This window comes from Sagittula sp. SSi028, assembly GCF_048553715.1.
Taxonomy (GTDB): domain Bacteria; phylum Pseudomonadota; class Alphaproteobacteria; order Rhodobacterales; family Rhodobacteraceae; genus Sagittula.
The window spans coordinates 1-45,218 of sequence record NZ_JBLZNC010000013.1 but is presented as its reverse complement, the minus strand read 5'-3'; the positions used below and the strand labels follow the sequence as shown (position 1 = coordinate 45,218).

Sequence of the window (45,218 nt, the reverse complement as noted above, 5' to 3'; positions counted from 1 at the left end):
GCAACATGCACCGTATAACGGCCGTTGAAAACCTCCTAGATGGCACGCGCGGAAGCAGAAAGTGTTATAATATAACACAAATACATAATACCAATTATCAGGCGCAGCGCTGCCGCCAACGCCACCCAACACATCCGGCACCCGCCTCGCGCGAGCGCTCGACACCCCCTTCGACCACCCGCAGGCCCGTGACATCCCCCGCATCTCGCGCCGTCGCACTGGACACCACACTGACCGCACTTGGCGGCCGCAGCCGCTCTTCGCCACCCCTCGATGCGCAGCACCGGCCTTCACGACCCTGTCAGGCCCACAGGGCTCAGACCCTTGCGGTCATTGACAGTGCGGCCACCCTCGGATCACGCGGCGTGTGTCCAGCGGCACACAATCCCCGTCACATGCCTGACAGGATGACAGCGCGTCATGGCAAGGGTCAACGCCCCCCAAAGGCCCCGCCGTAACGCATGACACCCCTTCACTCCCCGAAACGCACCCCCGCGAGGTCGAAAACTCCGGCCCGAGACCCGCCGATCTGCCCAAATCCTGCGTTGCGCGCCCCCAAATCCGACCTCGAAAGTCCGATAAACAGCGCTGCGCTGTTACAGCCATAAAAACAAAGGGTTACGCTGCCCTTCCGGGGACGGATCTGGCCAAAATTGCGCAAAATGTCGAAAAGCGCGCCAAAATTACAAAATCCACCGGACATAAAAATCCAGCAAAAACAAGGTTGTAACAGGCGTAACGGCCTGTAACACCGACTTGTTACACCCTAAGTCTCTGAAAAGTCTACTATAATTGTATTTATCTATATTTGTAACAGATATATAGATAGATATATACATATACATACACACATACGCACACACACAAACACAGTTTCCGCCGCCGAGGCGTTACGGCTGTTACGGATCGCCAATTAATTGATTTAAAACAAGAAAAGCGTAACACCGGGCGCGCCGAAAAGTGTTACGCCTCTTGGGAGCTAGCATCAAGTCGTTGAAATAATGGGCAAAAAGTGTAACGCCGGCCTCTGGCGGGGGTCGCCTCCGTGAAGTGCCCGAAGCCGCAAAGTGCAAACGCCCCGACGAGCCACCCTCAGAATGCGCGCCAGAGCGCCATACAGGGCCGCCAGATAGGCGGAGGTGAATTTTCCTGCCAGAGGGTGCCAAAATCACAAAACGACGCCACAGACAGCCTCTCCGCGCCCGTGTGGCGATTTTCGCCTCAAGGCATCACGCGTCATCCCGCGAGGAGCCACCCTCCCTCCAGAGCTGCGCCGCGCGCCATCCCGACCGCGCATTCCCGCAAGACCCCGCAGCGAGGCGCGCCTGAGAGGGCCGCAGGGGCCGCTAGAGGCTCCGCGTCTCAGATTGAAGGGGTTGGGCCACGGGCTTTCGCAGCCCCCTTCCTGCGCCGCTACGAGAGGCCGAGGCTCGGTGCCACCACAGCATTGAGGTCAGTCACCCCACGATCGGCACGATGACGGGCTGCACCCTTGGCGCGAGCCCCACCCCGCGACAAAGCGGCACTCAAGCGATCGCCGCGCACAATCGGGGATTGTCAAATTCCCCAATCCTTTCTAACAACGCAGCACTCTCACGAACATTAACGAAGCACTGGCAAAGTGCCGACACCTCCCACCGTCATTCGAGGCACGCAAATGATCAAAACCATTAAAATCGGCCAGCACATCTCCGTCCAAGGCCTCTTCGAAAAACTTCTGCCCGACGGCCGCATGCAAGTCAGCGTAGGCTCCACAATCTACGCCGGCATGCCGGTTTCTGCGCCCGCTACTGCGGCGAGCTAACGCCCGAAAATCGGAGCCGGATCGCAATAAAGCGATCAGATTGATTGGCAAAAACTGTACGGCCGCGCCGATATGGTGCCCGGCCGCATAGCCCACCGCCTCCCAAAAAGACACTCAAGCTCGGCAAAGGCCTGCGCGCTTTGATGGATCGCCGATCGCCCCCTGCCCGCTCGAAAGCAAACATAAACTCAACTGAAAGTGCACAGATCAATCAATTAACACGCCATGATCACATTTATCCTACTTGGATAAATCGCACTTACCCTCCATATTGGCGAAACAATTCCACGGAGGAAAAAATGGCGGATCTCGAAAACATGTCCCTGGACGAGCTAAAGCAGCTCGAAAAGGATGTCTCCAAAGCCATCAAAAGTTTTGAAACACGACGCAAAGCTGAAGCCCGCGCAGCAGCTGAAGCCGTCGCCCGGGATATGGGCTTCTCTCTCGCAGAACTCACCGAAGGCGCAAAAACAAAAGGCGCACCCAAATACCAGCACCCCGAAAACCCAGAACTCACCTGGACCGGGCGTGGCCGCCAACCAAAATGGTTCATCGAAGCCATCGAAAATGGCAAAACCGCCGATGAACTCGCCGTCGGATAATCCGCAAGGAAATCGGAAAAATAGAGCACCCCGAAGATGGGGTGACTCTTATTCAAGTAAATGCCAGCCAGAAGGGGGCTATCCTCGCGAAGCCTTCAAATCTGAAGTGAGCACCAGTTAGGGAGCTCGGCATCTTTCAAAGCGAAACCAAGTAAGCGCATAGCAAATAATGTGTTTTCTAGTTCGATAATGCCTCATAGCCTAAGCACCTACAAGGGGAAGGGCTTCAAAAGGCTTGGGGAAGACAATTTCCCAACTCAAGGGAATTTGACGACATCCGGTAGGACTAAGAGCCCGAACCTCCCCAGCGCCTCGGAGCGCTCCCCAGCGCCTCGGAGCGAACGTTCAAGCCGCATGTCAAAAGCCTTCCGGCAGGTAGCGCACTATCGCATCCGCACCTCTGGGGTCAACGTCATATAACGTCGGCCGCGCACACAAATATCCCCGCCAACCCTCCGGATACGTGCTGATGCGCACCCCGTGACGCCGATGCATCTGTAACCCGAGATCGCAAAGGCGCCCCCCCCACCGTTCTTGCTATGCTCAGAAATCACGGCATGAATTCTTTTGTCCAACACAGATGCAAACGATGAGACCTCTGGCACCACCTGCCGCGTGCGCACACCAATTTCAACGAAATCGCTACAACACCCCCGAAACCCCATAGGCGCCTTCGCCTCACCGATGCCGATCACCTTGCCGCGCCGTTCTCGCAGACGAGTAGCCACATGTGAAAAATCCCCGTCAGACGTCGCGATCACGAAACATCCGATTCCATTGGCCAAGGAAAGCTCCATCGCATCCACAGCAAGCAAAAGATCTGCCGCGTTCTTGCCAATACCAGCATGCTGCATCCGGTACCCCATAGCATCATGCCACTCGCCATTTCGGCGGACGTCACAGTAAACTCGAACGACTTGCAGCACGCCATATTGCGCCGCAATCGACAGAATCTCTTCCGCATACTTCCCGCTGATGTTGTCCCCATCAACAAGAACCGCCACAAATGTGTTCATTCAAACCTCAAACTCTAAATCCACAAAGCTATGGCGAAATTTTGACTTAGTTGAGCGCCATCAGAAGCGAAACACGGTTGATGGAGACACCGCAGCATGTCAGTGCGCTTTCAACTGACAACAAAAGGCTGTAACCACTGCGCTGTGACATAGATGGGCGATGCGTATGATTTTGATCTTTGGCCGCAATGGACAGGTAGCGCAGGAGTTGGCGCGAAAGGCACCCGCGTTGCGCGGCTTGGGACGGGCACAAGTAAATCTTTTGCAGCCCGGCGCAGCCGCACAGGCAATCGCAGATCACAGCCCTAATGTGGTAATTAATGCGTCTGCATATACTGCGGTAGACCGCGCCGAGACGGAAACCGCCGAGGCGCAACAGTTGAATTCCGAGGCACCGGCCGAGATGGCGCGAACCTGTGCCGAGCGCGGCATTCCGTTTCTGCATGTCTCGACCGATTATATTTTTGACGGTAGCGGCAGCTTGGCCCGCAGCGAGACCGATCCTGTGGGACCGCTGAATGTTTACGGACACAGTAAACTGGCGGGCGAAGACGCCGTGCGGGCCAGCGGGGCCCAAGCGCTTATCCTGCGCACGTCCTGGGTGTTTTCCGCCCATGGTGGCAATTTCGTCAAAACGATGCTGCGCCTGTCCGAAAGCCGTGACGCGCTCAGCATTGTCAGCGACCAGATCGGCGGGCCGACGCCTGCAGCCGACATTGCCGCGACGCTATTGACATGCGCCCGCGCCATGCAGGCCGGACAGGCCGGCGGCACATATCATTACAGCGGCGGGCCTGCGGTCAGCTGGGCCGATTTCGCCCGCGAGATCTTTCGACAGGCCGGACGGCATGTGAGGGTCACGGACATTCCCACCGCGGACTATCCGACGCCGGCAGCACGACCGCTGAACTCACGCCTGAACTGCGCCAAACTGAAAGCAGATTTCGGCATCACACAACCCGACTGGCAAGCGGGTCTTGCCGCCACTTTGAAAGAGCTTGGACTATGACGCAACGCAAAGGGATCATTCTGGCTGGCGGATCCGGCACACGGCTTTATCCGATCACGATGGGCGTCTCGAAACAGCTTTTGCCCGTCTATGACAAGCCGATGATCTATTATCCGCTGTCGGTGCTGATGCTGACCGGCATCCGTGACATCGCCATCATCACCACGCCGCAGGATCAGGCGCAGTTCATCCGCACGCTTGGCGATGGCAGCCAGTGGGGCCTGTCCCTGACATATATCGAACAGCCCTCGCCGGACGGTCTGGCGCAGGCCTATCTTCTGGCAGAAAAGTTCCTGGATGGCGCACCGTCTGCCATGGTTCTGGGCGACAACATCTTTTTTGGCCACGGCCTGCCCGATGCGCTGCAGACTGCGGATCTACAGGAAGCTGGCGGCACGGTATTCGGCTATCGCGTGGCCGATCCCGAACGTTATGGCGTGGTGGATTTCGCCCCCGATGGCACGGTGAAACAGATCATCGAAAAGCCCGACACCCCACCGTCGAGCTATGCTGTGACGGGGCTGTATTTTCTCGACAGCAGCGCGCCCGAACGCGCCCGTCAGGTCACCCCCTCCCCACGCGGCGAGCTGGAAATTGTCACGCTGCTCGAAAGCTATCTGGCGGATGGCGCGCTGAACGTGGCGCAGATGGGCCGTGGTTATGCGTGGCTCGATACCGGCACACATGCGTCCCTGCTGGACGCCGGCAATTTCGTCAGAACCCTGTCCGAGCGTCAGGGCCAGCAGGTCGGCTGCCCCGAAGAAATCGCATTTGAAAACGGCTGGATCGACCGCGAACAGCTGTTGGCGAGGGCCGATCTGTTCCGCAAAACTGCCTATGGCGTCTATCTGAAACAGTTGGCGAACTAAGCAGGGCGAGGGCAGCGTCTAAGCGGCGCCGCTTTTGTAGATGGTGCTGCCTTGGCCTGGGCACTGGACCACGCCGTCATAATTGTCGAGATACCAGACTAAAGTGTATACCAACTCATCACCGACTGCGAGGGAAATGCGCAAAATGGCAGCGCTCTAAGCCGCTTCACGTTCGCCATAGAGGTCCCTTGTCTCTAACTACAATCACTTCATCGGTTTCCAACCACATAGAAACTTACCTTTGGAGGCTCGATATCTTCAATAATCGGGAGGGGCGGAAATTATAAATTCAACCCACCGCTTCCAGCGTTGCTATAGCTGTCACCAAAGTTGACAATTTCTCTATCCCCCGTTTTTCGGCCTAGTACGCTAATCATATTAACCAAGCCACCGATCTTGACGGCGATCAACATTGCCGCCTACCAAACAAGATCTTTGCGGAACCAAGTTATCTGGAGATTTCTATACGGCCGGCTCGCGCGATAAAGGTAGGTACATGTTCACTTCCTTATTCATCACGCTCCAATCACCTCAAGAGTTACAGCCTTCGAAAGATCTAAGCCGGTACAGTTGTGCTGAAAGAATGTGCTTGCTAAATAACCGAAAAGTTTCGCCGATCGGGGCTTAAAAACGAAATGCGATTTCAGTGAGGCGAGTTTTGCAAGATCACTAGAAAACTGAAACTTATAAGATTAAAATGATGAACCTAACTTGGTAGGTCTACTGTCCGCCATCTGTACGGAGTGAGTCATGAGCGTGGTGATGAGTCGAAGTCGCGCATTTCTATTACTTGCAATAATTCTAATGGTAAGTTTCCTCCCGCTGGCAGGGCAAGTTGGGTTTCGTTTGGAGATGGTACTAAAAGTCTTAATATTGGCGATGTCGTTTGTTATATTGACAGATATTCAGATGAAAGGACTTACGCCTGTCCTGCTTTGCATCTCAATGCTTGGCGTCCTGTTAACCACAGGCATAAGCCTCGAAGGCAAAGGAGTGGTCAGATCTTTTATCGTTGTAGCTTTACTACCTGCTATTTTGGGAGTTAGGAATGGGTTTTTTGTATACACTTTTATTTTCCTCGCCGGCTGGATGGTTCAAGACGCTTTAAATAGTCGGGCGCTCCAAGTCGCTTTAATAATTTTTGCACTTCAATATGCGCAGTTTAGAATATCCAAGCGACCATTTGTTTTCTTGATCTTCCCTCTAGCTTACATCGCAGGTATGTTTGGTATCGGATTTAGTTTTATTTTTGGCGATGGCTTAGTCGAGGCGACCGCCAGCAACCTCGCCAGAAGCTCGATGGTGTTTACAGTTGTATCCAATATACATAATTTCCCAATTGGTTACATCAGTTTGGAGCAATTCTACAACACTCTAAGTCCTTTGGCATTCGGGTTGTATTCCGAAGAATACAATGACCCACACAATGTATTTCTTACGACGCTGGTCTGGGGTGGGGTACCTCTTATGATGTTAATATCGTTCGTTTATGTGAAGGTCATAAATGAGATGATACGCAGCGGTGGTCGAAGTGCGGCAGCAACGCTATCAATATCGGCATTGGTGTCGTTTTTCTCCACATCAACGTTGTCATTGTCTAATGTAATATTCTTCATGTTCCTAGTGCTGTTCTCAGCTAGCATCAATAAATATAGGTTCAAGATAAAGCATGAATGACGATGCGTTTGGGGCGGCATGTTAAAGCCAGACGTTTGCGCCATTCTGTCATTGCGAACTGTTAGCTCGGCCTTGCCATATGGTAGAATTTAGCGGTTTCAAATCTGCCCTGAACATTTATTTCCAAGTGGGGCTCAGCGTATTGAAGGGGTGCCCGAATAAATTATATCAAATACGCGTTTACCCAACAGCGAAACCATATAAATACACACCAAGCTACTTAATCCGTTCAAGAAAATATAATTTTCACTGAGCGCCATTAGTTAAAATTCACCTTATAATTATTTATTTTTATAACAGCTTGCTTTCATCAAGCCGCAGAATGTAGTATCCCGCGAGCACAAGAAGCACTGTAAATGAAAGTCGTCTTCAACTAATGGATGATCACTTCAGATCATGTGGTGCTAGGTACACTAGCAACCTTGTATAAATGAGGTATCAGAGTAAGAACAGCATTGCATCAAAACTTTAAAGTCGTAGGCGCGCATGCAAAACTCAAAATGCGCCAAAAGCATTCACGGAAACTCATCCATATGATGCTTCGGAGGATCACGTTCGGCATGCTATATAAAGCGAGCGGCCTAAGTTGCAATATAGCGTCTAGAAGCGAAATCAAAATCTAATCCCGATATAGTCGTGAAATCCGAAGAGGTGCAATAAGCGTGAAGGTAGTTCTCACTGGAAATACAACATTTAAAATTGCAAACTTTAGGGAGGGTCTAATCAAAAGACTAATCCACGAAGGTTGTACTGTTTATGTTTTGTCCCCGCAAGATGAATATGTCAGCGACATAGAAAAACTTGGCTGTATACACGTACCAATAAAAATCAGCCGCAGCGGGACATCTCCCATTGCTGAACTTAAAGTGCTCATCAAAATATTCAGGGTGGTCAGATCCATCAAGCCGAATGTGGTATTGAGCTACACAATCAAAAACAATATATATATTGGCCTGGCATGCAGCGCCTATAATACGCCCTTTATACCGAATATAACTGGGCTAGGTCCCGCATTCAACGGAAAAGGCCCGTTCCAGATAATGATAAAATGTATATATCGCGCAGCGCTTTTAAGAGCAAAGACGGTATTCGTTCAAAACACAAGTGATCAATCCATCATAATAAAATCGAAAATTGCAACACGGGAACAAGTGAAGCTACTGCCCGGATCCGGCGTCGACTTGGATCGATATAAATACACGACTTTGCGAACGGGTAAAAGCGAAACAATATTTATTCTAATAGCTCGCCTTTTGTGGGATAAGGGAGTCAAAGAATACGTAAACGCCGCCAAGACACTCAAAAAGATGTATCCCACCTCTCAATTTCGAATACTAGGGCCACTGGACGAAGATAGCAAAGGTAGTGTGGGGCAAAGACAATTAGACCAATGGTTAGCTGATGGGGATATTGATTATTTAGGAGCGCAAAAAGAAGTCTACCCGTTCATACAAGAAGCAGATTGTGTGGTCTTGCCATCTTTTTACAACGAAGGCACGCCACGGGCTTTACTGGAAGCTGCGGCAACGGGGCGACCCGTTATCACTACCGACATGCCAGGCTGCCGTGATGTCGTGTTAAACCAGAAGAGCGGGTACCTGGTCGAGCCCAGAAGTGAAGCAAGCTTGGTAGCTGCCATGAAATCTTTTATGGAGTTAAGCAACTATGAACGCAAACTTATGTCCAGAGAAAGTCGAAAGCATGTTGAGGAAAAATATGACGAGAAGCACGTAATAAATTCGTACATGTTAGAAATTGGAACCCTGAAGTAAAAAAACCAGATGCACAGGGGCGGTGTATGTAAAGCTTGCACCCTTTAGAAGGCTATGTAACCTTTATAGAGAAATGTCGCCGATTTTATTGCGCATAAAATACACCTGCAAACGTAGAGCGTGTCACCAAAAGAGTAAGCAGAACATATCGTGCCCCAGATCAATGAAAAGCTAACCGGAATTTTAGCCCGACGGGGCATTAAATGGAATGCCGTCAATTTAATATGCTCAAAAGGGCTGGCAATTTCCTCTCGATTACTCCTAGCTCAAATCATTGCGCCAGATTACTTCGGCCTCATTTCTATGGTGCTTGTTTTCCAAGGATTGATCGGAATATTAATAGATTTCGGCTTGCAGGGTGCTCTTATACAGAGGCGTCGCGACTCCCACACCGCAATCAGGTATCACACTGCTTTTTGGGTATTATGTACAGGAGGAGTGGCTTGGTGGGCTCTCTATATATTTTTAGGTGTTCCCCTAATGTCGACGCTATTTCAAGATGATAGGGTTTTAGGGGTAGCTCTTTTAATTGCTCCGTGCATACTTTTCCAAAGCATTTCGCTTGTGCCAGAAATAATTCTGACAAGGCGGCTAAAGTTCGACGCGATTGCAAAGGCAGAAATAACGGCCAGCGTCGGGTCTTCTTTTATCGCGGTATCGTCTGCATTTCTAGGGGCTGGCATCTACGCTCTAATAATTCAACATATTATTTATCATGGGGTGCGAGCATTGGCTGTTTTTCGAGCCTCGAAATGGTCGCCTAGGATGAGATTCCACTTTCAGTCCATTCGGGAAGTGATGAGCTTTAGCTGTTTTATGCTTGGATCTAGGGTTTTGTATTTTATTCGAACCAATCAAGATACTATTTTAATTGGTGCGTTTTTGGGTGCGGCGCCGCTAGGGGTCTATTCCATGGCGTACACACTAACGGAGAACGTTAGAACACAAATAGCCAGAATAATTAGCAGGGTAATGTTACCGATATACGGCAGAATGCAAGATGAGCCATCACGAATTGGCGTGCATTACTTATCAATTACCCGAGCCATGACCCTAGCCTTCTTTCCAATATCTCTAACGTTGATTTTTTTTGGACGTGTTATAATTGAAGGATTGTTTCCGGATGAGTGGCTTGCTGCCATAGTTCCAACCAAGCTTCTTGCTCTTGGGGGCGTCGTTTATGCAGTTTCAGGCCCCGCTGCAGAAGTTTTTCAGGGCATAGGTCGAGTGAAAGAGCTTTTCAAGATATCTTTAATAAACGTGGTACTGATAGGGCTCCCCTTGATGTTAGCGCTCGTCTATTTGTTCGGAATAAATGGTGCGGCAGGAGCCATGTTTATATCCTTCGTATCTATGAGAATAATGAGCTATTATGCGATGCGACGCTATGTAGATGTGTCCGTGTCGCAAATTTTATTGGCGATATCCCCAAGTTTAACTGCAACTGCTATTGCGGTTTGTATCAACTACGTTCTTGGACTTAACTCCACTCCGTTTGGGATTATCACAATATGGGTTTCTTTTGCCACCGCCGCATTTCTTGTCTATCTTGACTTGGCGATCCGCTTGATATCTTCTATTCCTAATCGTGAAAGTCGAGGCAAACTAGATCGACGTGACTAATTCTAATAGGATAGACCATTGCCACTACTCTCGAAGCGAAACCGCCATTTTTTCTTCATCCACATTCCCAAAACAGGGGGGTCATTCATTGAATCTTCCGCGAAGAAAAATGGTTGGCGCCTTTCCCTAATTTTGAATGGGTACACAGTATCGGAGAGTGGGTTTTTGAAAATATCGCCACAACACCTCCATGCTGAATTATACGAGCAATTGATAGATGTAAGTTCTACAATTGAATTGTTTACTGTAGTTCGCCACCCGTTTGATCGCTTTAAGTCAGAGTATTATTGGCAGCGAAAGCAGAATAGAACTTTAAAAGATCCCGATGATTGGATTGGAAGCATGTTTGAGGCTTATAACCGGTCCAAATGTGCGTTTGATAACCACATTAGGCCTCAGTGCGACTTCTTGCCATCATCAGGAGAATGTCAAGTACATAAATTGGAAGAAAATGGTATTAATGAAGCACTGATAAAGCTAGATGTCCATCGGGCCCCAAGCTTTATGGAAGCGCTTAAACTACCCTTCATTCGCTCGAAGTCAAAGAAATCAGTGTATGAACCCGTGATAGAGGCAGCATTCAACAAAAGGCGAAAAGAAATCGAAGACTTCTACAGCGCGGACATGACTAGGTTCAAATATGACTCGGAAATCCAAACCTAAAATAGCTTTGTGTTTTTTTGGCATTACGAGGTCGCTTTCATATACGGTGTCATCCATCGAGAATAATATAGTCGACCCGGCGGCATCCAGTGGTGACATGAAAATTTTCGGCCACTTTTACTCACAGCACTATATTGAAAATAAGCGATCGAACGAAGCCGGTCCATTAGATCCTCTAGAGCATAAACTTTTGGACTTCGACAGCTTGCATTTAAGCAGCCCCGACACTCCATTCTTAATGGAGGAGTTGGAAAAATTTTCCAAATTTGGCGACACTTGGCGTGACGAATTTAAGTCTCTTCGAAATTTGATTCATCAGCTTTGGTCGCTTCATTGCGTAACAAAAGAGGCTCTAAAGTGGAGCCCGGATATCGTTGTATTTGCACGTCCCGATTTGACATATCACGACAATATAAAGCCGTATATTAGATTGGCAGCCAAAAATAGAGATATTGCTATGATACCTTGGTGGCAGCACTGGGGCCGCGGTTATAATGACCGTTTTGCAGTAGTGTCGGGTAGCCGAGCTATTAAAGCTTATGGCCTTAGGATCGACAATGCGGATAAATTTTGCAAGACTTTAGAGCGCTCTCTGCACGCCGAACTGTTACTTCGGTTCTCTTTGGAAAATAATGGAATCGCGCCTAGACTTATTCGAGCTAGAGCTTCACGTACTCGCTCTAATGGTATAGTGGTTTCTGAGAATTTTCGCCATGTAAAAATCGAAAGAGCCCTGAGACTTGTTGAGAAAATCCGCGTCACAAAGAAATAGAGCCACAATGACACAAGATGCCCCACCTGAGTATCTCGAAGACCTCGGTAATAAATCAGTTATATATATCCACCCGAGGTCCACTAGCAAGTCGCATGTCAATGCTATTTCACACCTCATTACGGATAGCGTTGCGATAACAAAACAGCCGTTTAAATTTTTGAGATTGGCATTAAGCGCGCGCTCTTCAAATAGATATATTGTAGCGGGAAATCTGGATTTTGTTGCGATAGCTTCACTATTAATTCTGGCTGCTGCGCCTGGAAGGTACATTCTACATTTAAGTTCTCACAAGACGAACATTTTTCATAAATCTATTATTGGATTCTATTTGAATTTCAAGGGTGCTAGCCTTGCTTTTGTGACGAATTTTGCAAAGAAGGTATTTGTGGAACAGATCGGTCACTCGGTAAGTAGATCTTCACATGTCGTGTACCACACGTCCGAAACATGTGAGTTTGCTAAATCGCAAAGCGTACTGCCTCCTTGGCACTCACGATACTATGATGTTATATTTTTTGGTAGGTTGAATGATGAGCGCGGGTTGCTGGAGTTTTTGGATATACCAAAAAAATTAACCGACCTCAAATTCGCGGTGGCGGGTTCAGGGCCATTAGTTCAAGATGTTCTTGAAGCAGAAACTGCTTTAAGCAATCTAGATTATCTAGGAAACCTCTCCGATACAGACGCTAAGTTCTCAGCGTTGGCTAATTCCAAAATCCTATTTTCTAATATGAAGGGCACTGAAAACTTCGGTATATCTATACTCGAGGCCTTGGCTTCGGGGACGGCTGTTTCCTGTCCAAGAGATTATGGCCCTGAAGAAATCCTGGGATTGACGTCCCCCTATTTAAGAGAACCGAGCGCCAACATAGTTGAAAAATGCTCTCATGTTAGAAGTTTGTTGGTTCATCCGCCGAAGCCCTCCAGCCTTAAAAAGTTTGATGCAAATACTATTCGGAAAACATGGGAGAGTTTTCTTCGGATAGATGCTTGATTCCATGAATAAACATGTCGTAGCGAATGTACATTACTACTAATTAAGGGGCGTCTCTATGAAAAGCGTTAGCTTCATATCGGTCAATTACAAGTCCAGCCATCTAATAAACCAGCTTGAAGATCTGCTCTCCGTTTTTGATGTCGAGTATATAGTTGCGGATAATAGTGGTGATTTTGAACCGGTTAGCTCCCGCACCGTGGTTGTTGATACTGGAGGTAACGTCGGCTTTGGGCGAGCATGTAATGCTGGTGCCCAAAAGAGTTCGTCCAATATTATTATATTTGTCAACCCTGACATTGAAATCAATAGGCGCTGCGTTGAGGGCTTGATAAGAAGAGCTGGAGATTTTAAGCCGTATTCCATATGGGGACCCTTTATTAGGGATGGCAAAAACGAAGTTCCTATTTTGGAGCAACCCGGCAACGCAAGTTTGCTTTATAAAAGAAGAACGCTGAGCTCAGAGGAAATGAAGCTTGAGAAGATTTATACAAGTTATGTATCGGGAGCTTGTATGGTCGTGGATAGAGAGTTTTTCTGGAAGGTCCAAGGCTTCAATAAGGATATTTTCCTATATGCGGAAGATCTTGATTTCTGCATCCGAGCAAAGGCAAAAGGAGCGGAGGTTTTTTTGCTTTCGGAGTTTGAGATCTCTCATTCAGGAGGTGGGTCTTCCACGAAAATGGATAAGTTTTTTAGAATGCAGCGTTCAACTGTTGGGCACTATAAGTTTCTGCGGGCACATGGATCGCCTGCTATCCAAGCCGGTCTGAACGCAATTCACCTGGCGTCAGGCCGCAGATTCTAATACATATATTCTACTTGCTCTCTAGCTAGGGAACACGGCAATATGAACACCTCAGGCGACACTATACCTAACCGTAAACCGTCGGTTTGTTTCTACAGCCCATATCGTGCTCAGTCCAATGTATCCGGAACATATGTTCGTCTGTCCATGGTTGCAAAAGCGCTTAATGATATGGGCGTAGATGTACACGTAGTTGGGCCATTTTCTGATATGCCTGGTGCGACTGTTCATTTTTTCAATTTGGACACGTCACTTCGAAAAAGATTCTTTCTTGGGTTTAAAGCCAGTAAAATCATTCGGAGTTTAAGTGTGTCTTCTGTTGTATTAGAAGGGCCCTTGCTTGGTTTCCGCTTTGGAAAGGCAAAGATATTTCAGTTTATTCATGATGCAAAATTCACTACTGAACATAGGCGACGCGGGGGAGGGCTTCTTTGGTTGTATTATTTTCTTGCCACACGATTTTGTGATTCAGTTATAACGGTATCTCAATCCGAAAAGGATAGATTGGTTGGCGGCTTGCGGCTGCCGTCGAAAGCGATACAAATTTCTCGGAATGGGCTTGCTCAAGCATGGCTTCAGCGGCAGCTAGAAGATAAAGAGAAGTCTTTTGATATTTTGTATGTATCCAACTTCGCCAAACATAAAGGGCATTTGCGCTTGCTTCAACACTTACGTAGCTGCAAAAAATCAGTTGCTTTTGTCGGAGGTGACTTAGGGACTTTAAGTCAGTGTAAAGAATTTGCTCGCGTAAATGGTATGAATGTTACGTTTTTTTCGGGATTGTCCACTTCGGAACTAATCGAAATATACGACCAAAGTAGAATATTCGTGTTTCCTTCCGAATTAGAGGGGTTTGGAATTCCATATATCGAGGCCCGCGCTAGAGGGCTGCCGGTAGTATCCTCAAATATACCGGTTTTCAGCGAGCTTTCACACGCCCTTGGAGGTAGCGTGGTGAATTTCGAAAGCTCGTCAGAAGTGCTGAACGCAATACAGACTGCTTTGGACGCTGAGCGAGACGTCCCCGATCTCAGTAGCTTTACTTGGGAATCGGTTTGCGAAGATTTTTATAATATACTTTTTAGTGCGAAATAGTAAAAATCGGCTTTTACTGGCCACTGCACTTCACGTGGTATCAACGTAGAGCATCTTTTGATTTTGTTATTAAGTTTAATCCCATGTCAGGCTAGGGTCAGTCTGCATTGATGGCGACCGAACTGCGTTATTCAACGCGTTGAAAAAGTTTGGCGACATCAGTGATCTTTTTCGGCTGACTAAAGATCAGATGGCCAATCTGGGACCTTCCCCCAAAAAAACCTTGAGTAAGCCAAGTGTCGATGACAGACTGGGTTTGAGTTGGCTCACCTCCTCCGATCGTAGTGGCTTGCGCCGGTGCGTTGGTATGAAAAGAGCATTTTCGTCAAGATGACGGCTAGTCTGCGGCTGAGCGCACCCACCTACAGTGGGCCTGCAGACCTTCCTGTATGCCTGCCAATTCGAGAAGATCTCTAACTCTATCGAGTACCTGAACCATCCCGTTGCCCTTACGAGGAAGAACGCACTGTTCACCTGACACGACAAGGGCGGCGGCACCTGAGCCTTCATCGCCTCTCAGATCGCCACCGCGAAGATCAAAGGCGTGGAACCCTTCGCCTACCTCAAGGCGACCCGCGAAGCGATCGCCGCCGGTCACCCGGCCAGCAGGATCGACGAGCTTCTGCCCTGGAGCTTCACCACGTCAAGCTGATCCCGCGTGGGGCGCAGACAGCGCTTACGTTGGAATGACCGCGAATAGCTTTTAGCGCAGGCCAAGTTGTTCCGGATAACCGTCTATGCCGCCTATCTCAAACGGCTGGCGAGCTCAGCGGAATGAGGGCGACGCCTGAACGGCGCCGCTTTTACAGGGGGTCAGCCCTGCCCCAGACGCTGGCCCACACCGTCGCGCTCCAACAGCGCCTGCCACCAGCCGCGGTTGTCGAGATACCAGCGCACGGTGCGCTCCAAGCCCTCTTCGACCGTGACCGAAGGCCGCCAGCCTAGCTCGTCACGGATGCGGGTGGGGTCAATGGCATAGCGGGCGTCATGGCCCGGGCGGTCGGTGACAAAGGTGATCAGATCCGCATAGGACCCGTCCTTGGGCGCGAGCCTGTCCAGAATGGAACAGATCGTCTGCACCAGTTCGAGGTTCGACCGCTCGTTCTCGCCACCGATGTTATAGCTACGATTGAGCGCACCTTTCTGCAGCACCAATAGCAGCGCATCGGCGTGATCCTCGACATACAGCCAGTCACGCACGTTGGACCCGTCGCCGTAAATCGGGATCGACCGTCCATGCAATGCGTTCAGGATCACCACGGGGATCAGCTTTTCAGGAAAATGGAACGGCCCGTAGTTGTTAGAGCAATTCGTCAGCACCACCGGCAGCCCGTAGGTCTCGGCCCAGGCGCGCACCAGATGGTCCGACGCGGCCTTTGACGCGGAATAAGGCGAGCGCGGGTCATAAGACGTGGTTTCCGTGAACTGCCCAGTGGCGCCGAGCGAGCCAAAGACCTCATCCGTCGAGATATGATGAAAGCGGAAAGCCTCGGGGCGGCCCGCCTCGGTCCAGTATTTGCGCGCGGCCTCCAGCAGGTTGAAGGTGCCCGTGATGTTGGTTTCGATGAAATCGCCCGGTCCGTCGATCGAGCGGTCCACATGGGACTCTGCGGCCAGATGCATCACCGCATCGGGGCGATGCGTGGCAAAGATCCGGTCCAGCGCGGCGCGGTCGCGGATGTCGGCCTGTTCAAACGCGTAGTCGGGATGATCGGCAACCGAGGCCACATTGTCGAGACAGGCGGCATAGGTCAGAGCATCGAGGTTCACCACCGCATGACCGTCGACAATCGCGCGACGGACCACGGCGGATCCGATAAAGCCGGCACCGCCGGTGATCAGGATCTTCATCATGCGTTCCATTCAAAAGGGGTGTCGATTTGGGCAAGGCGAGGTGCTGCGGTATCTTTATCCGACAGAACAGGCGTCCCCTGCAACGGCCAGTCAATGCCCAGATCCGGGTCATTCCAGGCCACGGCCCCGTCACAGTCGGGGGCGTAGTAGTCCGTACATTTATAGACGATCTCAGTCTCGGGCTCGAGCGTGACGAACCCGTGCAGGAACCCCGCAGGGATCATCAGCTGCTTGCCGTTCTCGAATGACAGCTCCGTGCCGAACCACTGGCCATAGGTGGGCGAGCCACGGCGGATGTCCACCGCCACGTCCCACAGACGTCCACGTCCGCAGCGCACCAGTTTGGCCTGCGCATGCGGCGGGCTCTGGTAGTGCAGCCCCCGCAGCGTGCCCACGGTCATGGACAGGGAGTGGTTGTCCTGCACAAAGTCATAATTCAGCCCTGCGGCGCCCATACGCTGTGCATTCCAGCTTTCGCAGAAAAAACCGCGCGCATCGCCGAACCGCTTGGGCGTCAGAACCACCACACCGTCCAGCGGCGTCCGTTCGATTTCCATGACCTATACCTCTTCAAAATTCTCAAGCCACGCCCTATCAGGCCACCCCGCTCCATCCAAGATCACAGCCCCTGCCCCGTGCAGAAAATCCCGAGCCTAGCGTGAGCCTGCAACTCTTTGTCCCGACTCAGGTTTTCGCCACGAGGCGTGTGTGATGTGTCGTTGCCGCGTGTGCGAAGTGTCGTTTCGGCCTTGGCGTGTGTGAAGTGTCGTTGTAAGGTGCTTTGTGTGTGAAGTGTCGCTCCCCCGACACCCCTGCTGACCACACGAACAGGAGACCGCAATGGCCGATCATTCCCCGCTGCTGCCTGACCGGCACCCGCAAGGCGATTTCTTCGTCTGCGACATTCTAGACGCGGCGCCCAAGGGCGATGTGGGGTCTATGGAGCACCCGATCTTCTCGCTGTCGACAAAGCCGGACACCCGGCCGCGCCGCTACGAGCACAACAACATCACCGTGGAAATCAAACCCTCCGTCGACGGGCTGGCCACGGTCCATGACAGAGACGTGCTCATCTACTGTATTTCGTCATTGATCAAGGGGATGAACGAAGGAAAAGAGCCGCAGCAGGTCATTCGCTTTCAGGCCGCCGATCTGCTGAAGGCCACCAACCGCATGACCACCGGCCGCGGCTACCAGTTGCTGAAGGCGGCGATGGAGCGGCTGGCCGGCACGCGGATCTCGACCAACATCACCACCGGCGGGCAAGAGGTCTTCGAGACCTTCGGCCTGATCGAGCGGGCCAAGATCGTGCGCGAAACCCGCGACGGCCGCATGCAGGAGGTCGAGGTCAAACTGTCGGACTGGGTGTTCAACGCGATCCGCGCCCAGGAGGTGCTGACCCTGTCGCGCGAGTATTTCCGCCTGCGCAAACCGCTGGAACGCCGCATCTACGAGCTGTCGCGCAAGCACTGTGGACGGCAAAAGGAATGGCGCGTCTCGATGGAAGTCCTGCAGAAGAAATGCGGATCGGGGTCCACGTTGCGTGAATTCCGGCGGCTGGTCATGGCCATCGCCAAGGAGGACGAGGCCTATAACCACATGCCCGACTACCAGATCCGCATCGATGACGAGCGCGACCACATGATCGCGCGGTCCCGTGGCACGGTGGGTCCGGGTGCCGAGGCCTCTGTCGATATCCCGCCGCTGGATCCGGAGGTCTACGACATGGCGCGGGCCGCCGCGCCGGGCTGGGACGTGCGTATGATCGAGGCCGAATGGCGCGACTGGGCCACCGAGGTCCCGCGCAACCCCGAGATGGCCTATCTCGGCTTTTGCCGCAAATGGATGGCGCGGCGCGGATCGGCGTAGAGCCTGCACAACAGAAAAGGCCGGGTCATAAAGCCCGGCCTTTTTGCTGTTTCAACACTTTTTTCAGGCACCGGCGCGTTTGAATACAACGGACAGGGTCCGCCAGAATACCCAAGTATCCAAGCGCAGACTTGCGTTTGAGATATAGTACAGATCCGCACGCACCTTGCGGCCAGTCGCTTCCACACCTTGGATATAACCAAGTTCAGTCTGGGCCAGTCCAGAGATACCCGGTCGAATTTGGTGGCGCGCCCGATAACCGGGGACACGCTCGAGAAACTCAAGCGCATGATCATAGTAATCGGGACGCGGGCCAATCAAGCTCATGTCACCTTTGAGAACATTGATAACCTGCGGCAGCTCATCAATCCGAGACTTACGCAAAAAGCCGCCCAATGGCGTGATGCGGTCAAGCTCAAGAGGTGCATCTGCACCACGTTTGACCTCCTTCGTATCGACCATCGAGCGGAATTTCCAAGCAACAAACGGCTTACACTCTCGCCCCATGCGACGCTGTGTATAGAACACCCCGCCTCGATTGTAGAAAGGGTTTAAGACTAAAAGGAAGGTTGCAATAACCGCCAGCACAGGCAGCAACAGCAGGCTAACACAAACATCAAAAAATCTCTTTGATATTAAGAAACTAGATGATGAAAATCCCCCGTTACCAACACTTCTCTCATCGCGGTCTAGCAACTCTGGCGCTTCGATCATTTGAATATCAAACATTCAACCCTCCCAGATATGGGGATTTGGAAATTGCCTTACTGAAGGGCAGCTTGTTTCACCTACGACATCTCTCTTTGATGAGTCAATTGAGGCAGGCCTGAAAGCATAGTATTCCGCCACTATAGATGAGTTTTTACACAATTTTTACATTGTTCATGGGGAAATACTTGTCCGTTTTGTCAGGTCGTCGATCGCCTTCAGCCCGGCGAGCACCCGGGGCAGGTCTTCGATGCGGAGCATGTTCGGCCCGTCGCTGGGGGCGGTGTCGGGGTCTTGGTGGACCTCCATGAACACTGCCGCACAGCCCACGGCCAGTGCGGCCCGCGCCAGCGGTTCGACATATTCGCGTTTGCCGCCGGTGGATTTGCCCATACCGCCGGGCATCTGCACCGAATGGGTCGCGTCCATCACCACGGGATAGCCGGTTTCGGCCATGATCGGCAGCGCGCGGAAGTCGCTTACCAGCATATTGTAGCCAAAGGAGGTGCCGCGCTCGCACAGCATGATGCGGCTGTTGCCGGTGGAGGCGATTTTCTCGGCCACGTTTCCCATGTCGTGGGGCGCAAGGAACTGACCCTTTTTCACATTGATCGCAGCGCCGGTTTCGCCTGCAGCCAGCAACAGGTCGGTCTGGCGGCACAGGAATGCGGGGATCTGCAGCACGTCGACGGCCTGCGCCACCGGCGCGCAGTGATCGGGCCCATGCACATCCGTCAGCACCGGCACGCCAAATTCCTGACCAATGGTCTGCAGGATCTTCAGCCCCTCATCCATGCCAAGCCCGCGCTTGCCCTCAAGGCTCGACCGGTTGGCCTTGTCATAGCTGCCCTTGAAGATCCATTTGATCCCCAAGGCGTCACAGGCGGCGGCGGTCTGTTCCGCCAGCATGCGCGCATGATCCATGCTTTCCAACTGGCACGGCCCTGCGATCAGGGCAAAGGGGCGGTTCTGCGCGATCTCGATGTCGCGGATGGTGACGGGGGTCATGCGATGCCTTCCTTTTTCAGCACGCCTTCGATGCGGGCGACGTCGACGGGGTTGTTGAGCTCCCAGAACACGCGGCCCCGGCCCTCGACCGGGACGCAAGTGATGGGGGTGGCGTTTTCAATAAACCGCAGCTGTTCCAGCCCCTCGGCCCGTTCCAGCGGCCCCTCGGGCCAGCTCATGTAAGCGGCCAGCGCGGCGGGGCGATAGGCGTAGACGCCCACATGGTGCCAGACCTCCGGCGGGGTGTCCAAGCTGCCGACATAAGGCAGCACTTCCTTGGAGAAATAGATCGCCGTGCCATCGCCGCGCATCACGGCAGTGGTGCCGCCGACGCGGCCCGCCTGACGGTCGGTGACAAAGTTCGCCAGGGTCTCGGGGTCACATTTCAGCACCGGCGTGGCCATCTGCACCGAGGGGGCGTCCATGGCGGCGATCAGCGCCTCGACGAACCATGTGGGGGTCAGGGGCGCGTCCCCTTGCAGGTTGACGACGACCTCTGGCGGCTGGGGCAATTGCGCGACCGCTTCGGCGCAACGCTCGGTGCCGTTGCGCGCCTTGTCCGAGGTCATGAGCACATCGGCGCCAAACGCCTGAGCGGCGTCGCGGACGCGCCCGTCATCGGTCAGCACATAGACCGCATCCACCCCACGCACCGATTTCGCCGCCTCCCACGCCCGCTGGATCAGCGATTTCTCGGTGCCGGTCGCGCCCTTGAGCATAACCAACGGTTTGCCCGGATACCGAGTCGAGGCATAGCGGGCGGGAATGAAGATGACGGTTTTCATGGGAGTGTCCTGCCCTTGGGGAATGGCATTTCAGGCGACGCCTGCGCGCAGCGCGTCGTGGATGTGGATCAGGCCGACCAGTTGGGGGCCGTCGGTGACCAGAAGCACGGTGCGTTTGTGGGTGTTCATCTGGCCCAAAGCTTCGAGCAGCAGGGTGTCGGGCGTGGTGGTCATGGGGTCGCGGGTGGCAACCTGACCGGCGCTGCGCGCCATCAGCCCGTCCATGTTGCGGCGCAAGTCGCCGTCGGTGATGATGCCCGCCAGACGACCGTCTTCGATCAGGGCGGCGACGCCGAACCCCTTTTGCGACATGGTCAGCAGAACCTCGGACATAGGCGTGTCGGGGCCGACCACGGGCAGCTCGTCCCCCTTGTGCATCACTGCCGCCACGCGCAAAAGCTGCGCGCCCAGCGTGCCGCCGGGGTGGAAGGCCGCAAAATTCGCGCGGTCAAAGCCGCGGTGTTTCATCATCGCCACGGCCAAGGCATCGCCCAAAGCCATCGCCATGGTGGTCGAGGTGGTGGGCGCCATGCCAATCGCGCAGGCCTCTGGCGCGTCGGGCATCAGCAGCACATGATCGGCCGCCTGTCCCAGCGTGCTGGCCGCCTTGCGCGTCATCGCCACCAAGGGCACGGAAAACCGCGCGCAATGGGCGATCATATCGGCCAGCTCTTTGGTCTCGCCCGAGTTGGAAATCAGGATCACCGCGTCATTCGGGGTGATCATGCCCAGATCGCCGTGGCTGGCTTCTCCGGGGTGGACGGTCTGCGCCGGTGATCCGGTGGAGGCAAAAGTCGCCGCCATCTTGGCCGCGACATGGCCCGATTTGCCCATGCCCGAGACGATGATGCGCCCTGAGATGGTCAGCAGCATCTCGACGACGCTGTCAAAGCAGGCGGGCAGCTCGTTGGCCAGCCGGGTCAGGGCCGCGGCCTCTATTTCAAGAACGCCGCGCGCTGTTTCAGTCGGGTGTCGGGACATGACGCGCCTCTTAATACCTGCCGCGCTGATAGCGGGAGTGGTCTTGTTTGTCCAATTGCGCAAAAAGTGACAGATCAACCGCTACCGGCAACATAGGCCCTCATAACGTAGACAGCATGCAAGCCGGCGGCTATGAAGCACCAGACTTGAAAGGATCAAACCCACCATGCTGGTTCTCGAACCTCGCCTCGCTATCATGCGCTTCCTGTCCAGCACAGCGTTGGTTCTAACATGTTCAGCAGCTCTTGCTGAGAATACGGCGCAAAATGCGAGGCCGAGTTTGAACCTATACGGCTCACCCGGCTTGATTGATCTTCCAACTGCAGAAATGTTACCAGATGCAACACTTGCCGCAACGATCTCTAGGTTCGGCCAGACGCAACGGTCATCCTTATACTTCCAGATCGCACCTCGTTTGTCGGGGAGCTTCCGATATGCTTCGCTGGAAGATTTCAATTTTGACGGCGGCACACGTTATGATCGCAGCTTTGATTTACGATATCAGCTTTTGTCGGAAGGCACATATCGCCCAAGTGTCGTTGTAGGCTTCAATGATATCTTGGGAAGCGGTGTGTATAGTGGCGAATACGTCGTCGCGACCAAAAACCTGTCCCCGGCGTTCAGTGTAAGCAGCGGCCTTGGGTGGGGGCGCCTAGGCAGCCGCGATCCGATTTTCGATATTGGTACGCGGACTTCGGATGATGTCGATAGAGGCGGAAAACTGACCTATCAGCGCTGGTTCAGAGGCTCTGTCGCAGCCTTCGGTGGAATTAAATACACTCCGAATGAGAACCTAGGAATTAAGCTGGAATACTCCTCTGACCTGTACGTAAGGGAAACCAAAACCGGCTCAGAAAGTGCTCCTAGCAGTCCGGTCAACGTCGGCCTCGACTATACCTTTAACAAGGGCAACACACAGCTGTCGCTGTACCATGTGCTGGGCGACGAGGTGGGGGCGCAGATCTCCTTTCTGACTAACCCGAAAACAAGTGGCGTTCCCGGCGGGCTGGAACCTGCAGGTCTGCCCGTGGCCCCACGCGCCGCAGGATCCGCCGCCGATCTGGGCTGGACGCAGGACAGCACCCGTCAGGCCGCAGCCCGCAGCACATTGGCCGGGCTGATCGCCAAAGAGGGCATGACCCTCGAAGGGATGACACTGGACAGCCGCCGCGCCACGGTGCGCGTGGTGAACCCCAAGTATCAGGCCGAGGCCCAGGCCATCGGCCGCGTGGCCCGCGCCATGACCCGCAGCTTGCCCGCCTCGGTCGAGGAGTTCGAGATCATCCCCGTGGTCGAAGGCATGCCGCTGGCCTCCGTGGTGGTAACCCGGACCGATCTGGAGCGTTACGAACACGAGGCTGCCGCAAGCCTGCAGCCAAGGGTGCGTTTTTCCGACGCCTACGGCCGCGCGCCGCAGGTCGACGCCGGGATCTATCCGCAACTCGACTGGTCTTTGGGACCGGCGCTGTCGTTCTCGTTCTTTGATCCGGACGAACCTGTCCGCGTGGATGTGGGCCTGCGTCTGGCGGCAACCTACCAGATCACCCCCGGGCTGGAGCTGTCGGGCTCTGTGGTGCAACGGCTGGAGGGCAACCGCGACGAGGTGGAAACCCTGCGGGAGTCCGCCCTGCCCCGTGTGCGCACCGATCAATACGCCTACTCCGCCGAAGGCGACCAGACCATCGAATACCTGCAACTGGCCCATTACGGGCGGCTGGGCCGCAACGTCTACAGCCGTGTCACCGCAGGCTACCTTGAGGACATGTATGGCGGCGTCTCGACCGAGGTGCTGTGGAAGCCGGTGGACAGCCGTCTCGCCCTCGGGGCCGAGCTGAACTACGTCCAGCGCCGTGACTTTGACCAGCTGTTCGGCTTCCAGGACATGACCACCACCGATCCGGTGACCGGCATCGAACGCGACATCCCCGAATTCAACGGTCACCTGTCGGCCTATTACGCCTTTGGCAACGGCTTTCACGGGCAGATCGATGCGGGCCGCTATCTGGCGGGTGATTACGGTGCCACGATCTCGTTGGACCGCGAATTTGCCAACGGCTGGAGCATCGGCGCCTATGCGACCTTCACCGATGTCTCCTACGAGGATTACGGCGAAGGCTCTTTTGACAAGGGCATCCGCTTTACCATCCCGATCGCCAGCCTGATCGGACAGCCCACACGGCAAGAAAACAACCTGACCATCCAGTCGCTGAAACGCGATGGCGGCGCGCGCCTGAATGTCCGCGGACGCCTGTACGATCAGGTCCGCGATTACCACGAACCAAATGTGGTCGACACATGGGGAAGCTTCTGGCGATGAACACTTTGACCCGCATTCTGCGCCCCGCACTGGCCGCGACACTGGCTCTGACCCTCGCCGCCTGTGGCAATAACACGGGTCCCCAGGCCCAAGCGGTCAAGTCCCTGACGCAAAAACTGACCGGCCAGACCCCGCCCCCGGCCAAGCTGACGGCCCCGCAAATCGCACAGGTGCTGCAATCCACCAAGGCCCCCGTGGCACTGTTCGTGTTCGAGAAACGCGACGGCGCGCAAGGCCTGCTGACAGAGATCGAAACCAACGGCGCCTACGCCACTTTCGGCAACCAGAACCGCAATGTGATTGTCCTGCGCGACGGTATGGTCACCGCAACACGCGGATTGGGCGGCGATCTGATGTCCGTCGAAGAAGACCAGCTGCTGTCGCTGATCACAGCCCGTGCAGCCGGTCAGGCGAACTACGCACAACGCTTCCTGACCCCTGAGGGCGTGACAGCCACGCTTGTTTACCTATGCACGACCCGTCTCGGCAACAGCCAGCACCTAGCGCACCTAGCCCTCGGGCCGGTTGACAGCGCAGAGACTGCAGTGACCGTGGATTGCGTCGCACGAGACGCAACCACCAAGCCCCAATCCTTCAGCAATGTACATGTATTTGATAGCGATGGTATAATCGTGCGTGGTCGGCAGTGGCTCGGAGAAATTATTGGTTTTGTAGAATTGGCCTACGTCCGCAATTAGAAAAATAAGAGCAAATTAAAAACACCCGCCACTAAAAAACATTACCTTTGCCAAAGGCCCGGCATTTTACTAGGCAGTATGGTTCACGCGGAAGCATATAGGAGAAATATATGAAAATTTCTGTCGCGGGTCTGGGCTATGTCGGGCTGTCGAACGCCGTGCTGCTTGCGCAGCATAATCAGGTCACCGCCGTCGATGTGACGCAATCACGGGTCGATATGGTGAACAACCGCCAGTGCCCCATCGTCGACGCCGAGCTGGAGGATTTTCTGGCCACCCGCGAGCTGTCCCTGCAGGCCACGACCAATGCCGACACCGCCTATGTGGACGCGGATTACGTCATCGTCGCCACGCCCACCAACTATGACCCCAAGAACAACTACTTCGACACCTCCAGCGTGGAGTCGGTGATCGCGCAGGTCATCGCGGTGAACCCGCGCGCCACCATCGTGATCAAATCGACCATCCCCGTGGGCTTTGTACGCGACGTGCGGCGCCGTCTGGAAACCGATCAGGTGATTTTCAGCCCGGAGTTCCTGCGCGAGGGCCGCGCGCTTTATGACAACCTGCACCCCTCGCGCATCATCGTGGGCGAACAGTCCGCGCGGGCCGAAACCTTCGCCAAGCTGCTGCTCGACGGGTCCGAGGAAACGGATGTGCCGACGCTGTTCACCGACCCCGACGAGGCCGAGGCCATCAAGCTCTTTGCCAACACCTACCTTGCGATGCGTGTGGCGTTTTTCAACGAGCTCGACAGCTACTCGCTGGCCGGCGGCATGGACAGCCGCCAGATCATCGAAGGGGTCAGCCTCGATCCGCGCATAGGTAGCCATTACAACAACCCGTCGTTCGGCTATGGCGGCTACTGCCTGCCCAAGGACACCAAACAGCTGCTGGCCAACTACTCTCACGTGCCGCAGAACCTGATCCGCGCCATCGTTGACGCCAACCGCACGCGCAAGGATTTCCTGTCGGATCAGATCCTGATGCGCGGCGTGAAAAAGGTCGGCATCTACCGTCTGGTGATGAAGGCGGGCTCCGACAACTTCCGCCAGTCGTCGATCCAGGGGATCATGAAGCGGCTCAAGGCCAAGGGCATCGAGGTCATCGTCTACGAGCCGGTGCTGGAAGACGATCACTTCTTCCACTCCCGCGTGATCCGCGATCTCGACGCCTTCAAGGCCGAGGCCGAGCTGATCATCGCCAACCGTCTGACCGACGACATCCGCGATGTGGCAGACAAGGTGTTCACCCGCGACCTCTTTGGCGCTGACTAAACACGCACAGCAGGGGGCCAGCCCCTGCCCCACCCTTAAATCTGCGGTTTTACTTGCCTGCAATCTTCGGCTGCGAAACACTCCAAGTATTGATATAATACGATAAATAGCACCTAAGTTCGGCACAAGCGGCCCGCATGGCTTAGGCTCACGACCGGCTTTGTTGCATAAATTGGTTGTAGTCCGAACTTCCCCTACCCCCGGACGGATTCAGTCTATGGGCTCAGTAGCAGGTATGCCCAGAGCGGTGTACTTGTTGAGGACGGCAACACGGATTTGGATTTCTGCGACCTGGCGGTCGAAGCCCCAAGCCATGAGGCTCTGCCCCATCAACTTTACACAATGCATCTTGGTTTCGACACGGCTTCGTCGGTGATACCCGCTCCACCGTCGCCAGATGGCGCGACCAAGGTATCGCGATGCATTGACCGCTTCGTTCCGGGCAACGGCTCCGGCGGATGTTGGTTTCCACGGCTTTGCGTTCTTGCGTGGCGGTATGACGGCGTAGGCATTCCGGGCAGCAATCACGTCATGGCATCTGCGTGTATCATAAGCCCCGTCGGCCGTCACTGACCCGATGACCTGATCGGCTGGGATCTGGTTGAACAACTCTGGCAGCATTGGCGCGTCACCGACATTGCTGGTGGTTACTTCGACAGCGCGAACTTCCAACGTTTCTTCATCGATACCAATGTGTATCTTGCGCCATATCCGGCGTTTCTGGCCGCCATGCTTACGGGCGTTCTATTCGCCTTCACCTTCGGCCTTGAGGCCTGTGCTATCAATCAGCAGGTTCAGCGGGCCGCTCCCGCCACGATAGGACAGGCTGACATTCGGGGTCTGCTAGCGACGGCATAGCGCGCTAAAATCCGGCATTTCCCAGTCCAGACCGACCAGCCGTAGCAGGCTTTGCACCAACCCAGTCGTCTGCCTGAGCGGCATCCCAAACAGAACCTTCAACGTCAAACAGGTCTGGCTCGCTGCATCGCTGAAGCTGTGTTGCCGACCACGCTTGCCGCCCAGCTATCATGCTGGATCCGCGAGATGAATCTATCACCCGATTTGTGCAACAAAGCCGCATCAAATGACACCTTGCCTTTCCAATCTGCAAGTTAAGCCCATGAAGCGAGCTGACCTGACAAACCACTGCCGGACACAAAAAAGATGCCACTGAAAAGAACCCCCGAAAGAAACGATATAAATATCAGGTCGATATATACCCCATAAACGAAAACTACCACAACAGGATTCGGCTCCTTTATATTCATAATGCCTCCCGCTAACGCAACAGCCAACGCGCTATGTACTAATAAAATCACTCTGCCGGAACCGCAGTGACAACCGCTACAAGCAGACACAACGAGACGCTACTAAAGAACACTTATATACATGTAAAATTGTCCAGCTTGACCACAAATCCCGCATGCAGCAAAAGTTCAGAAACAAGGCAGCTTTCATATTGATAAAACATCACACCTCAACTAAATTACGGGGAAAACCTAGGGCGCCATCAAAATGAAAAACTGCATTCTCCACATTGGCACAGAAAAAACAGGCAGTACATCTTTGCAAGCCTGGCTGTATAAAAATCGCATAGCGCTAGAGAGAGGCGGAATATATTTACTAGACACACTTGAAACACCCAACAATAGGATGCTTCCGGCATATTACTCACAAATGCTAGATGAGTGGTCCGAAAGAAAAGGCATTAAAACAGCACGGGAGAAGAACGAATACTTTCTAGGCTTCAAAGAAAACATTGAGCGAGAAGTGAGTGAAAAACTTCCATCCAATTGCACTGTGATAATTTCATCGGAGCACTTTCACAGCAGAGTTACTAGAAAAAGTGAACTGGAAAAAATAAAAAATGATTTAGACAGCATATTTGATAGCATTACAGTCGTTTGCTACTTCCGACGACAACCTGAAATGGCCTTATCATTATACTCAACATCACTTAAATTTGGACACACTCAGAGTGTGTCCGAGTTCATGTCTAGCGTAACCCCCAATAACTACTATTATAACTTTAAAAGTATAGGCGACAATTGGAGCTCTATCTTTGGGATAGAAAACTGCAAATTTCGCATCTTTAGGCGAGACATGCTAATTGGGGGAGATGTCCGACGTGACTTTATGGACGCTGCAAACTTTGACGCTAAAAAACTCAACTTAAAATTTCCGGAAGAAAAAAACAACGAAAGCCTGACAAAAGTTCAAATGCGATTATTCAAAATGGTAAACGCGGCATTTCCCCGAACTCCGGATAGAAGCACCATAAAAAAATACACCTCCAGCACAATTAATTGGGCCATAAAGAAATTAATACTCATGGCAACTTTCAAGTCACGTCGAAAAGTGGTGCCTAAAGAAATGGACGACATCGCAACCCTATTTGCCGAAAGCAATGCAAAGTTCCTTGCGGCATACTTCAAAGATACGCACCACCTTTAGAAAAAATTCAAAGCGACAAGCTACCCTTATCTCCAAATTAGAGACACCGCCAGCTCACTTGAGAATAAATTACCCTAATGGAAATCGCGAGAGAAGGGCGCGAAAAGGTGTTAATCGGCGCAGAATATTGGCTTTCTAAGACAATACAAAAATTAGGCCGGCTTAATTTCTGTGGCGCCACTCATGCCGAATGCTGAAAAGCCGGCCAAGATCAGGTCAATACCCGCTGCACTGTTGATTGTCACTGAGAACTGATGGGGTGGATACCCCCTCCCGACGGCATCGCAATGTGCCAAGGTGATGTGGGTCACATCACTGATAGGAGGAAGCATCCATGGAACAAGTTACCATCGTTGGGTTAGATTTGGCAAAGCGGGTTTTCCAGGTTCACGGCGCCACAGCTGATGGCGGCATTGCTATTCGCAAAAAGCTGTCCCGAGGCCAAGTGTTGGCATTTTTCGCGGACCTGCCGCCCTGTGTAGTGGCGTTGGAGGCCTGTGCTACGGCACATTACTGGGCCCGTGAAATAGGTGCTTTGGGACACAATGTGCGGCTGGTGCCACCTGCGTACGTTAAGCCTTTCGTAAAGCGCCAAAAGAATGATGCCGCTGATGCAGAAGCCATAGCCGAAGCAGCCAGCCGGCCGACTATGCGATTTGTTGAACCGAAGTCGCCGCAACAACAAGCGCGCGCTATGGTTTTCAGGACCAGAGAGCTTTTCGTCCGGCAAAGAACGCAAACGATCAACGCTCTGCGTGCGCATCTGGCAGAACACGGGCTGATCGCGCCGCAAGGCATGTCCAATCTGGCAAATATCCGGCGGCTGATTGATGAAGCCGCTGCTGAAGTGGAACCTCTGGTTGTCGAAACAGCTCACACCTATCTTGAGCAAATCGATGATCTATCATCTCGCATTTTGAAGTTGGAGGCGACGCTGAAACAAGAAGCCGCTCGAACTGATGCTTCATTACGGTTGATGACTATGCCGGGAGTTGGCCCCATTACCGCAATGGCGATAGAGGCTTTTGCTCCATCTCTCTCTGTTTTTAAGCGCAGTCGGGATTTCACCGCTTGGTTGGGGCTGGTGCCACGACAACATTCTACTGGCGGCAAACAGGTCTTGGGCCGAACGTCGAAGATGGGGCAACGGGATATCCGGCGACTACTTATCATCGGCGCGATGTCAGTTATTCGGTGGGCAACCCGCAAAGGAACAACCCCAGGGACTTGGCTGCATTCTATTCTCCAGCGTAAGCCCCGCAAGGTGGCGGCGATCGCACTGGCCAACAAGATGGCTCGAACGCTGTGGGCGATGGAAACGCAAAAAGAAGATTACAGAGATCCACGTCTGACAGCAGCTTGATTGTATCAAGCCGTCAGTAGTGGAAGTCGGCGTGTGAGGAGGTTATAGACAGTAAGGACAAAAGATCGGTGACGACGGTTTTGAAAACGCATCCGGGTCAATGGGCCAAGAGCCCGCAGAACTGATTTTGCATCAAAGCCGCGCAGCTCCATACCGGCCAGCGGTCATTTGATTGCCGCACAACAGGCCTGATACATGACCGCACTCGATCACACGTCATTATGTCGAAAAACCATCTTGCGCGAACGGGGGTATCCATACATGACCTGGTAGCCCCATAAATTGTCACTGAGAATTGACCCATGTGAACACACTTCCCCGACGGTTTTGGTTGGGGGGATGTGGAGTGATCGACATGGAATTTTTGAACCGCGCCGGGTTTGCCGGAGGCTGATTTGTCTTAGTTATGCGGCCATGTCTGATCTTTCCTGTCAATCGGCACCGAATTTTGACCCCTTATCGGCGTCCAAAATTGACCCCCTCATACACGACGGAAGCTGACTCGATGCGGTGTAGCCACCACACAGCGCAGCCGCGTCGGGCCAGCGTTTTTTCGATTATTCACGGGTCTTGAAACGCCAGTTCTCGTTGCCGGTTTCGACGATGTCACAGTGATGAGTGAGGCGATCCAAAAGCGCCGTTGTCATCTTGGCATCACCGAAGACCGAAGGCCATTCGCCAAAGTCGAGATTGGTCGTCACGATGATCGAGGTTCGCTCATAGAGACGGCTGATGAGATGGAATAGGAGCTGTCCACCGGACTGGGCGAACGGCAGATAGCCGAGCTCGTCGAGGATCAGAAAGTCGAGCCGGCAGAGCAGATCAGCGGACGCCAGCGCAGCCAGGCAGCGACGGGCGCAGGTCGATAACGGCTCAGCGTGCGAGATCGGAAAACAGCATATCGTAGCGCTACCCTTTGCGCCAAGCCCAGTCATTGATCCCGATCACACGCAGTTCATGGCCCGTGATCTGCACACCTGACGCAGTACCTCGGAGAAAGGTGTCCTTGCTCACACCTACCCCACGGGCACCGATGTGCCCAAGTGGGCCTGCAAAAATCCGCGCAGGATAACAATCATGCCGGAAATTAGCACAGTCGGACTCGATCTGGCAAAGAATGTGTTTCAGATGCATGGAGCCGACGGAGGGCAGCTACATCATCAAAGCCACGCACCATCATATTCGAGAGCTGAAGCTTCCGGCAAACATGGACGGCTCATACTAACAACAGCTCTCAAACTCACAGGACACAAACACAAGCAGCATTCAACAAATCACCATCTCAACTGCCGACAGTAGCCACACGCTTGCAAAACTCTGGTCAGTATCGTACGGCCATGAGAGACGCTACAAATGTAGGTAAGTTAAGATACCTGGACCACAGTGCCCTCACAGGAAGTGACCTGCACATAGAATCAATTCTCAGATCTTGGGAAATTTTGGCCATTCTTAACCATGTAACCACCGAGATAAAGTGTACAAGGTATTTTACAATCATGTGGATGGAAAGTTAAGTGCGAAACATGAAGACAGAATCTAACGACGGCCAAGTTGACCTCGTAAAAGTGTTTGAGATCATGTGGCGCGGCCGTCTATTTATATTCGCCTATAGCCTTCTTGGATTAGCTGTAAGCTTTTTATACTTATTCCACTTTGCAACGCCAAAATATGCAGCGAGCACAATGCTCGCTTTGGAAGCTCAGCGGGAGCAAGTTGTGAATATTGAAACAGTAGTCACAGGTGTCTCGTCCGATGCAGCGTCTTTAAATACCGAACTGGAAGTTATCAAATCTCGTCTAATGATTGAAAAAGTCGTAGACAGCCTCGAATTGACAAATGATCCAGAGTTCAACTCAAGCTTACGGAGTTCCCAGCATACGGCCATAGAGAAACTGCAAAGCGCTACAAATACTTTGGCAAAATATGTCGGCTTATCTCCAAAAGCCAGTGGTTCTTTTCCGAGCGAAAGCGATATAAAAAACAGCGTGATCGCCAACGTAAAAAATGCGATACGTGTCGAAAACCCAAGAAATACTTTCATTTTCATTATAACTGCAGAAACGGAATCGAGCTTAAAATCAAAAACTCTCGCAAATGCGCTAGCAGAAGCATACATTGACGACCAAATTCTTTCAAAAACCCAAGCAACAGATAGTGCAGTTGAGTGGTTATCCGAGCGCGTAGTGGACCTCGAAATGGACCTAAGGCTACGCGAGAAAAATATTGATGAACTTCGAAATGAAATGGATTTTTCCAATCCCGAAGCAGTAGCCTTTATGTCACAAAGGGCACGTGACGCTCGAGACCGCCTGAAAAAACATAAATCCGAGTTAAATTCCGAAAGGCAAAAATTAGAAAAACTAAAGTCTCTCGACCCGCGCACTGATAGAACTGAGATAGCGTCTCTTTTGCAAGACCAAAACTTAAACCTGCTTCTAATGGAATCCGACGATATCTCAAGAAATAATTTTTCAAATAGAGTATCTCAAATCCAGCTGAGTTTGGAAGAAGAAATTCAGCGTGGCGAAGTCGAAGAAAGACTCTTATATGAGTCCCTCCAAGTACTGGAAACGGGTATAGCAGAAAACTCAGCCCAATCTCTTAGGCTAGCCCAGTTGGAGCGAGAGGCGGAAGCCGCAAGCACACTATATGAAACCTTTCTTACTCGCCTTAAGGAAGCAACCGTTCAAATTGGTCTTCAAAAGCCAGATAGTCGCATCTTATCTGTAGCCACGCCGGGTGTCTATATCGCGCCAAATAAAGGTATAGTTGCATTTATGGGTTTGTTTTCAGGTCTAGTTTTGGGATCTTTAGTAGCATTCATGCGTCAGAATGTATATTCTGGTTTTCGATCAGTTGACGAGATCGAAGCTGTAACCGGGCTACCCGCTATTGGTCAGACCCCACTAATTCCCATTAAAAATCGTTCTGATCTGTTGCCGTTCCTGGAGGCCAACCCTATGTCAGCCGCCGCAGAGGCTATGCGCAATTTACGCACATCTTTATTGATGGCGAAAACTGACAAACCTCCGCAAGTCGTCATGATAACATCAGCAGTACCCGGCGATGGCAAAACAACTCAAGCACTGTCATTGGCTCACAACATGACAAAAATGGGAAAACGCGTACTTTTAATTGATGGAGACGTTCGACGGGCAACCCTAAACAACTACTTTAATACCGAAGTGAATTTCAAAGGCATCATTTCAGCGATGACCTCTGACGTCAGCTTGGATGAAATAGTGTACAAAGATCAAACTACAGGTATTGAGGTCGTTCTTGCCGAACGCAGCTCGTCTAATGCTGTGGATCTACTGACCTCGCAAAATTTCAGTGACCTAATAGAATTCTATAGAAAAACCTACGACCACATAATTATAGACACTGCTCCTGTTCTGGCGGTACCAGATGCTCGTATTGTAGCTCGGTATGCAGATAGCATATTAGTTTCCGTCGCATGGAACGCTACAGCTAGAGGTTTGGTTAAAGAAGCAATTCGTCAATTTGACCTAGTAAACATTGGGATATCCGGCTTGGTTCTGACTAAAATTGATTCTGATAAAATCCGAGCATATGGTTACTCTAGTTATTCCAGTTATGGTCAGGGGTATTACAAGCCTTCTTAATTTTCCGGCTAATATTCGGCAGGAATGTGGATGCAACCGATTATCAAACGTGACCTGCCCCCTACTGGTCCCTCATTCATAAGGAGAGGCTACAGGTGGATGCTGTGCTACCGGAAGTGTCCCCGCTTGAGGTTAGATTTTCCGCCGTTTTGCTCTGCTCCCCAACGCTGGACCGCCGAAAACTGGATTTTTCCGGGTCTTTCACGATGACGGGCTGGTGGCGCCATCGGGATAATGCATGGCGATCGGGACGTTATATCCGATCGCACTGTGGGGCCTGTCCTCGTTATAGTGCCTACGCCAATCCTCCAACTTTTCGCGGGCATCCGCAAGACTCATGAACCAGTGCGCGTTCAGGCATTCGGCCCTGAGCTTGCTGTTGAAAGCTTCGATGAACGCATTCTACTGCGGTTTGCCTGGATCGATGTAATGCCACGGCACGGTATTCTCATTGGCCCATTTCAGGATAGCCCGACTGGTGAACTCCGTCCCGATGTCACTGACGATGCAACTGGGCTTTCCGTAAATCCGGATCAGAGCGTTGAACTCGCGGGCAACGATCTCAGAGCACGATCCCGGACAAAAAAGCCCGCTTTCCGCCTTCCAGATCATCGACAGCGTCTCGCGCTCCCAAGCATTGAAGTAGCGGCATGCCTCACGCCCGGCCTTACCCTGCCTCGTAACGGTCCATCAGGATCGTCAGCATGTCGTAATAGGCGCGGCGGTCGTCCTTGCACATCTTGCGAAACCGGTCGAGCACGTCGCGCGGACCTTTGAGGTTTAGCTGGCCGTCGCTCGGCCCCTCGCGCGAGGGGAACTGCGACACCGCATCAATGGCGCGGCGGGCGTCAGCGGCGCGCGGTGTGGCCGCTACCGGCGTCGGGATCGAAGCCGCCGGAGCCATCCGGCCCCCCTGCCCCGCTGTGGCACGCGGTGCGAAATCATCCATGTCATCAAAGCTGGGCATGGCCAGTGCTTCACGGTCGCTCATGCGGCTCTCCCGGCTTCGGCGTTGCGGATCGCGCGCAGGCGGTCAATGACCTCGGCGCGGAAGGTTTCGATATTCTCCAGCGCCTTATCCAGACCGTTCACATGTTTGGGCGACATGCCCGCCACGGTCCCGCCCATGGAAAACATCGCGGCAAAGGCATCGCGTTCGTAGATTTCCGTCTCGAAGGTGTCGATATGGGCGTTGCCCTTGAACTGCTGCGCGATGTGGCGCGCGGTGCGCGATTTCACCGCCGCGCGGCTTTGCGTGAACAGCACCGCATAGGGGATCTTGCGGCGGGTCGCCTTCATGTCGCGATGGATCTCCTGAATGACGTCCAGCGCGGCCAGCGCATCCTGCTGCTGTTCCTTCATCGGGATGACCACCAGATCGGACTGGCTGATCGCATAGCTCATCAAACGCGAGGCCGTGCCTTCGAGGTCGATGATGACAAAGGGATCGCGCGCGGCGGCCTCTTCGATCTCGTCGAGGATGGTTTTCTCCGACGCATTGGTCACCACGGTCAGCGCATCAGGCTTGCCGGGCTTTTCCGCCCAGGTGGTGATGGGATGGCGCGGGTCGGCGTCGATCAATGTGGTGGGGCGATGGGCAGCAAGGGCCTGCGCCAGCAGCAACGCGCTGGTCGTCTTGCCACTGCCGCCTTTGGAATTGGCGAAAGCAATCACCGGCATGGGTGGTGTCCTGTCTGTTGTGGCCCGCGTTGGATCGGGGCGTTTGTCTGCTCATGTGTCCCGTCTGATGCGGGGCCTCATACACACAGGCTAACATAGCCTAGGCTACCCTACCAAGAGGAACCTTGCGGTAGGGTAAGGTATCTCATGGTACCCACTGGTACGGTACCAAATGGTACCCCGAGGTATCCGCGCAGATGGACCCGCCCTCGCGGCGGGTACCTGATGGTACCTCGGGGTATCACGACGGGGGATCAGGGGTGCGGTACCATAAGATACCATTGATATCATTTACCTTTTCGCAACCGTTGCAGGCAAAGGTTAACGCCCGCATCGCCGGGGCAGGGCTGCCGCATTAACAAAGATTGCCAACCGACCGGTTTTCGCAGCCAACCGGTCGGTTCATCGGTTAACGCGCCGCGGATGCGGGGCAGGGGGGTCGTGGCGCTGGTGTTGTGGCAAAAAGGTACCACAAGCTATGGTACCGTACGGTACCTTAGCCCTGCCGCACGGTGCAGGTTACCGCCGCCCGAGGGGCGCAGCCTGCGATATTAACCAAAGCTGACGATAGGTCAGATGCCCGGAGGATCGCCCGGATCGCGGTCGCCGGGCACGTCCAGCGGCACCGCCTGACAGATATCTTTCAACGCGGCCTTCAGCCCCTCTTCGAGCGTGGGGTGATAGAACGGTCGGTCAAGCAGATCGCCCGCGGTTTGCCGTGCCTCCATCGCCCAGGCCAGCAGGTGACCCAAGTGATCCGCACCGGGGCAGAACAGATCCGCGCCGATCAGATGACCATTCGGGGCGGCGGCATAGATGCGCACCAACCCGATGTTCTCGCCATCCACCTTGGCGCGTCCTTGGTCCGTGTAATCCGCCACGCCGATCTTGGCGCTGTCATCGGGATCACGGCCGATGCTGACCAAGGGCGGCTCTGTGTAGGTGATGGTAAAGGGCACTTTGCGCTCCGAGCTGACCACCGCCGGATAGGCCACCGCATTGCGGCCCGCGATGGCCCCCTCGTCCGATGCCTCGTGCAGCACAGGGCGCGCCGCATCCACGTCACCGGCCATGAAAATCGGCGCATCACCGCATTGCAGGGTTTCGGGATCAATCTTGGGCATGCCCTTATCGTCCAGATCCAGCCCTGTGGCCTCTAGCCCCAAGCCCTTGATATTGGGCGGTCTTCCCGTGGCAACCAGCACCTTGTCAAAGGTGGCGCTCTGGCCGTCCCAGTCGATACGGACACGGCCATCCTGACACGACGGGGCAGGGTCCACGCCCAGATGCAGGGTCATGTCGCGGGCCATGGCGTCGCGCAACGCGCCATGCACCTTGTTGCAACGCACACCGGCCAGATGCTCTTCGCGGTCGAACAGGATGACCTCGACGCCCAGACGGCCCATGGCCTGCGCCAGCTCCAGCCCGATCACACCGCCGCCGATCACGGCGAGACTGTCGGGCAGATCGTCGAGTTCAAAGATCGTCTCATTGGTCAGCACCAGATCCCCCAACGCTTGATAGGGGTCAGGGATCATCGGGCTCGAGCCGGTGGCAATCACCACGGCCCGTGCCGACACCGCGCGCCCGTCGTCAAGCTCCAGCGTGGTGGGGCCGGTGAACCGCGCCCGCGCCTGGACCGTGATGCCATCGGGCAGATCATCGATGCTGTCGCGCACTCCTTGGGTAAAGCGGTCGCGTTCGCGGCGCACACGTTCAAGCACCGCAGGCCCATTGATTTCAATGCCTTGCGTGTGGATGCCGAACATATCGCTTTGGCGGACATGATGCGCGCGACGCGCCGCCGCGATCAGCAGTTTCGAGGGCATACAGCCGACTGCCGCACAGGTGGTGCCGCGAAATTCCGGATCGATCAGCAGCGTCCTGGCGCCATGTTTGCGCGCGTTGCGCTCTGCCGCGAGGCCCGCTGTCCCCGCTCCGATCACCGCCACATCACATGTCAAACGCGTCATGCCATCCCTTTCCCAAGGGCCACCGCATGCAACCCGTTTCAGGCAGGCAAACGCGTCACCACGCGGGGGGTTCCCCCCCCCGCGCGCAGGGTCAACCGACGTTCTTGCCGGGACGCTCCATCCAGGCCCAGGCGCTGGCCAGAATGCTGTCGAGATCCGAGGTCTGCGGCACCCAGCCCAGTTCGCGCTCTGCCGCGGCGCTATCAGCCACCAGAACCGCCGGGTCGCCTTCGCGCAGCGGACCGACAGAGTGGGGCAGGGGGCGCCCTGTCACACGTTCGGCGGCGGTGATGACCTCGCGGATCGACGCGCCGCTGCCGGTGCCAAGGTTGAAGGCTGCGTAACCTTCTGTTTTGCCCGTGTAATCCAGCGCCCGCAGATGCGCGTCTGCCAGATCGTTGACGTGGATATAGTCCCGCACGCAGGTGCCGTCGGGGGTGTCATACTCCTCGCCAAAGACGGTCAGCGGCCCGCGATCGCCGCGCACAGCGGCCAGCGCCAGCGGGATCAGATGGGTTTCGGGGTCATGCGCCTCGCCGATCTCGGCCGAGGGATCGGCCCCGGCCGCGTTGAAATAACGCAACGCCACCGCCCGCAGCCCCAGACAACGCGCCGCATCGGCCAGCATCTGCTCCATCGCCAGTTTGCTGGCGCCATAGGGGTTGATCGGGGCCAGCGCCGCATCCTCGCGGATCGGCCAGCCTTTGGGCGTGCCATAGACCGCCGCGGTCGAGGAAAAGACAATCCGGTTCACCCCTTCATCGAGCATCACGTGCAAGAGCGCCTCTGTCCCACCGACATTGTTGCGCCAGTATTTCAGTGGATCGCGCATGGATTCGCCAACCAGACTGAAGGCTGCGAAATGGATCACCCCGATGGGTTGGTACTGGCGGATGACCTCGCGCAGGCGGGCCTCGTCATGCAGGTCGCCCCGTTCCAGCGGCCCGTATTTCACCGCCCAGTCATTGCCCGTGGACAGGTTGTCATAGGTGACAGGCACCATGCCCGCCGCCGCCAGCGCCTTGCAGGTGTGGCTGCCGATATAGCCCGCGCCGCCGGTGACGAGGACATGAACAGGGGTAGAGGTCATTTCAAACGCCTTGGATCCAATGAAAACTTAAATGCAGTAGTACTCACGGTACCAGTCAACGAAATGACGTACACCGTCGCGGATGTCGGTTTGTGGTCGATAGCCGGTCAAAGTCTCCAGCAAGGATGCTTCTGCCCAAGTGGCAGGCACATCGCCGGGCTGCATGTCCATCATGTTGCGGGTGGTCTTCTGTCCCAGCGCGGTCTCGATGGCTTCGATGAAATCAAGCAGCCGTTCAGATTTGGAATTGCCGATATTGACCACGCGGAACGGTGCGACGGGGGACAGGCTATCGCCCTCGGGCACCTGACCATCCGCCGGGCGGGCGGGGATGGCGTCGAACATCAACAGGCTGATGGCGCGCACCAGATCGGTCACATAGGTGAAATCGCGGTACATATCGCCGTGGTTGTAGACGTCGATCGCATCCCCTTCGAGCGTCGCCTTGACGAATTTGAACAGCGCCATGTCGGGCCGCCCCCACGGGCCATAGACCGTGAAAAAGCGGAACATCGTCACCGGCAGATCGTAGATATGGGCGTAGGAATGGCCCATCGCCTCTGTGGCCTTTTTCGTCGCCGCATAGATGGTCATGGGCGTGTCCGCCTTATCCGTCTCGCGGAAGGGCATCTGCGTGTTCGCGCCATAAACCGAAGAGGTCGAGGCCATCATCAGATGTTTGACCTCGTGGCGGCGGGCGGCCTCCATGACATTGAAGGTGCCGGTGACATTTGCGTCCACATAGGCGCGCGGGTTCTCAAGGCTGTAGCGCACCCCGGCCTGCCCGGCGAGATGCACGATGTAATTCGGCGCGCAGGCGTCGATGGCCGCATCCACGGCCTCGCGGTCTTCGAGCATGCACTCGGTAGCCACGAAATCGGGGTTCTGCGCCAGCATGGCATGGCGGCGCTGTTTCAGCGTGACGTCGTAGTAATCCGTCATACCGTCCAGCCCGTGGACCACATGGCCCGCATCCAGCAGCAAACGCGCCAGATGGTAGCCGATGAACCCGGCGGTGCCGGTGATGAAAATGCGCGACATAGCAAAGCCTCAATCAGATCGCCCCGTGCTTAGCCATATTCTACGGGGGGCGCAAAGCCTTGGGGGCAGGGGGGCCGTTATTCGCCGGACTGTGCCTGCATGGGCGCGTCAAAGGGCGCAGTGTTTTGATCGCGGCTCTGGTCGCGGGCGGCCAGCCCGGTCAATTGCATCGACAGATCCTGCAACAGTTCGGTGTTGGCCACTTGGTCGGCGCGGATCTGCGCGATGTCGTCTTCGATCCTGTCCAGCCGGTCCGCCTGCGGGGCAGGGGCGGCCCGCAGCAGATCGTCCAGCCGCGCAAGCAGCGCCTCCAACCCGTGACGCAAGGCCCCCAAGGCACGCTGATCCGCGCCAGAGGGCAATTCCCCCGCGATGGCGTCAAGCCGGTCAAGCACCGGCGACAGGTCCGGGGGCTGCGCGGCTGTGGCGGGCTCTGTCAGAAGTGCGGCCAATTGCGCCAGACGAGACTGCCCCGGCTCTACCCCGGTAAGCAGCTCCAACAGCTCCACCGCCACCCGTTCCAGATCGTCGAACCGGCGGCTCAGCTCCATCTCTGTACCCGCCAGTTGCCGTCCCAGATCCGATGCCTCGACCAAAGGCGGCTCTTCTCGTGGCGACAGGGTGAACCGCAGGCCTGTTTCCCCTGACAGCAAGGACGAAAGATCGGGCGGCGCGGTTTGGGTCATGCGAAGGCTCGTATCAGGGGCGGACAAACAGCGGATAGCCGATGGCCCCTAACACGCAATTAAGCGGGGTCGGAAACGACACTTTACACACGGTTAACCCTGTTACCGCCAGAATCAGGTGAAATCGGAAACCCCTGAAATCATGGCAAAAATCAACCCCGATTCTGGAATCACCACTTTACACACGGGGAATCACCACTTTGCACACGCAGAATCACCACTTTACACACGGGGGGTGTCGGCAAGCTTTTGAAATGGCATGGGAAAAGGGGCCTCTGAGGGGGCGTAACACTATATATAACACATATCTAACACCTAAGGCGGCTGTGGATAAAATTGAAACGCTGCATTGTCGGGGCTGGACGTGGACCCTATTGTTGCAGATCAGGGAGGCGTTGAATGCTCCAGCCTGCGGAGACCGCCATGACCACACAGCCCGTGACAGAGAGCGAGGAGACACCCTTGGGTGATCTGATCGGCTGTCCCAATTGTGACGCGGTCTACACGGTTGCTGTCCCGCAGGGCAAAGAGAAGGCCGTGTGCGAACGCTGTGGCACCGTGCTGATTTCCAACCGTGACGGGGCGGGGTTGCGTATTCTGGCGCTGTCGATTGCGGTGCTGATTTTGGTCATCGCGGCGAGCTTTCATCCGTTTTTGTCGATCAATGCCGCAGGGCTTGGCAATAAGGTCTCGCTGCTGGATGTGGCGACGAGCTTTCGCTCGGGGCTTCTGGTGCTGGTATCCGTGGCCACGGTGATGTTGATCGTGGGCATTCCGGCGATCCGTGTGGGCCTGCTGATCTATGTGATCGCGCCACTGGAATTGAACCGCCCGCCCGCGCGCCACGCCCGTGGAGCCTTTCGCCTCGCACAGGAGCTCAAGCCCTGGTCGATGACAGAGATCTTCTCGATCGGATGTGCCGTGGCGCTGGTGAAAGTGTCCGATCTGGCGCAGCTGCATTTCGGCCCGGCCTTCTGGATGTTTGTGGCCCTGTCGGTGATCGTGGTCATGTCGGACCGCTACCTGTGCAGCTGGTCGATCTGGCAGGCCATCGAGGACAACGACCGGGAGCATCGCACATGAGCACCGCCCGCGACATGGGGCTGGTCACCTGCACCAGCTGTTCCAAGGTCTGGCCCATCGAACAGGACCGTTGCGCGCGCTGTGGTCATCGCATGCGCTCGCGCCACTCCAACAGCCTGCAATGGGTCTGGGCCTTCTGGGTGACGGGGCTGATCGCCTATATCCCGGCCAACCTTTATCCAATACTGGTGACCAAGACGATTGTGGGCACCCAGTCGGGCACCATCGTAGGCGGGGCCATCGATATTGCCCATCACGGCGATATCGGCATTGCCGCGATTGTTCTGTTTGCCTCTGTTGTCATTCCGGTGGCCAAGTTTGCGGCCATCGCCTATCTCGCGACGTCGGTGCAGCGCGGCTCTGCCAAGCGGCTGCATCAGAAGATGCACCTGTATGAGGTGGTCGAATTCATCGGGCGCTGGTCAATGATCGACGTCTTTGTGGTCGCCATCCTGAGCGCCTTGGTGCAATTGTCTGTTGTGGCGTCGATCCAGCCGGGGCCTGCGGCACTGACTTTTGCGCTTTCTGTGATATTTACCATGCTGTCTGCCCGGTCTTTCGACACGCGATTGATCTGGGACGGGCACGCAGACGAGGTTTCTGAACTGCATGACTGATACCCCCAGCGGATCGCCGCGCCCCATCCCTGTCAAACCGGCCAAAGAGGGCGGGCTATCAAGCCTGTCTCTGGTCTGGTTGATCCCGATCTTTGCTGTCGTCGCCGCGATTGGGGTGGCATGGCAGAACTATGCCTCACGCGGGCCATTGATCGAGGTGCGCTTTGCCGAGGCCAATGGCGTCCACGCGCAGGAAACCGAACTGCGCTACCGCGACATTGCGGTGGGTCTGGTCGAAGCGGTGGATTTCTCCAGCGACCTCGAAGAGGTGATCGTCAAGATCCGGCTCGATAAAGACATTGCGCCTTACGTCGACGCAGAGGCGAATTTCTGGATCGTGCGCCCCGAGGTCACGGCCCAAGGGGTGTCCGGTCTCGATACCGTGTTGTCGGGTGTCTACATCGCCGGCGCATGGGACGGCACGCAAGGCGAAGAAGCCGAGAGTTTTGTGGGTGCCGAGGACGCGCCCCTGCTGGCCTTGGGCGAGCAGGGAAAGATCTTTACCCTGCATTCCGAAAACGGGATGCCCAGCGAGGGCACACCGATCCTGTACCGCGGCGTGCAGGTGGGCCGCATGGGGCCGACCGAAGTGTCCCCCGACGGGCTGGAGGTGCGCGCCAAGGCGGTCATCCTTGAGCCGCACACGCAGCTTGTCACCTCGTCCACGCGGTTCTGGGACACCTCGGGCTTCCGCTTCTCGCTGGGGGCGGCCGGTGCGAACCTTGATTTCTCGTCTCTGGCCTCGCTGATCTCGGGGGGGGTGACCTTTGAAACGCTTTCTTCTGGCGGCTCGGCGCTGACCGAAGGGCAGGATTTCCAGCTTCACCCGGACGAGGAAAGCGCGCGTGAGGATTTCTTCCTCGAAGGGGAGGGGGGCTCCGTTCAGATCATGATGATCTTCGACGAGAACCTCGCCGGCCTGACACCGGGTGCGGATGTAAGCTTTGGCGGGCTGAAGCTCGGCGAGGTGGAAACCATCTCTGGTGTGGTCGATCCTTTGCGCTTTGGCGACAACGAGGTCCGTCTGATCGCCACCGCCCGCATCAACCCCAGCCGGATCGGCATCGACGCCGCCGAAGGCGAAGCCGCCTTTATGGCCTATCTGTCGGCCCGCGTCCGCGAGGGGCTGCGCGCGCGGCTGGCCAATGCGTCGCTGCTGACCGGCGGGCTGAAAATCGATCTGGTGCTGCTGGAAGACGTGGCGCCCGGATTTGTCGACCGCAATGCCGATCCTTTCCCGGAGGTGCCCACCGCACCGTCCGAGGTGACCAACGTGGCGGCCAGCGCCCAAGGGCTGATCCAGCGCGTCGATGCGCTGCCGGTCGAAGAGGTCATGCAAGGCATCATCGACACGCTGGCCGACATTCGCGGCGTCGTCGGATCCGAAGAGGTGCAGCAGGCCCCCGAGGCGCTGCTGGCCACGCTGGACGCCATCCGCACCGTTGCCGAAAGCGAAGAGGTCGCAGCCCTGCCTGCACAGGTGGGCGATCTGGCGGATAACCTGACCGAAGCCTCGGCCACGCTGAACACGCTGCTGGGCCAGGTGCAGGACGAGGCCGTCGTGGCCGCGGTGTCAGAGCTGATCGCATCGCTCGACACCACGGCGCAAAGCCTGCCGGAGCTGGCCGAGCGCGCCAGTGCCGTGCTGCAAAAGGCCGAAGATCTGCCGCTGGACGACATCACCACGCGGATCAACACCGTGCTGGATGATGTGGACGGCATCCTGTCCGATCCCGAACTGCAGGCGATCCCCGCCGACGTCCGCGCCACGCTGGCCTCTGTGCGCGAGATCCTCGACAGTCCGGAAATCGCGGCCCTGCCTGCACAGGTCGGTGATCTGGCGGGCAATCTCAGCGCGGCCTCCGACAAGCTCAACAGCCTGCTTGAAGACGCCCAGCAACAGGCCATCGTCACGCAGGTCTCTGAGCTGATCGACAGTCTCGACATCACGGCGGACAAGCTGCCCGGTATCGCCGATCAGGCCAGCGCGGTTTTGTCGGATGCCGAACAGCTGTCGCTGGACGAGCTGTCGGCGCAGGCGCGTGACCTGCTGGCCAGCGTCGACCGTCTGGTCGATCAGGACAGCACGCGGCAACTGCCCGCCGAGGTCAACGCCGCCCTGTCCGAGCTGCGCCTGACGCTCGAAGAGCTGCGCCGGGGCGGGGTGGTGGCCAATGCCAACGCCATGTTCGCCAGCGCGCGTGATGCCGCCGCCGCCGTGGCCGAGGCAAGCCGATCGCTGCCCGATCTGTCCAACCGTCTGCGCGTCGTCGCGGATCAGGCGGGTGTGACCATCTCGGGCTACAACACAAACTCGGACTTCGGGCGCGAACTGGCTGGCGCAATCCGTCAGATCGACGAGGCGGCGAAATCCATCGACCGACTTGCGAAGCAGATCGCCCGCAATCCCAACTCTCTGATCACGGGACGCTGATATGAAACTGCTGCCTTTCGCCCTTCCTTTTGTCTTGGCGCTGGCCGCCTGCAGCGCGCCGGAGCCGCGCTTTGATGCGGCCCCCACTGTGGCCAGCGAAAAGATCTCCTCGCGCTATGGTCGGATCGAGGTCGCCACCGTGACCCTGCCGATCTACGCCGAGGGCGAAGAGATCCACGCCCGCGATGCCTCTGGCGCGATCCTGCCATTGGGGCCGCTTTGGGCCGATGAGCCCGGCCGCGCGGTCACCTTGCAGATCGCCCGTGATCTGGATGCGATGACCGGACGGCTGGTCGCGCCCGAGCCATGGCCCTTCCGCGATTTCCCCGATGTGCGGGTCGATGTGCGGGTGCAGGATTTCTACGCCACCGAACGCGGCACCTTCCGTCTTTCCGGTCAGGTCTTTGTCGCCCCCGAGGAAGACGGCCCCGACCGCGCCAAACCCTTCGAGATCGAAGCGCGCATTCCCGGCGAGACCGCAGGACCGGCCCAGATCGCCGCCGCCCGTGCCGCTGCCGTATCGCAATTGTCGAGCTTCATCGCCAAAAATGGCCTGCGCTAACATCTGCCTCGCGGGGCAGGGGGCGCAAACCCCATAGAAATAAGGGCCGGCCCATCCGTGGCGCCGGCCCGTCTTCTTTTTTGTGCGTAAATAATACCCATAAAACAGGCGCTTAGAGGAAAAAACGCATTTTTTGACGGCAAAGATGAAAAAACTTCTTGCCACTCTGAGCCACTCCCTCTAAAAGCCAAATCTCCGGCGGCGCTGAGGTGCTTGTCGGGGCGCTGGACGGGCTGGAATGGTTCGGACGGCGGGACGGAAAATCGAGGCAAGGTTAGGCGGGCGCGCCGTAAGTTAGGGCGCAACTGTTTGGTTTTGTTTTCACGTTATTTGACATCGCGAGTATCTGAAGAGATATGTGGGCGGCGCTGGTCCGATCGATGGATCAACCCTCGCATATCGACC

Annotated in this window: 37 protein-coding genes and 3 pseudogenes; 24 read left to right on the top strand and 16 right to left on the bottom strand. The window is 55.1% G+C overall.

Features of this window, described 5'->3' with window-relative positions:
- Positions 1 to 1,657 precede the first annotated feature (1,657 nt).
- Positions 1,658 to 1,804, top strand: coding sequence for a hypothetical protein (locus ACN5AZ_RS17435; protein ID WP_419430181.1), 147 nt, complete (start codon positions 1,658 to 1,660; stop codon positions 1,802 to 1,804).
- 299 nt (positions 1,805 to 2,103) lie between these two features.
- Entirely contained in the window at positions 2,104 to 2,406 is a 303-nt protein-coding gene (locus ACN5AZ_RS17430; protein ID WP_419430180.1) for an H-NS family nucleoid-associated regulatory protein, read from the top strand.
- A 383-nt stretch (positions 2,407 to 2,789) separates the two neighbouring features.
- Here ACN5AZ_RS17430 and ACN5AZ_RS17425 read toward each other — a convergent pair whose 3' ends face one another.
- Complete coding sequence (locus ACN5AZ_RS17425) at positions 2,790 to 3,422, bottom strand: NYN domain-containing protein (protein ID WP_419430179.1); 633 nt, start codon at positions 3,420 to 3,422, stop codon at positions 2,790 to 2,792.
- 166 nt (positions 3,423 to 3,588) lie between these two features.
- On the opposite strand from ACN5AZ_RS17425, the gene rfbD reads away from it, so the two are divergent.
- From rfbD to ACN5AZ_RS17370, 11 genes are all read left to right on the top strand, one after another.
- Entirely contained in the window at positions 3,589 to 4,431 is an 843-nt protein-coding gene (rfbD, locus tag ACN5AZ_RS17420; protein WP_419430184.1) for a dTDP-4-dehydrorhamnose reductase, read from the top strand.
- Positions 4,428 to 5,300, top strand: coding sequence for a glucose-1-phosphate thymidylyltransferase RfbA (gene rfbA / locus ACN5AZ_RS17415; RefSeq protein ID WP_419430178.1), 873 nt, complete (start codon positions 4,428 to 4,430; stop codon positions 5,298 to 5,300). Before rfbD ends, rfbA begins: the two co-directional genes overlap by 4 nt.
- Before the next feature lie 750 nt (positions 5,301 to 6,050).
- Positions 6,051 to 6,977 carry a hypothetical protein gene (locus ACN5AZ_RS17410; RefSeq protein ID WP_419430177.1) on the top strand — a complete coding sequence of 309 codons (927 nt, stop codon included), beginning with the start codon at positions 6,051 to 6,053 and terminating at the stop codon, positions 6,975 to 6,977.
- A 662-nt stretch (positions 6,978 to 7,639) separates the two neighbouring features.
- Complete coding sequence (locus ACN5AZ_RS17405) at positions 7,640 to 8,749, top strand: glycosyltransferase family 4 protein (protein ID WP_419430176.1); 1,110 nt, start codon at positions 7,640 to 7,642, stop codon at positions 8,747 to 8,749.
- Between the two features lie 150 nt (positions 8,750 to 8,899).
- A complete protein-coding gene (locus ACN5AZ_RS17400) occupies positions 8,900 to 10,372 on the top strand; it encodes a lipopolysaccharide biosynthesis protein (RefSeq protein ID WP_419430175.1) in 1,473 nt (490 codons plus the stop codon).
- Between the two features lie 18 nt (positions 10,373 to 10,390).
- Entirely contained in the window at positions 10,391 to 11,035 is a 645-nt protein-coding gene (locus tag ACN5AZ_RS17395) for a sulfotransferase family 2 domain-containing protein (protein WP_419430174.1), read from the top strand.
- A gap of 46 nt (positions 11,036 to 11,081) precedes the next feature.
- Entirely contained in the window at positions 11,082 to 11,807 is a 726-nt protein-coding gene (locus ACN5AZ_RS17390) for a hypothetical protein (RefSeq protein ID WP_419430173.1), read from the top strand.
- Between the two features lie 7 nt (positions 11,808 to 11,814).
- The gene (locus tag ACN5AZ_RS17385) at positions 11,815 to 12,804 is read left to right on the top strand and encodes a glycosyltransferase (protein WP_419430172.1); all 990 of its coding nucleotides are present in this window, start codon (positions 11,815 to 11,817) and stop codon (positions 12,802 to 12,804) included.
- 58 nt (positions 12,805 to 12,862) lie between these two features.
- Complete coding sequence (locus tag ACN5AZ_RS17380) at positions 12,863 to 13,612, top strand: glycosyltransferase family 2 protein (RefSeq protein ID WP_419430171.1); 750 nt, start codon at positions 12,863 to 12,865, stop codon at positions 13,610 to 13,612.
- 147 nt (positions 13,613 to 13,759) lie between these two features.
- Entirely contained in the window at positions 13,760 to 14,707 is a 948-nt protein-coding gene (locus ACN5AZ_RS17375; protein ID WP_419430170.1) for a glycosyltransferase family 4 protein, read from the top strand.
- Between the two features lie 508 nt (positions 14,708 to 15,215).
- The gene (locus ACN5AZ_RS17370) at positions 15,216 to 15,359 is read left to right on the top strand and encodes a transposase domain-containing protein (RefSeq protein WP_419430183.1); all 144 of its coding nucleotides are present in this window, start codon (positions 15,216 to 15,218) and stop codon (positions 15,357 to 15,359) included.
- A 161-nt stretch (positions 15,360 to 15,520) separates the two neighbouring features.
- Here ACN5AZ_RS17370 and rfbB read toward each other — a convergent pair whose 3' ends face one another.
- Both rfbB and rfbC read right to left on the bottom strand, forming a co-directional pair.
- Positions 15,521 to 16,558: a dTDP-glucose 4,6-dehydratase gene (rfbB, locus tag ACN5AZ_RS17365; protein ID WP_419430182.1), complete on the bottom strand. Its 1,038-nt coding sequence runs from the start codon at positions 16,556 to 16,558 to the stop codon at positions 15,521 to 15,523.
- Positions 16,558 to 17,118: a dTDP-4-dehydrorhamnose 3,5-epimerase gene (gene rfbC, locus ACN5AZ_RS17360; RefSeq protein WP_419430169.1), complete on the bottom strand. Its 561-nt coding sequence runs from the start codon at positions 17,116 to 17,118 to the stop codon at positions 16,558 to 16,560. Before rfbC ends, rfbB begins: the two co-directional genes overlap by 1 nt.
- Before the next feature lie 283 nt (positions 17,119 to 17,401).
- Here rfbC and ACN5AZ_RS17355 point away from each other — a divergent pair, with 283 nt between their 5' ends.
- Positions 17,402 to 18,430: a replication initiator protein A gene (locus tag ACN5AZ_RS17355; RefSeq protein ID WP_419430168.1), complete on the top strand. Its 1,029-nt coding sequence runs from the start codon at positions 17,402 to 17,404 to the stop codon at positions 18,428 to 18,430.
- A gap of 63 nt (positions 18,431 to 18,493) precedes the next feature.
- Here ACN5AZ_RS17355 and ACN5AZ_RS17350 read toward each other — a convergent pair whose 3' ends face one another.
- From ACN5AZ_RS17350 to ACN5AZ_RS17335, 4 genes are all read right to left on the bottom strand, one after another.
- On the bottom strand, positions 18,494 to 19,159 hold the full coding sequence (locus ACN5AZ_RS17350) for a sugar transferase (RefSeq protein ID WP_419430167.1): 666 nt from the start codon (positions 19,157 to 19,159) through the stop codon (positions 18,494 to 18,496).
- A 153-nt stretch (positions 19,160 to 19,312) separates the two neighbouring features.
- On the bottom strand, positions 19,313 to 20,146 hold the full coding sequence (kdsA, locus tag ACN5AZ_RS17345; RefSeq protein ID WP_419430166.1) for a 3-deoxy-8-phosphooctulonate synthase: 834 nt from the start codon (positions 20,144 to 20,146) through the stop codon (positions 19,313 to 19,315).
- Positions 20,143 to 20,931 carry a 3-deoxy-manno-octulosonate cytidylyltransferase gene (locus ACN5AZ_RS17340; protein ID WP_419430165.1) on the bottom strand — a complete coding sequence of 263 codons (789 nt, stop codon included), beginning with the start codon at positions 20,929 to 20,931 and terminating at the stop codon, positions 20,143 to 20,145. Before ACN5AZ_RS17340 ends, kdsA begins: the two co-directional genes overlap by 4 nt.
- Before the next feature lie 30 nt (positions 20,932 to 20,961).
- Positions 20,962 to 21,912: a KpsF/GutQ family sugar-phosphate isomerase gene (locus ACN5AZ_RS17335; protein WP_419430164.1), complete on the bottom strand. Its 951-nt coding sequence runs from the start codon at positions 21,910 to 21,912 to the stop codon at positions 20,962 to 20,964.
- Positions 21,913 to 22,078: 166 nt separating this feature from the next.
- Here ACN5AZ_RS17335 and ACN5AZ_RS17330 point away from each other — a divergent pair, with 166 nt between their 5' ends.
- The 3 genes from ACN5AZ_RS17330 to ACN5AZ_RS17320 all read left to right on the top strand — a co-directional run bounded on the left by ACN5AZ_RS17330 (position 22,079) and on the right by ACN5AZ_RS17320 (position 26,204).
- Positions 22,079 to 24,229 (top strand): YjbH domain-containing protein, encoded by a 2,151-nt coding sequence (locus ACN5AZ_RS17330; protein ID WP_419430163.1) that lies wholly within the window; start codon positions 22,079 to 22,081, stop codon positions 24,227 to 24,229.
- Positions 24,208 to 24,927, top strand: coding sequence for a YjbF family lipoprotein (locus ACN5AZ_RS17325; RefSeq protein WP_419430162.1), 720 nt, complete (start codon positions 24,208 to 24,210; stop codon positions 24,925 to 24,927). Before ACN5AZ_RS17330 ends, ACN5AZ_RS17325 begins: the two co-directional genes overlap by 22 nt.
- Positions 24,928 to 25,037: 110 nt before the next feature.
- Positions 25,038 to 26,204 (top strand): nucleotide sugar dehydrogenase, encoded by a 1,167-nt coding sequence (locus ACN5AZ_RS17320; protein WP_419430161.1) that lies wholly within the window; start codon positions 25,038 to 25,040, stop codon positions 26,202 to 26,204.
- Positions 26,205 to 26,414: 210 nt separating this feature from the next.
- Here ACN5AZ_RS17320 and ACN5AZ_RS17315 read toward each other — a convergent pair.
- A pseudogene (locus tag ACN5AZ_RS17315) lies at positions 26,415 to 27,221 on the bottom strand (IS5 family transposase); the annotation flags it as partial.
- Positions 27,222 to 27,719: 498 nt separating this feature from the next.
- Between ACN5AZ_RS17315 and ACN5AZ_RS17310 the strand changes: the two are divergent.
- Positions 27,720 to 28,658 carry a hypothetical protein gene (locus tag ACN5AZ_RS17310; protein ID WP_419430160.1) on the top strand — a complete coding sequence of 313 codons (939 nt, stop codon included), beginning with the start codon at positions 27,720 to 27,722 and terminating at the stop codon, positions 28,656 to 28,658.
- A gap of 334 nt (positions 28,659 to 28,992) precedes the next feature.
- Positions 28,993 to 30,021 (top strand): IS110 family transposase, encoded by a 1,029-nt coding sequence (locus tag ACN5AZ_RS17305; RefSeq protein ID WP_419430159.1) that lies wholly within the window; start codon positions 28,993 to 28,995, stop codon positions 30,019 to 30,021.
- Between the two features lie 557 nt (positions 30,022 to 30,578).
- On the opposite strand, the pseudogene istB reads toward ACN5AZ_RS17305, so the two are convergent.
- A pseudogene (istB, locus tag ACN5AZ_RS17300) lies at positions 30,579 to 30,848 on the bottom strand (IS21-like element ISPkr1 family helper ATPase IstB); the annotation flags it as partial.
- 696 nt (positions 30,849 to 31,544) lie between these two features.
- Between istB and ACN5AZ_RS17295 the strand changes: the two are divergent.
- On the top strand, positions 31,545 to 33,647 hold the full coding sequence (locus ACN5AZ_RS17295; protein ID WP_419430158.1) for a polysaccharide biosynthesis tyrosine autokinase: 2,103 nt from the start codon (positions 31,545 to 31,547) through the stop codon (positions 33,645 to 33,647).
- 246 nt (positions 33,648 to 33,893) lie between these two features.
- Here the strand turns inward: ACN5AZ_RS17295 and ACN5AZ_RS17290 are convergent.
- The 7 genes and pseudogenes from ACN5AZ_RS17290 to ACN5AZ_RS17260 form a co-directional block, all read right to left on the bottom strand.
- Positions 33,894 to 34,205, bottom strand: a pseudogene (locus ACN5AZ_RS17290) (integrase core domain-containing protein); the annotation flags it as partial.
- Between the two features lie 109 nt (positions 34,206 to 34,314).
- Positions 34,315 to 34,638 carry a hypothetical protein gene (locus ACN5AZ_RS17285; RefSeq protein ID WP_419430157.1) on the bottom strand — a complete coding sequence of 108 codons (324 nt, stop codon included), beginning with the start codon at positions 34,636 to 34,638 and terminating at the stop codon, positions 34,315 to 34,317.
- Positions 34,635 to 35,327 (bottom strand): AAA family ATPase, encoded by a 693-nt coding sequence (locus ACN5AZ_RS17280; RefSeq protein ID WP_419430156.1) that lies wholly within the window; start codon positions 35,325 to 35,327, stop codon positions 34,635 to 34,637. Before ACN5AZ_RS17280 ends, ACN5AZ_RS17285 begins: the two co-directional genes overlap by 4 nt.
- A 572-nt stretch (positions 35,328 to 35,899) precedes the next feature.
- Positions 35,900 to 37,300 (bottom strand): dihydrolipoyl dehydrogenase, encoded by a 1,401-nt coding sequence (locus ACN5AZ_RS17275; protein WP_419430155.1) that lies wholly within the window; start codon positions 37,298 to 37,300, stop codon positions 35,900 to 35,902.
- Between the two features lie 91 nt (positions 37,301 to 37,391).
- Positions 37,392 to 38,390 (bottom strand): UDP-glucose 4-epimerase GalE, encoded by a 999-nt coding sequence (gene galE / locus ACN5AZ_RS17270; protein ID WP_419430154.1) that lies wholly within the window; start codon positions 38,388 to 38,390, stop codon positions 37,392 to 37,394.
- A gap of 27 nt (positions 38,391 to 38,417) precedes the next feature.
- Positions 38,418 to 39,431, bottom strand: coding sequence for an SDR family NAD(P)-dependent oxidoreductase (locus tag ACN5AZ_RS17265; RefSeq protein ID WP_419430153.1), 1,014 nt, complete (start codon positions 39,429 to 39,431; stop codon positions 38,418 to 38,420).
- 77 nt (positions 39,432 to 39,508) lie between these two features.
- On the bottom strand, positions 39,509 to 40,117 hold the full coding sequence (locus ACN5AZ_RS17260; protein ID WP_419430152.1) for a hypothetical protein: 609 nt from the start codon (positions 40,115 to 40,117) through the stop codon (positions 39,509 to 39,511).
- 399 nt (positions 40,118 to 40,516) lie between these two features.
- On the opposite strand from ACN5AZ_RS17260, the gene ACN5AZ_RS17255 reads away from it, so the two are divergent.
- Genes ACN5AZ_RS17255 through ACN5AZ_RS17240 form a run of 4 tightly spaced genes read left to right on the top strand, consistent with a single transcriptional unit; the run spans position 40,517 to position 44,813 of the window.
- Positions 40,517 to 41,200: a paraquat-inducible protein A gene (locus tag ACN5AZ_RS17255; protein ID WP_419430151.1), complete on the top strand. Its 684-nt coding sequence runs from the start codon at positions 40,517 to 40,519 to the stop codon at positions 41,198 to 41,200.
- Positions 41,197 to 41,817 (top strand): paraquat-inducible protein A, encoded by a 621-nt coding sequence (locus ACN5AZ_RS17250; protein ID WP_419430150.1) that lies wholly within the window; start codon positions 41,197 to 41,199, stop codon positions 41,815 to 41,817. The genes ACN5AZ_RS17255 and ACN5AZ_RS17250 overlap by 4 nt, the downstream gene beginning before the upstream one ends.
- Complete coding sequence (locus ACN5AZ_RS17245) at positions 41,810 to 44,251, top strand: MlaD family protein (RefSeq protein ID WP_419430149.1); 2,442 nt, start codon at positions 41,810 to 41,812, stop codon at positions 44,249 to 44,251. The genes ACN5AZ_RS17250 and ACN5AZ_RS17245 overlap by 8 nt, the downstream gene beginning before the upstream one ends.
- A gap of 1 nt (position 44,252) precedes the next feature.
- Positions 44,253 to 44,813 carry a PqiC family protein gene (locus ACN5AZ_RS17240; protein WP_419430148.1) on the top strand — a complete coding sequence of 187 codons (561 nt, stop codon included), beginning with the start codon at positions 44,253 to 44,255 and terminating at the stop codon, positions 44,811 to 44,813.
- Positions 44,814 to 45,218: the final 405 nt, after the last annotated feature.

What these genes read in the sequence shown, in the direction of transcription:
- ACN5AZ_RS17430 (WP_419430180.1), top strand. Translation starts at nt 2,104, where the DNA reads ATGGCGGATCTCGAAAACATGTCCCTGGACGAGCTAAAGCAGCTCGAA.
- ACN5AZ_RS17295 (WP_419430158.1), top strand. Translation starts at nt 31,545, where the DNA reads ATGAAGACAGAATCTAACGACGGCCAAGTTGACCTCGTAAAAGTGTTT.
- rfbB (WP_419430182.1), bottom strand. Translation starts at nt 16,558, where the DNA reads ATGAAGATCCTGATCACCGGCGGTGCCGGCTTTATCGGATCCGCCGTG.
- rfbA (WP_419430178.1), top strand. Translation starts at nt 4,428, where the DNA reads ATGACGCAACGCAAAGGGATCATTCTGGCTGGCGGATCCGGCACACGG.
- ACN5AZ_RS17355 (WP_419430168.1), top strand. Translation starts at nt 17,402, where the DNA reads ATGGCCGATCATTCCCCGCTGCTGCCTGACCGGCACCCGCAAGGCGAT.
- ACN5AZ_RS17305 (WP_419430159.1), top strand. Translation starts at nt 28,993, where the DNA reads ATGGAACAAGTTACCATCGTTGGGTTAGATTTGGCAAAGCGGGTTTTC.
- ACN5AZ_RS17350 (WP_419430167.1), bottom strand. Translation starts at nt 19,159, where the DNA reads ATGTTTGATATTCAAATGATCGAAGCGCCAGAGTTGCTAGACCGCGAT.
- ACN5AZ_RS17330 (WP_419430163.1), top strand. Translation starts at nt 22,079, where the DNA reads ATGCTGGTTCTCGAACCTCGCCTCGCTATCATGCGCTTCCTGTCCAGC.
- ACN5AZ_RS17280 (WP_419430156.1), bottom strand. Translation starts at nt 35,327, where the DNA reads ATGCCGGTGATTGCTTTCGCCAATTCCAAAGGCGGCAGTGGCAAGACG.
- ACN5AZ_RS17375 (WP_419430170.1), top strand. Translation starts at nt 13,760, where the DNA reads ATGGTTGCAAAAGCGCTTAATGATATGGGCGTAGATGTACACGTAGTT.
- galE (WP_419430154.1), bottom strand. Translation starts at nt 38,390, where the DNA reads ATGACCTCTACCCCTGTTCATGTCCTCGTCACCGGCGGCGCGGGCTAT.
- ACN5AZ_RS17260 (WP_419430152.1), bottom strand. Translation starts at nt 40,117, where the DNA reads ATGACCCAAACCGCGCCGCCCGATCTTTCGTCCTTGCTGTCAGGGGAA.
- ACN5AZ_RS17380 (WP_419430171.1), top strand. Translation starts at nt 12,863, where the DNA reads ATGAAAAGCGTTAGCTTCATATCGGTCAATTACAAGTCCAGCCATCTA.
- ACN5AZ_RS17275 (WP_419430155.1), bottom strand. Translation starts at nt 37,300, where the DNA reads ATGACGCGTTTGACATGTGATGTGGCGGTGATCGGAGCGGGGACAGCG.
- ACN5AZ_RS17310 (WP_419430160.1), top strand. Translation starts at nt 27,720, where the DNA reads ATGAAAAACTGCATTCTCCACATTGGCACAGAAAAAACAGGCAGTACA.
- ACN5AZ_RS17325 (WP_419430162.1), top strand. Translation starts at nt 24,208, where the DNA reads ATGGGGAAGCTTCTGGCGATGAACACTTTGACCCGCATTCTGCGCCCC.
- ACN5AZ_RS17245 (WP_419430149.1), top strand. Translation starts at nt 41,810, where the DNA reads ATGACTGATACCCCCAGCGGATCGCCGCGCCCCATCCCTGTCAAACCG.
- ACN5AZ_RS17285 (WP_419430157.1), bottom strand. Translation starts at nt 34,638, where the DNA reads ATGAGCGACCGTGAAGCACTGGCCATGCCCAGCTTTGATGACATGGAT.
- ACN5AZ_RS17320 (WP_419430161.1), top strand. Translation starts at nt 25,038, where the DNA reads ATGAAAATTTCTGTCGCGGGTCTGGGCTATGTCGGGCTGTCGAACGCC.
- rfbC (WP_419430169.1), bottom strand. Translation starts at nt 17,118, where the DNA reads ATGGAAATCGAACGGACGCCGCTGGACGGTGTGGTGGTTCTGACGCCC.
- ACN5AZ_RS17255 (WP_419430151.1), top strand. Translation starts at nt 40,517, where the DNA reads ATGCTCCAGCCTGCGGAGACCGCCATGACCACACAGCCCGTGACAGAG.
- ACN5AZ_RS17340 (WP_419430165.1), bottom strand. Translation starts at nt 20,931, where the DNA reads ATGAAAACCGTCATCTTCATTCCCGCCCGCTATGCCTCGACTCGGTAT.
- ACN5AZ_RS17250 (WP_419430150.1), top strand. Translation starts at nt 41,197, where the DNA reads ATGAGCACCGCCCGCGACATGGGGCTGGTCACCTGCACCAGCTGTTCC.
- ACN5AZ_RS17435 (WP_419430181.1), top strand. Translation starts at nt 1,658, where the DNA reads ATGATCAAAACCATTAAAATCGGCCAGCACATCTCCGTCCAAGGCCTC.
- ACN5AZ_RS17385 (WP_419430172.1), top strand. Translation starts at nt 11,815, where the DNA reads ATGACACAAGATGCCCCACCTGAGTATCTCGAAGACCTCGGTAATAAA.
- ACN5AZ_RS17240 (WP_419430148.1), top strand. Translation starts at nt 44,253, where the DNA reads ATGAAACTGCTGCCTTTCGCCCTTCCTTTTGTCTTGGCGCTGGCCGCC.
- rfbD (WP_419430184.1), top strand. Translation starts at nt 3,589, where the DNA reads ATGATTTTGATCTTTGGCCGCAATGGACAGGTAGCGCAGGAGTTGGCG.
- ACN5AZ_RS17265 (WP_419430153.1), bottom strand. Translation starts at nt 39,431, where the DNA reads ATGTCGCGCATTTTCATCACCGGCACCGCCGGGTTCATCGGCTACCAT.
- ACN5AZ_RS17425 (WP_419430179.1), bottom strand. Translation starts at nt 3,422, where the DNA reads ATGAACACATTTGTGGCGGTTCTTGTTGATGGGGACAACATCAGCGGG.
- ACN5AZ_RS17335 (WP_419430164.1), bottom strand. Translation starts at nt 21,912, where the DNA reads ATGTCCCGACACCCGACTGAAACAGCGCGCGGCGTTCTTGAAATAGAG.
- ACN5AZ_RS17410 (WP_419430177.1), top strand. Translation starts at nt 6,051, where the DNA reads ATGAGCGTGGTGATGAGTCGAAGTCGCGCATTTCTATTACTTGCAATA.
- kdsA (WP_419430166.1), bottom strand. Translation starts at nt 20,146, where the DNA reads ATGACCCCCGTCACCATCCGCGACATCGAGATCGCGCAGAACCGCCCC.